The following is a 56,818-nucleotide window of genomic DNA, read 5'->3' as shown; positions in this document are numbered from 1 at the left end:
CGGCGGTATGGTTTCGATGTTCACCGGCGGGGCGCTTGGGCGGATGGGTATCTTTGCCCTCGGCATCATGCCTTACATCTCGGCCTCGATCATCATTCAGCTGCTGACCTCGATGGTTCCCGCGCTCGAACAGCTCAAGAAAGAGGGCGAGCAGGGTCGTAAGAAGATCAACCAATATACCCGTTTCGGCACCGTGGCGCTGGCCACCGTTCAGGCCTATGGCTTGGCCGTTTCGCTGGAGTCGGGCGATCTGGCGACTGATCCGGGCCTCTATTTCCGTCTGTCGACTATGATTACACTGGTTGGCGGCACCATGTTCCTGATGTGGCTGGGTGAGCAGATCACCGCGCGCGGCATCGGCAACGGTATCTCTCTGATTATTTTCGTTGGCATCATCGCCGAGGTTCCGGCAGCGTTGGCTCAGTTCTTCGCAAGTGGCCGCAGCGGCGCAATCAGCCCCGCAGTAATCATCGGGGTGATCGTCATGGTCATCGCCGTGATCACCTTTGTGGTGTTCATGGAGCGCGCTTTGCGCAAGATCCATATTCAATACCCGCGCCGTCAGGCCGGTATGAAGATCTATGAAGGCGGCTCGAGCCACTTGCCGGTCAAAGTGAACCCGGCTGGCGTTATCCCGGCGATCTTTGCCAGCTCTTTGCTGTTGCTGCCGGTGACGATCTCGACCTTCTCATCGGGTGCGACCAACGGGCCGATCATGTCCTGGCTGCTGGCCAACTTTGGTCCGGGTCAGCCGCTGTACCTGCTGTTCTTCGCGTCGATGATCGTGTTCTTTGCCTATTTCTACACGTTCAACGTCTCGTTCAAACCGGATGACGTGGCGGATAACCTGAAAAAGCAGAACGGTTTTGTGCCGGGTATCCGTCCGGGTAAGAAAACCGCCGAGTATCTGGAATACGTGGTCAACCGCGTTCTGGTTCTGGGTTCGGCTTATCTGGCGGCGGTTTGTCTGCTGCCTGAAATCCTGCGGGGCCAGTTTGCCATTCCGTTCTATTTCGGTGGTACTTCGGTTCTGATTATCGTCTCTGTGACCATGGATACGATCCAACAGGTACAGAGCCACCTGCTGGCGCATCAATACGAAGGGCTTATCGAAAAGTCCCAACTGCGCGGGAAGGGTAAGAAACGCGGCAGGAAGGGACCCGCTCGTCGATGAACATCATTCTTCTGGGCCCCCCGGGGGCGGGTAAAGGAACGCAAGCGCGTCATCTTGTTGAAACACGCGGCATGGTGCAGCTGAGCACCGGAGACATGCTGCGCGAAGCCAAAACCTCGGGCACCGAGATGGGCCTGAAGGTCGCAGCCATCATGGATGCCGGCAAGCTGGTCACCGATGAGATCGTGATCGGCCTGATCGAAGAGAAGCTGACCACCGAAACCGGTGCCGGTTTCATCTTTGACGGTTTTCCCCGCACATTGGCACAAGCCGACGCATTGGCGGCTTTGCTGACCAAGCTGGGCCAGTCACTGCACACTGTGATCGAGATGCGGGTGGATGACGATGCCCTGGTGGATCGGATCACCGCACGTTCGACCTGTTCGGGCTGTGGCGAAGTTTATAATGACAAGACCAAACCGATTCCGGCAGATGGTCGCTGCACCAACTGTGGTGAGCAAAAAGAGTTCACGCGTCGCGCCGACGACAACGAAGACAGCCTGCGCACGCGGTTGATGGAGTACTACAAAAAGACGTCGCCGCTGATTGGTTATTACTATGCCAAAGGCGATCTTCGCCCGGTCAATGGGTTGGCAGATATCAAGGAAGTGACTGCGTCGATCGAGGCCGTACTCGGCTAGCTCCAATATGGCCTTGACGCCAAGCGCAAAAGCCCATATCGACCCCCATCCCTAAAGGGAATCAAGTTCGCAGGCGGGATTCGTCCTAACTGCCCCGACCACCTCGAATAATACTGGGCCCTCTGGCGTCACTGCCACGGTCAAGTGTTGTGAAAAAAGGTTCCGGAGCTACGGAACCGCAACAAAAAGGAAAGTGACACGTGGCACGTATTGCCGGCGTAAACATCCCGACTGCAAAGCGGGTACCTATCGCCCTCACATATATCACCGGTATCGGCAACACCTCGGCGCAGGCCATCTGCGAAGCCGTAGGCATTGAAGCGCACCGTCGCGTCAATGAGCTGTCGGATTCCGAAGTTCTGGCCATCCGCGAACATATCGACGCTAACTTCACCGTCGAAGGTGACCTGCGTCGCGAAGTTCAGATGAACGTCAAGCGCCTGATGGATTTGGGCTGCTACCGCGGTCTGCGTCATCGTCGTAACCTGCCCGTTCGCGGTCAGCGTACCCATACCAACGCTCGTACCCGCAAAGGCCCCGCAAAGGCCATTGCTGGCAAGAAGAAATAAGGAGGGTCTGACCGATGGCACGCGAAAAGACTCGTACCAAGAAAAAAGAGCGCAAGAATATCGCATCGGGCGTCGCCCATGTGAATTCGACCTTCAACAACACCAAGATCCTGATCTCGGACGTGCAAGGCAACGCCATTGCATGGTCGTCGGCCGGGACCATGGGTTTCAAAGGGTCGCGTAAATCTACTCCGTATGCTGCTCAGATGGCTGCGGAAGACGCAGGCAAGAAAGCACAGGATCACGGCGTCAAGACGCTGGAGGTCGAAGTTCAGGGCCCCGGTTCGGGTCGTGAATCGGCTCTGCGTGCATTGGCTGCAGTGGGCTTCAACATCACGTCGATCCGTGACGTGACCCCGATCGCTCACAATGGTTGCCGTCCGCCGAAGCGCCGCCGCGTCTAAGCGAATTAGAATTGAGCTGGGGCCCGCATTTTCGCACGGCCCCAGCACGTCATTTTGAACCTCGGGCGTCTGCACCTTGTTGGTCATGGGGCGCGGACAGGAATGGAGGGATTACATGATCCACAAGAATTGGGCAGAATTGATCAAGCCAACCCAGCTGGAAAGCAAGCCGGGCAACGACCCTGCGCGCCAGGCAACGCTGGTTGCAGAACCGCTGGAGCGTGGCTTTGGTCTGACTCTGGGCAACGCCCTGCGCCGCGTTCTGATGAGCTCGCTGCAAGGTGCGGCCATCACCAGCGTTCAGATCGACAACGTCCTGCACGAATTCAGTTCGGTTGCAGGCGTGCGTGAAGACGTCACCGACATCATTTTGAACCTTAAGCAAGTCGCCCTGCGCATGGAGGTCGAAGGCCCCAAGCGTCTGTCGATCAATGCTAAAGGCCCGGCAATCGTCACCGCAGGCGACATCAGCGAAAGCGCTGGCATCGAGGTTCTGAACCGCGATCACGTCATCTGTCACCTGGATGATGGTGCCGACCTGTTCATGGAACTGACCGTCAACACCGGTAAGGGCTATGTCTCGGCTGAAAAGAACAAACCAGAAGACGCACCTATCGGCCTGATCCCGATCGACGCGATCTATTCGCCGGTTAAAAAGGTCGCCTATGATGTTCAGCCGACGCGTGAAGGTCAGGTTCTTGACTATGACAAGCTGACCCTGAAGATTGAGACTGACGGTTCGATCACCCCCGAGGACGCGTTGGCCTATGCCGCACGCATCCTGCAGGATCAGCTGTCGATCTTCGTCAACTTCGATGAGCCGGAATCGGCTGGTCGTCAGGACGAAGATGATGGTCTGGAGTTCAACCCGCTGCTGCTGAAGAAGGTAGATGAGTTGGAACTGTCTGTCCGTTCGGCAAACTGTCTGAAGAACGACAATATCGTCTACATTGGCGACCTGATCCAGAAGACCGAAGCCGAGATGCTGCGCACCCCGAACTTCGGCCGCAAGTCGCTGAACGAGATCAAAGAAGTGCTGTCCGGCATGGGTCTGCACCTTGGCATGGATGTCGAGGATTGGCCACCTGACAACATCGAAGATCTGGCGAAGAAATTCGAAGACGCGTTTTAAGCGCGTCTTCCCAATGCCCGCGCTTGCGGGGAATGCACGGGCAATCATGCCCCAAGGAGAGCCGGTGACACGCATCGCCGGCCAGACAAAGCAAAACGCTGAAGAAGGAACTAGAAAATGCGTCACGCACGTGGTTACCGCCGCCTGAACCGTACTCATGAGCACCGCAAGGCTCTGTTTGCGAACATGGCTGGCTCGCTCATCGAACATGAGCAGATCAAAACAACTCTGCCCAAGGCAAAAGAACTGCGCCCGATCGTTGAAAAACTGATCACTCTAGGCAAGCGTGGGGACCTGCACGCCCGTCGTCAGGCCGCATCGCAGCTGAAAGAAGACAAAGACGTCGCAAAGCTGTTCGAAATCCTGGGCCCCCGTTACGCCGAGCGTCAGGGCGGTTATGTCCGGATCCTGAAAGCAGGCTTCCGCTATGGCGACATGGCCCCGATGGCGATCATCGAATTCGTTGACCGCGATCTGGACGCCAAAGGCGCTGCAGACAAAGCGCGTACCGCCGCCGAAGAGGCCGCAGACGAAGAATAAGAAAGCCTGGCTTTCATGTGAAAACCCCCGTGTCTCGGACGCGGGGGTTTTTCTTTTTCACAACTCTATCTCTGGCCTAGTTGATCCAGCCGCGCTCTCGATAATATCGGGCCGCCCCTGGATGCAGTGGCGCTGGCAAGCCATCGCGGATCATATCAGCTGGTTGCAAACCTTTCAGCGCCGGGTGGCCGGCCGTCAGTTGCGGCAGGTTTTCAAAGGTGGATTTCACAAAGGCATAGACATCGTCATCGGGCACGTTGGCACTGCTTAGAAGAATGGCCTTATAGCCAAAAGTTTTGGTTGGTGACGTCACCCCTTTATACGTATTGGCAGGAATGGTCACTTCGCTGAGCGCGTCGGAGCCGGAAACCAGACGGTCGATATCGCGCCCGGAAAGTTCAACCAGTTGAATCGCACATGTCTGGGCTGTTTTTTGAATCAGACTTGACGGATAGCCGACGACACTGGCGACGGCGTCAATCTCGCCCTTACACAACGCCTTGCGCTGGTCGTCCATCTCTCCGAAACTGATTGTGCGAAATCCCGAGATATCCCAGCTTTCGGCATAGGGGAGCTTTCTGGCCAAGCGGGATGCCGACCCGCCCAAACGTACACGTTTGCCATTCAGGTCTTTGAGGGACGTAATCCCTGACCCCGTGCGCGCAATAACGGTCAAGGGTACGCTGTGAGTTGAGAAAAGCGAGCGTAAGGCAGCGTCCGGCTTCTTGTTCTCGAAAAAACCCGATCCATCCCGTGCATTTAGCGCCCAGTCAGACCGAACAACGACGATGTCATATTTACCGCGGCGCAGCTTTGCTAGGTTTTCCAGCGCGCCGTCCGTGGTTCGAGCTCTGCATTTATTACCGCTCATCGCTTTGACAAATGACTTGCACAGCAGATTGCCGACGCTGAAATAGTACCCAGTTTTCGCTCCGGTTCCCATGGCCAGTTTGGTATCCGCCTGTACCGCCGGGGCGACTATCCCAAGGGTTGTGATCAACGCGAGCGAGAAAAGCCGCCCGCGCGACAGGCATTTCAGAGTGAATGACCTCAAAACAATATTTCCTTCAAATGCACTTTCTGTTCGTCGGACATTCCCAGCCATTCCGCCCCAAGTCAACGCGCCCAGTGCCTTAAGATGCTTGCAATCCCTGCGCGGGCCTCGCATATCCGAAGGGCGCCCAATAGACGGATGGATCATGCGGAAAGTCTTGTGTTCACTCTTGCTGACTGTTGCTGCGGTTTCAGCCAAGGCCGAAACAAAAGTACCTCAAACGCAGGTCGAAATCAGCCTTGGATTTGCGCCCGTGGTGAAGCAAGCCGCGCCGGCTGTGGTGAATATCTACGCCAAGATCGTGCGCGAAGGGCGCTCGAATTCACTGTTCTCTGACCCGTTCTTTCAGGATTTCTTTGGCGGCGGCTTTGGCGAACCGCGACCGCGCGTTCAGAATTCGCTGGGGTCGGGTGTGATCCTGACGGATGACGGTTATGTGGTCTCAAACTACCATGTCGTGGGTTCGGCGACCGAAATACGGGTCGTCACGACGGACCGGCGCGAGTTTTCGGCTGAGGTGGTTCTGGGCGATCAGGAAAGCGACATCGCCATTCTACGTCTGAAAGATGCCGAGGCGTTGCCTTCGATCGACATGCGGGATTCCGATTTGGTTGAGGTGGGTGAACTGGCTCTGGCCATCGGCAACCCGTTCGGCGTCGGGCAGACGGTATCATCGGGCATTATCTCGGGGTTGGCGCGGACCGGTACGGCCACGGGCAATGCGCGGGGCTATTTCATTCAGACGGATGCGGCGATCAATCCCGGCAATTCGGGCGGGGCGCTGATCGATGTGAACGGTGATCTGATTGGCATCAACACCTCGATCCTGACACGTTCTGGCGGATCGAACGGGATCGGTTTTGCCATCCCTGCCAATCTGGTTGCCGAATTCCTGCGACAAGCGCAGGCCGGCAATGACAGTTTTGTCAGCCCCTGGGCCGGAATGGCCGGGCAGCACATGAGTGCGGATATCGCTGAGTCTCTGGGCTTGGTCATCCCGCAGGGTCTGGTGATTTCGGATCTCCATGCGCTCAGCCCGTTGGCCGAGGCAGGGTTGCAGGTTGGGGACGTCGTGACCCATGTCGACGGGGATGAGGTGAACTCGCCGGCAGAGATGAAATTCCGCATGTCAGTGGCCGGTGTGGGCGGCACGTCGGTGGTGACGCGACTGCGCGGCGAGGACCGAGCTGAACTTGAGGTCGCTTTGGTCAAAGCGCCCGAGGTTCCGGCAGCGGAAGTGACGACGCTGAACGATGAAACCGTGATGCCAGGCCTGACCGTGTCGCGGATCAACCCTGCTGTTATCGCGCGGCTGGGGCTTTTGCTGTCGCAGACGGGGGTGGTTGTGGTCGACGCGGGCCGCTATGGCGGTCGGTCCGGGCTGCGTCCGGGCGATGTGGTCGATGGGATAAACGGCGCGCGGGTCGAGCGACCTGCTGATGTCGTGAAGGCGCTGACCGATCCGGGGCGTCGGATCAATCTGGATATCCTCAGGGGCGGGCGGCCGGTTTCCCTGCGGTTCAGGCTGTGACCGGATGAGTGACCTTTTCGATACCGGGTCATCTGACCCTGCGCCGCCTGTACATCGCCCGCTGGCCGACAGATTGCGCCCGCAAACGCTGGCCGAGGTGATCGGGCAGGAACAGGTGTTGGGCCCGGATGCGCCTTTGGGCGTGATGCTGGCCTCGGGCAGTCTGTCGAGCCTGATATTCTGGGGGCCGCCCGGCGTCGGCAAGACCACGATCGCGCGGCTTCTAGCGCAAGAGACGGACCTGCATTTTGTGCAGATCAGTGCCATCTTTACTGGTGTTCCCGACCTGAAGAAAGTGTTCGAAGCTGCGAAGATCCGGCGTCAGAACGGGCAGGGGACGTTGCTGTTTGTTGACGAAATCCATCGCTTCAACAAGGCGCAGCAGGACGGGTTTCTGCCGCATATGGAGGATGGTACGATCCTCCTGGTCGGGGCGACCACGGAAAATCCATCGTTCGAGTTGAACGCCGCTGTGCTCAGTCGGGCACAAGTGCTGGTGCTGGAACGGCTCAGCCTGGCTGATCTTGAGCGTCTGACGCAGCGCGCTGAACAGGAATTGGACCGCGGGTTGCCGTTGGACCCTGCGGCCCGTGATGCGCTGCAGGAAATGGCCGATGGTGACGGGCGCGCGCTGTTGAACCTGATCGAGCAGGTTGCCGCGTGGAAAGTTGAGGGCCCGCTGGACCTTGAAGCCCTGTCGACCCGGCTCATGCGCCGTGCCGCGAAATACGACAAATCTGGAGATGAGCATTACAACCTGATCTCGGCCCTGCACAAATCGGTGCGAGGATCCGACCCCGATGCCGCCCTGTACTGGTTCGCGCGAATGCTGACAGGAGGCGAGGACCCAAGGTATTTGGCGCGCCGGATCACGCGAATGGCGGTCGAGGACATTGGTCTGGCTGATCCGCAGGCTCAGGCGATCTGTCTGCACTCCTGGGAAACCTATGAGCGGCTGGGCAGTCCCGAAGGCGAGTTGGCTTTGGCGCAGGCGCTGGTCTATCTGGCTCTGGCTCCGAAATCGAACGGGGCCTATGTGGGCTACAAGGCAGCGATGCGCCTGGCCAAGCAATCAGGAAGTGAGCCGCCGCCCAAACATATTCTGAATGCACCAACCTCTTTGATGAAAGATCAGGGTTATGGTGCGGGCTATGCTTATGATCACGATGCCGAGGATGGGTTTTCTGGGCAGAACTACTTTCCCGAGTCCATATCGCGCCCTGTTCTCTATCAACCTGTCGAGCGTGGGTTTGAACGTGAGCTGAAGAAACGGCTGGACTACTTTGCCAAGCTGCGTTCGCAACGGAAACCAGACTAGCACCGTCTTGACTCTTTGGCCGATGCGCGCGACAGACGCGCATGTTTTCTGGGACAATGTTTACAGCGTGGTCCGGGCGGGTCTGCCGCGCGGCGCAAGGGGCAATGGCATGAGTGGCGTGCAGATGATTACAGTTGCGGATGGGGATGGCGACCAGCGGGTGGACCGCTGGCTGCGGCGCCTGTTTCCGCATGTCAGCCAAGGGCGCATCGAAAAAATGTGCCGCAAGGGCGAACTGCGTGTGGATGGCGGACGGGCCAAGGCCTCGACCCGGCTTGAGGTCGGTCAGGTCGTGCGCGTGCCGCCCCTGCCCGATGCGGATCACAAGCCGGTCGAGGTCAAGCCGCGGATCACCGATGCGGATGTGAAGATGATGCAGTCTTGCGTGATCTATCGCGATGACCACGTGATCGCGCTGAACAAACCGCAAGGATTGCCGGTGCAAGGCGGCAGCGGCCAGACCCGGCATGTGGACGGGCTGTCCGAGGCGCTGCGCTTTGGATATGACGAAAACCCCCGATTGGTGCACCGACTGGACAAGGATACCTCGGGCGTGCTGTTGCTGGCCCGCACACGCGAGGCCGCCAAAGCACTGACCGCCGCTTTCCGTCACCGGGACACGCGCAAGATATATTGGGCTCTAGTCGCTGGGGTGCCGACCCCTTATCTGGGCGAGATCAAGACCGGTTTGGTCAAGGCCCCGGGCCATGGCAGCCAGGGCGAGGGCGAAAAGATGATCCCCGTTCATCTTAACGAAATCAACGATACGCCAGGCGCGAAGCGGGCCCATACACTTTACGCTACGCTATACCGCGTGGCCGGACGCGCCGCCTGGGTCGCGATGGAGCCGATCACCGGCCGCACTCATCAGTTGCGTGCGCATATGGCAGCGATTGGGCATCCAATCATCGGGGATGGAAAATACGGCGGTTCGGGTCAAGAGAACCTTGGCGATGGCTGGGGTGCGCAGTTGGGCGGTGTGATCAGCAAAAAGCTGCACCTGCATGCGCGGCAGGCTTCGTTTCAGCACCCGGTGACGCGTAAGAAGATCACGGTCACCGCACCCTTGCCCGATCATATGAAACACAGCTGGGACACATTCGGATGGGCCGAAGACCTGGCTGCGGATGATCCGTTCGAGTCTCTGCAATGAGCAGACCCTTGCGTCTGGTACTATTTGATGTGGACGGTACCCTGGTCGATAGCCAGGGCAGCATTATTGCGGCCATGACCGCCAGCTTTGATGCCTTGTCTCTTCCGGTACCGGATAGGGCGGGGATCTTGTCCATAGTCGGATTATCTCTACCACAAGCCATGGCACAGTTGGTGCCCGAGTGTTCTGCTGCGGATCAGGCACGGTTGGTAGAGGGCTATAAACAGGCCTATCACGCGCTTCGACTGGAACAGGGAATGGCCAGCTCGCCGCTTTATCCCGGCGCGCGCGAGGTCGTCGAGGCGCTACATGCGATCCCCGAGGTTCTGCTGGGCGTGGCGACAGGCAAATCGCAACGTGGTCTGGATGCTTTGATCGAAGGTCACGGTCTGCAAGGCTATTTCGTGACCCGGCAGGTCGCAGATCACCACCCGTCAAAACCGCATCCTTCGATGATCGACACGGCAAGGGCCGAAACCGGCGTCGATGCGGTTGATACGGTCATGATCGGGGATACCCGATTCGACATGGATATGGCCGCCGCCGCCGGTGTCACCGGAATTGGCGTAACCTGGGGGTATCACGAACAGCCTGCCTTGGCCGCTGCCTCTCGTATTATCGAAACGTTTGACCAGTTGCCGGGCGCACTGGACGATATCTGGACCTGAAGACATGAGTGACTGGAAACCGAAACGATTTTGGACTGCATGTCAGGTGGTAGAGGCCGATGGCGGATTTACGGTCGAATTGGACGGTCGTAGGGTCAAAACACCTGCGCGGGCCGGACTTATCCTGCCGACCTTGCCGATGGCTCAGGCCATTGCGGCCGAATGGGACGCGCAGGAAGAACAGGTTGACCCAGGGACGATGCCCTACACGCGTTCGGCCAATGCAGCCATCGACAAGGTGCAGATTCAGCACGCCGAAGTTGCAGACATGCTTGCCGATTATGGCGATTCGGATTTGCTGTGCTATCGCGCCGCCCACCCGCAAGAGTTGCAGCAGCGGCAAGCTGAACAGTGGGACCCGGTGTTGGACTGGGCCGCGGAAGCCATGTCGGTTCGCCTGCAGCCCGTCACAGGTATCCTGCATCAGCCGCAAGACGTGGCGGCGCTGGATCAGTTGCGCCGGCGAGTGCATGATTTCAACAACTTCCAACTGGCTGCCTTCCACGACCTGGTCAGCCTTTCGGGCTCGTTGATCCTTGGGTTTGCGGCCACTTCCGATTGGTGTGATGCGCAAGAGATCTGGCGGATTTCGCGGTTGGACGAGCTGTGGCAAATCGAACAATGGGGCCATGACGACGAGGCGCATGAAGCAGCCGAAGTCAAACGTTCTGCCTTTTTACACGCTAAACGCTTCTACGACGTCTCTGATTGATCTTAGATTTCTGAATTTTTACCGCTCTGATGGACATCTGTGAGTTGATCCATCGTTTTCCCTGATCCGACCCTTGACGTTTGTTTATGAATGCGACCAAACTCGTGCGCACTAAAGGGGAGACACCTTTGGGGAAACCTTTCTGGTACCTGAGGTGCCGGATAGAACCGTCCCTGAACGGGATGGACAATCAGGAAGAGGTAAAAATGAAAAAATCCGTAATCTTGGGCGCGGCCACAGTTGCCGGTCTGGCCGCAGGCGCAGCCATGGCGGGAACCGTGGACGACGTCAAGGCGCGCGGTAAGCTGAACTGCGGTGTGACCACCGGTCTGGTCGGCTTTGCCGCGCCCGACGCAAATGGTGAATGGCAGGGCTTTGACGTTTCGTTGTGCCGCGCCGTTGCCGCTGCGGTTCTGGGTGACGCAAGCGCCGTTGAATTCGTTCCGACCACAGGTAAGACACGCTTTACCGCGCTGGCTTCGGGCGAAATCGACATGCTGGCCCGGAACACCACCTGGACCTTCAGCCGCGACGTAGACCTGAAGTTCGAATTCGTCGGTGTAAACTATTACGACGGTCAGGGCTTTATGGTTCCCAAAGCGCTGGGCGTAAGCTCGGCCAAGGAACTGGACGGCGCGACTGTCTGCATCCAGACCGGCACCACCACCGAGCTGAACCTGGCGGATTTCTTCCGCTCGAACAACATCAGCTACGAGCCGGTTCCGATCGAAACCAACGCAGAAGCGCAGCAGCAGTATCTGGCTGGCGCATGTGACGTCTATACCACCGACGCATCGGGCCTGGCCGCAACGCGCGCCACGTTCGAAAACCCCGGTGATCACATCCTGCTGCCCGAAATCATCTCGAAAGAGCCGCTGGGCCCGCTGGTCCGTCATGGCGACCACGAGTGGGGCGACGTTGTTCGCTGGACACTGAACGCACTGGTTTCGGCTGAAGAGCTGGGTGTGACCTCGGCGAACATCGACGAGATGTCTGCTGGCACCGACAACCCCGAAGTGAACCGTCTGCTGGGCAGCGAAGGCACTCTGGGTGAGATGCTGGGTCTGGACGCACAGTGGGCAATGCGCGCTATCAAGGCGGGTGGTAACTATGGTGAGGTCTTTGCCAAGAACATCGGTGAAGAAACCCCAATCGGTCTGGCACGCGGCCTGAACGGTCAGTGGACCGATGGCGGCCTGCTGTACTCGCCGCCGTTCCGCTAATATCCATTGAAGAGGGCGCAGTTCATCCTGCGCCCTTTTTCAATCCATAAGAAACAGTCCCGGTTAGATTGAACAGAGATCAACTCTGTCTGCGAATAACGGGATGACACGGGGATATACATAGGTCATGTCGACTCTCACTGACCCGCCAAAGGAGCAGTTCCGGCTGTCCATGCTCCTTTACGATACGCGGTACCGATCTGCGACCATCCAGGTCATTGCAATGATCGGTTTCATGCTTTTGGCAGCCTGGATCATTTCCAACACCATTCAGAACCTCGAAGCACTTGGTAAACCCGTAGAATTCGGGTTCTTCGGCGAACCTGCAAGTTACGATATCAACCAACGCCTGCTGGAATACGATTCTCGAGACAGCCACTTGCGTGCTGGGTTTATCGGATTGCTTAACACACTTGTTGTTGCAGTTCTCGGCTGTATCACGGCGACAATTATCGGTGTTTTCGTTGGTGTATTACGACTTTCCAACAACTGGTTGATCGCGCGGATCATGACTGTTTATGTCGAGATGTTCCGTAACGTGCCTGTGCTGCTTTGGATCGTTCTGGCTATGGCCATTCTGATCGAAGGTTTACCGGCACCCAATGCATTCCGAGGCGAAACCCCGACGGCCACGATGGATTTTTTCAACTCTGTCGCCGTCACCAATCGCGGTGTCTATATCCCAGAGCTCCTGTTTTCACGCAGTCTTGGCGATATCCACTTGTTTGGTGCGTCCAGCTTACGCTTCGACATTTCATTGGATCTGGTCGCCTTTCTGGTCGTTTTGGCGGGCAGCATTTTTGTGATGCGCAAAGTATCCGCTAATGCCGCTGCAAAACAGGAAGCAACTGGTGATCGCCCAACCATCTGGCACATTCAGTTGGGTATACTGTTTGTGCCGATGTTGATCCTGCTGACTGCGTTGGGATTCCATTTGGGATACCCGGAACTGAAAGGGTTCAACTTCAAAGGCGGCACCCATTTGCGGAACTCGCTTATCGCATTGTGGTTGGCCCTGTCCCTTTACACTGCAGCTTTCATCGCTGAGATCGTGCGGGCCGGAATTCTCGCCATTTCCAAGGGGCAGACCGAGGCCGCCGCCGCGCTGGGTATACGCCCGAGCCGGATTATGCGTCTGGTGATCCTGCCGCAAGCGTTGCGCGTGATCATCCCGCCAATGATCTCGAACTACTTGAACCTGACCAAGAACTCGTCTCTGGCGATTGCGGTGGGGTATATGGATATCACAGGTACCCTGGGTGGCATCACCATGAACCAAACCGGCCGCGAGCTGGAATGCGTTCTACTGCTGATGCTGGTCTATCTGTGCATCTCGCTGAGCATCTCGGCAGTGATGAACTGGTACAACAATAGTGTCAAATTGGTGGAGCGGTAATATGAGTGATGTTTCATTTGTCCGCGCGGAAATGTTGCCGGAGAAAGCGCCACCAGCGTCCGAAGTGGGAATAGTAGGTTGGGTTAAGCACAATCTGTTTTCTGGTTGGTTCAATTCGATCCTGACTTTGGTTTCGCTCTATGCGATCTACTATGTGTTGTCGGGCGTTCTGCCATGGACGTTCCAATCCGTCTGGAATGCCAATTCACTGACTGAGTGCCGTGAGATCATGATGGCAACCTGGGGAGACACCCATGGTCATGCTTGCTGGGCTGTCATCAATGATCGCTGGCTGCAGCTGTTGTTCGGATTCTACCCGAGCCATCTGTACTGGCGGCCAATTCTGGCGCTTGTTCTGTTGCTGGTTGCGCTGGCACCAGTGCTGTATTCGGACCGTGTTCCGAGCAAGTTGCTGATCTTTAGCGCGATCTACCCCTTCCTGATGCCTTGGTTGATGTGGGGTGGTACCATCTGGGGGCCATTGTCGGCGGCACTTGGATTTGTTGCCGGCTGGGCCGTCTACACCGTCGTCAGCAAGCAACAAAGCGAATTGCTCGGGATGATCGGTGGTGCAGTGGCTGCATTGATCTGGTGGCTGTTTCTATCGAGCTACTTCGTTGGTGCCATGGATTCGATCCTGCCGATCGGTATCGAAGCCGTGCAAAGTCGTCAGTTCGGTGGTTTCATGCTGGCGATCCTGCTGGGTGTTGTGGCCATCGGTGTCTCGCTGCCGATTGGTATCGTGTTGGCGCTGGGCCGTCAGTCGGACCTTCTTATCGTCAAATACATGTGTGTGGGCTTTATCGAGTTCATTCGCGGCGTACCGCTGATCACGCTACTGTTCGTGGCCTCGCTGCTGTTGAACCTGTTCCTGCCACCAGGCACCAATTTTGACATCATCCTGCGGGTGATGATCATGATGACCCTGTTCTCAGCCGCCTATATGGCCGAAGTGATCCGGGGTGGCCTGGCTGCATTGCCACGAGGTCAGTACGAGGGCGCCGACAGTTTGGGCCTGAACTACTGGCAGGCACAGCGACTGATCATCATGCCGCAAGCCCTGAAAATCTCAATTCCGGGCATCGTGAGCACATTCATCGGGATCTTCAAGGATACGGTTCTGGTGTCGATCATCGGACTGTTCGACGTGCTTGGCCTTGCCAACGCGATCCGCGCTGATACCGCTTGGAACGGCATCTACTGGGAACTGTTTGCTTTTATCGGCGCGCTGTTCTTCGTCGTCTGCTTCTCCATGTCCCGTTATTCCATGTATCTGGAGCGCAAGCTTCAGACTGGCCATCGTTAAGGAGTTCAACACATGTCTGAACTTGCAATAGACCGCGAAATCGACCGATCCAAGATGCAGGTGAGCGACGAGGTCGCCATCGAAATCAACAACATGAACAAGTGGTATGGGTCTTTCCATGTGCTGCGCGACATCAATTTGACCGTCAATCAGGGCGAGAGGATTGTTATCGCGGGGCCGTCAGGGTCGGGTAAGTCCACCCTGATCCGCTGTCTGAACGCGCTGGAGGAACACCAGCAAGGCACGATCATGGTGGATGGGACGGAACTGTCGAATGACCTGAAAAACATCGACAAGATCCGGTCCGAGGTCGGGATGGTGTTCCAGCACTTCAACCTGTTCCCGCATCTGACCATTCTGGAAAACTGTACGCTGGCCCCGATCTGGGTGCGCAAGACGCCCAGGAAAGAGGCTGAAGAGCGTGCGATGCACTTCCTAGAGAAGGTGAAAATCCCAGAACAGGCCGACAAGTATCCTGGCCAGCTTTCGGGTGGTCAGCAGCAGCGTGTTGCGATTGCCCGTTCGCTCTGCATGATGCCGCGGATCATGTTGTTCGACGAACCTACATCGGCGCTGGACCCTGAGATGATCAAAGAGGTGCTCGACACTATGATCGAGCTGGCCGAAGAAGGCATGACCATGCTTTGTGTGACCCACGAGATGGGTTTTGCCCGTCAGGTCGCCAACCGCGTGATCTTTATGGATGCCGGTCAGATTGTGGAACAGAACGAACCAGAAGAGTTCTTCAACAATCCGCAAAGCGAGCGGACCAAGCTGTTCCTGAGCCAGATTTTGGGTCACTGATCCCGATCGGAAGAACCATGAAAGGCGGGGTTTTTGCCCCGCCTTTTTTACTCCGGCAACTCGCGTGGAATGACGAACCCCAAGACATCCCCACTGTGCCACCGAAGCGCGGCCCAGGAGTTGATCTCGAACTGTATGACTGTTGTTGCGCAGGTCGGGTAGTCATCGAAACGGCCGTGATCTGGCGCCTGCCGCACAAGCTGTCTGGCGAAGTCGGCGATCCCGGGGTTGTGGCCCAGCATCAGCACGGTTTGGCCAGAAGCCTGCGACAGGGCCCGCATCATGAGATCGGGACCGGCCAGATACAGCGAGCGTTCGAACTGGATCAGATCGGCCTGCAGCCCCATTCGATCCCACGTCTCGCGGGTTCTGAGGGCGGTAGAGCTGAGCACCTCATTCGGTAGCCAGCCATTCCTGAGTAGCCAGCCGGACACAGCAGGTGCCGAGCAGCGTCCACGTTTGTTCAGTGGCCGATCATGATCGCTGAGCGTCGGCTCATCCCAACTGGATTTGGCATGGCGGGTCAGGATCAGAGTGCGAGTCATGACGGGTGAAAAGACCTCATGTGGTGGGCGGACTGTTCTGGGTCCCGCCCGGCCCCGGGGCTGAGAGGGCAGGCCAGGCGCGCAAGGCAGCCACCGGTCATGCAGGTTTGGCCCTGCTCTGTGTTCAGATGCCCGTGGCAGGCCTCAACGTCATAGAAGCTGTGGGTGTTCAGGGCTCCGACTGGGCAGGTCTGAGCGCAAGGGGCATCGCATGTAACACAGGGCGATGAATTATGGGCACCGGGAATCTCGAATTCCTCATCAAAATGCAGCGCGCCGCGATACGAGATCATCATACCGACCGTGTCATGCACCAAGGCGCCAACCGGGCTGCTGAATGTACGCCCCGATTTCAGCGCCCAGTCGATAAACGGCACATAGGGTGGGCCACCGAATGGGAAATAGGCTTGACCCCCCAAATCCTGCGCCATCTGATTGACGACGCGGTACGACCAGCGGTCAACAGGGTCGGGACCTTGCCATTCAGGGGCTGATTTCAAAACAGGCCAGAACGTGGGCCCTGCACCTAGCAGGATCAGGGTGCCGCTGTCCAATTGCTTGGCATTAGCGCGCCCAGGATGTAACGCACCCATCACGATAAGCCCAACCTCAGCAGCCGCGCTGTCGACACGTTGATAAATGTTCGGGGAAGGTGCGGTTTGAACTGTCATGTCACCTCCGTCGCAGTCGATCAATCGGGTCGGATCAGCGACCCAGCTCCGTGTTCGGTGAACAGTTCCAGTAGCACCGCATTGGGCGCGCGCCCATCCAGAATGACTACGGCCCGCACCCCACTATGCAGTGCGTCCAGCGCCGTTTCGGTCTTGGGGATCATTCCGCCTGCGATGGTCCCGTCCAGGGTCATCTCGCGGATCTGACCGGCTTTTAGCTCGGTCACGACCTCTCCGGCAGCGTTCTTGACGCCTGATACGTCGGTCAGCAACAGAAGACGGTCTGCCTTCAAGGCCGAGGCGATGGCACCGGCGGCGGTGTCACCGTTGACGTTGAACGTCTCACCTTCGCGCCCGGCGCCCAGAGGCGCAATTACCGGGATCACGTCATGCGTAAACAGATCGTGCAGGATTTCGGGTTTCATCTCGGAAGGAGAGCCAACAAACCCCAGCGAGGCATCGGTTTGATCACAGATCATCAAGTTGGCGTCCTTGCCCGACAGGCCAACCGCAGTCCCTCCCTGTCCGTTGATGGCCTGAACAATGCGTTTGTTCACGAGGCCCGAGAGCACCATCTCGACCACTTCGACAGTCGCCTTGTCCGTCACACGCTTACCGTTCACGAAATCGGATTGGATATCGAGCTTGTCCAGCATCGCGTTGATCATGGGACCGCCGCCATGTACCACAACCGGGTTGATGCCCACCTGGCGCATCAGAACCACGTCACGGGCAAAGCTTTCCATCGCTTCATCGCTGCCCATGGCGTGTCCGCCCAGCTTGATGACGACAATGGCCCCGTCATAGCGCTGCAGATAGGGCAGTGCGCTGTTCAATGTGGCGGCGGTGGCGATCCAATCCCGGTTCATATCTCTTGTCTTCATGGCTAAGGTCCCTCTGGCCCACCGTGTTAGGGCCTTTGAAAGGTGCTGCCAAGGGCCAAGCTATTCCAGATGCGTGATGATCGAGCGCAACGTTGGGATACCATCCCCTTTTTCGGACGACGTCAGCACGATTTCGGGGAAAGCGGCAGGGTGTTTTGACAGGGCCGAGCGGACCTGGTTCAGAACCTTTTCGCGTTCATTGGCCTTGACCTTGTCTGCCTTGGTCAGCACGCATTGAAAGGTTACGGCACTGGTGTCCAGCAGCTTCATAATCTCGGCATCAACAGGCTTTACCCCATGGCGCGCGTCAACCAGGACAAAGGCCCGGCGCAGGGTCTGTCGGCCACTGAGATATTGTTTCAGCAACCGCTGCCACTTTTCCACTACCTTAACCGGCGCATTGGCATAGCCATAGCCGGGAAGGTCGACCAGATATAGCTCTGGGCCCTGAGTGAAAAAGTTGATTTCCTGCGTCCGACCCGGCGTGTTCGACGCGCGCGCCAGCCCCTTGGTGCCGGTCAGCGCGTTGATCAGGCTGGACTTGCCAACATTGGAGCGGCCCGCAAAGCAGACCTCAAGGCGGTCAGGGTCGGGCAGCCCACTCATGGCGACGACACCTTTGACAAACTCGGACGGGCCCGCAAACAGCTTGCGCCCGCGCTCCAACGAGAATTCATCGGGATCTTGGGCCAGAGGGAAGGGTAGGGTGCTCATAACGGTATCACCTTGTCACCGACCGAGATTAGCCCGCCGCGGACCACTTCGGTATAGATGCCGAAATCCTGATGGCCCCAGCTGTTCAGCGCGCCCAAAGTGTCGGCATCGCGGTCGCCGGTATCGGGGTTCGCAGTGGTCGCCAAACAGCGCACAATCCGCTCGCGGACGCGGAACACTGCCTCACCGATTTGCAACTCGCGGTCGAGCCAGTCGAATTCTTCCCACAGGGGCAGACCATCGAACCAGATGTTACCGCGCCAGCGTTTGATTGACAGGTCTTGCCCCAATTTTTGTTCAACCGCCCGGTGAGAGGCCATGTTGCACAGGCTGATTGACGGGAAATCGCTGTCTGTCATCCCACGCCCTGGTATCCGAACGATCCGGGCAGATGCCGCCCTGTCCGCGGGCATCAGCGGGCCCACCCAATCCAGAAACACGTCCTGTTCCCGATCTGGGTCAAAGGTTAGATCGGGGCGATTGGGATGGGTCAGGGTCAGCAGATCCGCGTTCAGCTTGGCGGAAATGGCCATCAGGTCTGGGGCTTTTGACCCACGGCTGAAATTGACGCAGGGTACCCATTTCGTGCCATCGGCCTTTGACGCTTCGTGCGCAACTGCCCAAACGCGATCCCCGGGCATTGTCTGCCCGGGGGTCACTGTCACGGTCTGCACGGCTTCGTGGCCGTGGCTTTTCATAGGATGCCGCCAAATATGGGTGACTTCAGCCGTCATTTGTCATCCGTCTTAGCGGCGCGCTTGAAACCGGATTTGATGTTGCCAAATACATCCGGTTTATAACCCTGGCTGCGCATGATCAGATACTGTTGGGTAAAGGTGATCGTGTTGTTCGCGATCCAGTACACCACAAGGCCGCTGGCAAACCCACCGAGCATGAACATGAAGACCCAGGGCATCCAGGCAAAGATCATTGCCTGTGTCGCGTCTGTTGGTGCCGGGTTCAGCTTTTGCTGCAGCCACATCGAAATCCCCAGCAACAGTGGCAGGATGCCGATGAAGATCAACGCCATAAGGGTGTCAGGTTGCGGCCCGGCCCAAGGCAGCCAGCCGAAGAAGTTCATGATTGACGTGGGATCCGGTGCGCTGAGGTCCTGAAACGGGCCAAACCACGGTGCTTGACGCAGTTCGATGGTGACAAAGATCACCTTATACAGCGAGAAGAAGATCGGGATCTGCATCAGGATCGGCAAACAGCCCGCGGCGGGGTTAACCTTTTCCTTCTTGTACAGTTCCATCATACCTTGCTGCATTTTCTGACGATCGTCACCAGCGGCCTCTTTCAGGGCCTCCATCTGCGGCTGCAGTTCCTTCATCTTCGCCATCGAGACATAGGACTTGAACGCCAGCGGGAACAAGATCGCCTTGATGATCAGGGTCAGGCCGATGATCGACCAGCCCATGTTGCCGATCTGGGCGTTAATGTTGTGCAGCAGCCAGAAGATCGGCTTGGTCAGGAAATAGAACCAGCCCCAGTCGATGCTGTCGATGAACTTTTGAACGCCTTCGGCCTGATATTCACGAATGGTTTCCCATTCCTTGGCACCGGCAAACAGCTGGGTTGTGACCTCTTCAGTAGCCCCAGGTGCGACAAGCAATGTCGGCAGTACAGTTTCCGTCTGATAGATCTTGCGACGGGCATCGTATTTGGCTGCTGCCTTGAAGGTCGTGCCCTCTGCCGGGATCAGGGTGGTCATCCAATAGTGATCAGTAAAGCCGACCCAGCCACCGTCTTTGACCTGAAAGACCTCGGCTTGCGCCCGTTCGTTCGGATCAATGTCAAAGTCGCGCACATCGCCGTAGTCGATTTCATCCAGAACACCGTCGGCCATGACCATCACGCCTTCATGCAGGATGAAGAAATTCTTCAGTCCGGGCAGGTCGCCATCTTCGCCGATACCATGGCGGGCGAGGATGCCATATGGCGCCATGCCGACCTCGGCTTGTGTGTTGTTCTCCACCGCTTGTGTGACTTCGAACATATAGTTCTCGTCCACCGAGATGGTACGGCGGAAGGTCAAGCCGTTGCCATTCTCCCACTTCAACGTAACTGGAGCGTTCACCCCAAGTGTTTCACCATTTTCGACGATCCAGATCGTGTTCGGCCCGGGTACGTCCGTGCCGGTGACACCAGCGCCAGGCGCCCATCCGTAGAGCGCATAATATGCAGACTCAGATCCAACCGGAGAGAACAGTTCGACAATCGGTGCGTCGTCCTGGATCGAGACTTTATAATCCTTCAGGTACAATTCATCGATGCGGCCACCGGACAACGACAGGCTGCCCTCAAGGCGGGGCGTGTCGATCTTGATCCGCGCGGCCTCGGACCCGGGCAGCGTTTCTTCTGCGCTCGCCGTGGCTTCGCCTACGGTGCCCGCACTGGAGGCGCTGGGGGTCTGAACCTCATCGCTTTCGATGGCGCTGATTTCAGCCTGATCAGTAATGGTGGTTTGCTCGGGCGGTGGAAACAGCACGAACCAAACCAGGATCACGACAAAGCTGAGCGCGGTTGCGAGGATGAGATTCTTGTTCTGATCGTCCATCTGGGACAGCCACCTTAAGCAGTGAAACACACCCGGTGGGTTCAACAGAGTGCAGCCCCAAAGGTCAAGCGGATTCGCCCGCCTTATGGTTCCAGATTGGGCTTTTGTGGTGAAAACCTGCGATCAGGAACCCGCTTGCCGTCCAATCTTGGGAATGCCTTTGACTTTGTTCTGGTGGGCCGAGATCCAATCCATGGTCTTTTCGAACGGCATGGGCTTGCCAATGCCAAAGCCTTGAACGTGGTCACAACCAAGCTGTGCCATCAACGCGTGCTCACCGGTGGTTTCAACACCCTCGGCGAGTGTTTCCACATTCAACCTTTCGGCCATAGTCAGAATTGCACTGACCAATTGTTGTTGCGATGCATCACTGTCCGCCTTGGCCACAAAAGTTCGGTCTATCTTGATCCGCGTCACATCAAACCGTTTGATCGAGGCGATCGAGGCATGTCCAGTGCCGAAATCATCCAGATCGATACAACAGCCAAGTGCTGCAAGGCTGGTCACGTTGCGGGTAATCACATCGTCCGGACGCCGCGAAAACACGGTTTCCAGAATTTCGACAGCCAGTCGGTCGGGCGTCAGGTCGTTTTGGTCCAGTTCCCATTTCAATCGGTCCAGCAGAGCGGGGTCTCGTAGCTCGTCCGAAGAAAAGTTGATTCCGATTCGTGGGACGTGAATCCCGTTCCGGTCCCAGTCGCACATCGCGGAGAATGCATGATGCCGCATCGTCTGGCCAAGCCTCTCCATCAGCTCGGCCTGTTCGACAAAAGGCAGAAATATCTGTGGGTTCAAGATACCTTTTTCCGGGTGCTCCCAGCGGGCCAGGGCTTCAAACCCCGTAACCCGCCCTGTATCTGTGGAAACCTGAGGCTGAAACCAGGGGCGGATTTGTCCGTTGTCCAGCGCAGCCTCGAACTCTTTGCGAAGGTTGGCCCTGATATTGGATCTACGGCGGGTTTCGTTTGAAAAGGCGCGGATCGTTGAGGGCCCATTACGCTGAGCTTCGCATAGCGCAGCAGATGCGGCATCAATCCAATTTTCAAACCCGGATCCGCGAATTGCGGATTGCAGGCAAAAACCGATTGAACACGAGACATAGGCAGTGGTGCCGTTTAGGGTGATCGGCTCTTCAACGGCGGATTGGATGCGGCCCGACATTTGAATACAGGCTTCGAGATCGAGATGCTGTGACGGGCGCAGGCCGATGGCTATTTTGCACTCGTCTAATCGTGTTGCAATATCGCCGGTTCGAATGACCGAGAAGATGCGGTCACAATATTGGCTGCACAGATGGGTCGCGGCCGCATTTCCGTGCAGGTCAACAAATTCAGTGAACCCGTCTAAGGCTATAATCATACAAGCCGATCCCATGTTATCGTGATCGGTACGGTCAAAGAAATATTCAAGTTCGGCGGCAAACTTATCCGTTGGCGTGAGTCTTCCGTGTTGGTGCAGTGGAGAGTTGCGTGCAGTTTGCGTGCGTCTGATTGAGGCGAAGGCGACGATCAGCAACGGTAGGCTCAGTGCCACAACGACAAGCGCACGTTCGCCACCGATCCAGAAAGCCGCAAGCGAAATGGCGGGAGCAAAGGCCAGCACCGGCGGGCCACTCAGATACGTGGTGAGAGTATCGAGAAATTGATCAACGGAAACAGATTTCCTCATCGGTTCGTCTTCGCCTTTACCCTGAGCATCTTGCGCTCAGGTCAAACCGTAGAAAATCAGTCTGAGTCACTCGTTAACGCAGCTGTGGAATATCATCCGTTTTTTCAGTTTTTTCGCTCGAATTGATGGAAAGATTAACAAAATCAAACAATTTCGGGTCCAAAAGGTGCGAAGGGCGCGCATTGGTTAAGGCGCGGAACATCACTTGCCGCCGTCCGGGGCTGTTTTTTTCCCACTGATCGAGAATCTGTTTGACCTGCTGGCGTTGTAACCCGTCCTGGCTGCCGCACAGGTCACAAGGAATGATCGGGTAGTTCATCGCATTGGCGAATTTCTCGCAATCCGCCTCGGCGACATGGGCAAGGGGGCGAAAGACGAACAGGTCGCCTTCTTCGTTCACCAGCTTTGGCGGCATCGTTGCTAGACGGCCGCCGTGGAACAGGTTCATGAAAAACGTCTCAAGGATGTCGTCACGGTGATGACCCAGCACCACGGCCGTGCAGCCCTCTTCCCGCGCGATGCGGTACAGGTTGCCACGGCGCAGGCGCGAACATAGCGCGCAAAAGGTGCGGCCTTGGGGAACCTTGTCCATGACGACCGAGTAAGTGTCCTGATATTCGATGCGGTGCGGTACACCCATGCGTTCCAGAAACTCGGGTAGGACGGTAGCAGGAAAACCCGGCTGGCCCTGATCCAGATTGCAAGCCAGCAGATCGACCGGTAGTAGGCCGCGCCATTTCAGCTCGTACAGAACCGCTAGCAAGGTATAGCTGTCCTTGCCGCCTGACAGGCAGACCAACCAACGGGGTGGCTTGCCGTCTTTCTCATGCGCGGACGGGTCCACCATGCCATAGTGTTCGATGGCTTCGCGGGTGTGGCGCACGATGCGTTTGCGCAGCTTCTTGAACTCGGTGGTCGAAGGCGCGCCGGCAAACAGCGGATGGATATCGTCAGCTTCATCAAACATGCGCTGCCCCTACAGCAGATGGCGTATCCGGGCAAGTGTGCGGGTCAGCCCAACCGCGCAAGCAGGGCACCAGTGTCCAGCCCGGACACCGAACCGGGGATGCGGCCATTGTTACCTGTCAGCCGAGACGCCACAAATCCATCAGCGACCGGCCCGGGCGCTTGGCGTATCAGTTGAGAGGCAGTCAGCAGCAAAGCAGTGCGCTCCGCAAACCAGCGCGCCTCGGCTTCGGGTGGGATATTGGTCCAGCGGGCGCGGTGGTCCCTCAGCGCCGCATCATAGTGGCGGTTCACTCCGGTTGCCGCCTCAAGCTCGGCCTGCAGGACCTGGGCGGCCAAGGGGTCGCGCGCCAGGGTGCGCAGGATATCCAGACAGATCACATTGCCCGAACCTTCCCAGATGCCGTTCAAAGGGGCTTCACGGTAGAGCAGGGGCAGGGGGGTGTCCTCGACATAGCCAATGCCGCCCAACACCTCCATGGCTTCGACCACGACGACTGGACAGCGTTTGTTGTTGAGGAACTTGGCGAGTGCAACAGCGATGCGGGCAAAGGCTTTATCCTCGGGTGTATGACCGTCATAAGCCTGCGCCACACGCATTCCCAGTGTCAGCGCCCCCTCCCAGTCCAGCACGAGATCGGCCAGAACGATGCGCATCAGGGGTTGGTCAATCAACCGGCGCTGAAAGGCGCTGCGATGGCTGACCCAATGATGCGCTTCGCTGAGGGCCGCCCGCATCAAACCTGCCGGGGCCATCGCAGTGTCGAGCCGTGTGTGATGCACCATCTCCAGGATTGTGCGCACACCCGCGCCCTCATCTCCAAGCTGATAGGCCAGCGCACCATGGTATTCAATCTCGGCCGAGGCGTTGGACCGATTGCCCAGCTTGTTCTTCAGCCGCATCAGGTGGATTGCATTGCGTTCGCCGTCCAGCCAGCGGGGCACAAGGAAACAGGTCAGACCGCCGGGGGTCTGGGCAAGTGTCAGGAAACCGTCGGACATCGGGGCCGAGCAGAACCATTTATGCCCACGCAGCCGCCAGTGATCTCCGTCGCGTGTGGCCGTCGTTGTAGTGGCGCGAATGTCCGAGCCGCCCTGTTTCTCAGTCATCGCCATGCCCAGCGTGGCGCTTTTTTTGGAGGCGATAGGAGCGATAGAGGAATCGTGGTTCCATTCCGTCAATCTGGGAACCCAGATCGAGGCAATCTCTTCATTCGCCGCAAGTGCTGGAACGGCTGCGTAAGTCATGGTCAGCGGGCAGCAATGTCCGGGTTCGACCTGACTGGCAAGGTAGACCATGGCGGCGTGGGTCGCGTGACCATTCGGTAGGTCAGACCAGGCAACGGTTGCGTATCCGGATGATTGGCTGAGTTGCATCAGGTGATGGTATGAATGAGTGAAACGCACTTCATCCAGGCGGCGTCCACCTTGGTCAAACAGAACAAGTTCTGGGGAGTGGAAATTGGCCTCGCGCGCCATGTCTCTGACTGCAGCACGCCCAAGGTCTGCACCATAGTTGCGAAGAATAGAGCTTCGCGCGCCTGCCACATTTTGCAGTACTGGGTCAGAGGCCCAAAGGTCTAAATCTCCGCGCACAGGCGGCTGGTTCAGAACGTCATGTGTGGGTAGGGAATGGCGCGCGTCAGATGTCATCTGGCCCTCGAATTGAACAGCACAACTGTTCAGCGAAGGTGCGCTCCGGTCAAGTCCGACGACGGGTCAGGAGGGATCTTCATGGTCCGGAACCGGATCATACCCGTCACCACCCAAAGGGTGGCAGCGCCCAATCCGTCGTGCGGCCAGCCATGTGCCATTGATGGCACCGTGTTTTTCCAGTGCCTCCAACGCATAGGCCGAGCATGTAGGCTGATAGCGGCAGTTGAACCCGACCCAAGGGCTGAACAGCAACCGGTACGCCCGAATGGGTAAGGCAAGGATATGCGAGAGCAATGTCATTTCCGCGCAGCATGGACTTTACGCAGAGCATAGCGCAAATCATCCAGCAGCGCTGCATAAGGGCGTCCGGCTGTGACATCGGCGCGACCGATTAGCACGTAATCCCAGCCGTCCTGCCCCTTCTCAGGCAGTACCGCGCGCGCAGCTTCGCGCAGGCGTCGCTTGGCCCGGTTGCGAGCCACGGCATTGCCGACCTTTTTGGAACAGGTGAAACCGACGCGAATCCCGTCCGCCTCGCCCTCGGCGCGTTTGCGCGCCTGCACCATCATTGATGATGTGCCCTGCCGACGCGCGCGCGCGGCGTTCAGGAAATCGGATCGTTTCCTGAGGATGATCAATGTTTTGGATGCGCAAACGGACGCCGCCGGGGGTGTATCCCCAGGTTGGTTCTTACCATCCTCAGGGGCCTCCGGCGGCGTCATGTTCATAACCTGATCGGTGAGCGGTTTATGCGCTCAGCGACTTGCGGCCACGTGCGCGGCGCGAGTTCAGGATCTTGCGGCCGGCCTTGGTGGCCATGCGCGCGCGGAAACCGTGGCGGCGTTTGCGAACCAGGTTCGAAGGCTGATAGGTGCGTTTCATCGCTCCGTCTCCAATCTATTCGGTCGGGTGCAGCGCGGATTCGCCTGCCCGTGGTGTTCGAAGCCCGTCCTCTACTGCCAAGCGGGGGGTAAGTCAAACCCCTTGGTGGGGGTTTTGCAGCCTTTTGCAACAATTCTATAATCCCGCGCGGTAAAAGATTTCAAAAATACGGATTTTAGGCACAAAACCCTCACATTCACTGTCGAAAAGATCAAGGCAGCGTGAGGCCCCTGTTGCCCGGGCGCGTGACGTCGCATGTTGAGGCCAGAATGAGACGCACAAAACCGGACACCATTATGAGCGATACAACTCAGGCCCCGCGCAGCGGGCTTGCGCGACATATTCCTTTGCTGGTGATTCTTGCCGTAGCCGCTGTGGGTTACTTTACACTGGGTGAATACCTGACTTTTGAAACCCTGCGCGACAACCGAGAGGCCCTTTTGGGTTGGCGTGATGCCAATTACTGGGCAATGGCAGGTGCGTTCATAGCGATTTACATTGCCATCGTTGCGTTCTCGCTGCCCGGCGCTGCGGTGGCATCGATGACCGGAGGGTTCCTGTTTGGCCTTTTCGCAGGCACGGTCTTCAACATTTTTGCAGCAACCATCGGCGCCTCGGTGATCTTTCTGGCGGCGCGCTGGGGGTTGGGGGCGTCCTTGACGGCGCGTCTTGAGGCCTCGGAAGGCACGATCAAAAAGCTGAAGGACGGCCTGCGCGAGAATGAGATCTCGGTCCTGTTCCTGCTGCGCCTTGTCCCGGTGGTTCCGTTCTTTGTGGCCAATCTGGTGCCGGCGCTGGTGGGGGTGAAGTTCCGCAACTTTCTGTTCACCACGGCGCTGGGCATCATTCCCGGTGGCATCGTTTATACTTGGATCGGCGTCGGGCTGGGCGGTGTATTCGACCGAGGTGAAACGCCGGATGTCTCACTGCTGTGGGAGCCTTTTGTCATCGGCCCCATCATCGGCTTGTGTGTGCTGGCGGCTCTGCCCATTCTGATCAAAACGCTGCGCGGCCAAAAGGACAGCTGATCATGCAAGAACTGAAATCCGATATCCTGGTGATCGGGGCCGGGTCAGGTGGGCTGTCGGTCGCCGCGGGGGCGAGCCAGATGGGTGCGGATGTGATCCTGCTGGAAGGTCACAAGATGGGCGGGGATTGTCTGAATTTCGGCTGCGTCCCGTCCAAGGCCCTGATTGCCAGCGGCAAGGCCGCCTATGGGCAGGCGCATGCCTCGGCGCTGGGTGTGGCGGATGTGGTGCCACAGGTGGATTACGCCGCCGCCAAAGATCACGTGCATGATGTGATTGCGCAGATCGAGCCGATGGACAGCCAAGAGCGGTTCGAAAGCTTTGGTGTCAAGGTGATCCGGGAATATGGCAGCTTTGTCTCTCCGACACAGGTTCAGGCGGGGGATCATCTGATCACCGCGAGGCGGGTTGTGATTGCAACAGGCTCTTCACCACTGATTCCGTCGATCCCCGGTTTGGACAAGGTGCCGTATTATACCAACGAGACTATCTTTGATCTGCGCGACAAGCCCGATCATCTGCTGATCATCGGCGGTGGCCCCATCGGGATGGAGATGGCGCAGGCGCATATTCGGCTCGGTTGCAAGGTCACAGTCATCGAAGGGCAAAATGCGCTGGGCAAGGATGACCCCGAGGCGGCAGAGGTCGTGCTGGACAGTTTGCGCGCCGAGGGCGTTGCGATCCATGAACAGGCGATGGTGGCACAGATTCGCGGCTCCGATGGCGCGGTTGAAGTGGTGACCGAGAACTGCGAGATCTTCTCGGGCACGCATCTGCTGCTCGCTGCGGGGCGAAAGGCCAATACCGACCGCCTCAACCTTGCCGCTGCCGGGATCGAGCCCATCCGAACCGGCATCAAGGTCGACGACACCCTGCGCACCACGAACCGCAGGGTCTATGCGATCGGAGATGTCGCAGGTGGGCTGCAATTCACTCATGTGGCGGGCTATCACGCGGGGATTATCATTCGTTCGGCGCTGTTTGGGCTGCCCTCCAAGGCGAAAACCGCACATATCCCCTGGGCGACCTACACCGACCCCGAGCTGGCGCAGGTTGGCCTGACCGAGGTGCAGGCGCGCGCCGAGCATGGCGATAAGATGGAAATTGCGCGGTTTGACTATCACCACAACGACCGCGCCATTTCCGAGCGTAAAACGAATGGTTTCATCAAGGTCATGGTCGTCAAAGGCCGACCTGTGGGTGCCACAATTGTTGGCCATCAGGCGGGTGAGCTGATCAGCTTGTGGTCGCTGGCGCTGGCCAATAATCTGAAGATGGGGCAGGTTGCCGCCATGGTTTCGCCCTATCCGACGATTGGAGAGCTTAACAAACGGGTGGCGGGCGCCTATTTCTCACCAAGGCTGTTTGAGAATCAAACGGTTAAACGTGTGGTCAGCTTCGTCCAGCGCTGGATGCCCTGACCTGGAAGGGAGAGCAATGTGAACTCGCTGTCAGGCCGATTTCTGATCCTGACGACGGTCTTCGTGATGTTGGCCGAGGTTCTGATTTTTGTCCCTTCGATTGCGCGATTCCGCGAAGATTTCCTGCTGAACCGGCTGGAGCGCGCTCAGATCGCCTCGCTCGCTTTGTTGGCCGATGATATGCTGGCCGAGGAACTTGAGGCTGAACTGCTGGCCAATGCGGGCGTCTATAACGTGGTTCTACGGCGAGACGAGATGCGCCAGTTGATGCTGTCCTCTCCTATTCCAGGGCAGATCAGCAAGACCTATGACCTGCGTGACGCGCGACCATGGGTTTTGATCCGGGATGCTGTCGTGCGGTTGTTCACGCCGGAAAATGAAGTCATCCGTGTAATTGGCGAGCCTGTGAAAGGCGCAGGTCTGCTGATTGAGGTGACGACTGACAGCATGCCTTTGCGTATGGCGATGACGGATTATGGGTTACGCATTCTGGGCCTGTCATTTGTGATTTCGATCATCACGGCTTTTTTCCTGTTTCTTGCGGTTCGGGTGGTTCTGGTAAAGCCCATCAAAAGCGTTGTCGGATATATGCAGCGCTATGCCAGCGCCCCCGAAGATGCCCGTGGAATCATCTCACCGGATTCCAAAGTGACCGAGCTGCGCGAGGCCGAAGAGGCGCTGAAACAGTTGCAAACCGAACTGACCCAGGCCCTGAAACAGCGCGAGCGTCTGGCGCAGCTGGGCGGGGCTGTGGCCAAGGTGAGCCACGATCTGCGCAACATCCTGACCTCGGCCCAGCTGTTTACCGACCGGATCGAATCCAGCGAAGACCCGTTGGTGCGTCGCATGGCCCCTAAGCTGGTGAACTCGATCACCCGAGCGGTAACCCTGTGCGAAAGCACATTGGCATTTGGCCGCGCTGAAGAACCTGCACCGTCGCTTACACTGGTTCCGCTCCGCACTGTGGCCGAGGATGTGGTTGCGAGCGAGAAACTTGCCGTTGCCGATGCCTGTGTCGAGATCATCAATGATGTGCCGGAAGAGTTGGTCGTAAGAGCTGATCCTGAACAGATTTTCCGTGTCATGATGAACCTCGTTCGAAATGCCCGTCAGGCGCTGGTTGCATCAGGAAAGCCCGGTCGGATCACCTTGTCCGGGCAAGAGCAGGACGCCAACTGGTGTATTCAGATCAGCGACACAGGGCCGGGCCTGCCGGCCAAAGCGCGTGAAAATCTGTTCACACCCTTTCAGGGTGGCGTCCGCAAAGGCGGGTCGGGTCTGGGCTTGGCGATCTCACAGGAACTGTTGCGGGGCCATGGGGGTGACCTTGTTCTGACCGAGACAGGGTCAACAGGTACCACCTTTGAAATTCGCCTCCCGCGGGGCGATGGGGCTTTTTGAATTATTTTTACAGAATCGACTTGCACGTCCCGAATGCCGGGTCTACATAGCGCCTCACCAACGCGGACCGATAGCTCAGCTGGATAGAGTACTTGACTACGAATCAAGGGGTCGGGGGTTCGAATCCTCCTCGGTCCGCCACTGGTTTCCTGTTGAACGTCACACGAACCTGACCCAACCGTCATAGTTGGATCAGAAAAGCAGTGAACGTTCGACATCAGAAGGCGCCCCCAACGTTGGACATCGGTTGAATTTGACCTTTGCGTCATCAAATAGCACGCCGCCCCCATTTCATACTCCCGCAGACAGTTTGGTTTGATCTGATCGCCCCTCTTGGAAAATCAGAGCTGATTTGTAGGTCTGACAGCGAAGCTGCCTGTTCCTGCTAATCTGCCACGTGGCGAACGCGGGAGGGTGCGAGGCAATGCTATTCGACGGAGGTGGCGCGGCCCGCAGGCACGGTCGAGGACACGGTTTTGTCTAATAGGGTTGCCCGAGCGGGAAGGCAGCGTCTTTCCCCTGATGGCCAGGGGCGTTTGGCTAGTCCAAATCCGGCTGGCCCCAAAACAAGTGCGACGGTGTGGGCTGCGCCGTAACTCTTTGCGCCAGAACACGTTGTTTTTCGAAAAAATGGGCGGAATGCGGAAGTTCGCCGCGTATTCGAATTTCAAAAACCACAACGGTCAAAGTGGCCACTCGCTTGTATCGTTTCTTTGGCAGCTGGGCATGTTCGAGAGACGACTGCTGCCAAGATCAGGTGCTTAGGATGTAGCAGTTTTTGCGATAACGAAGCGTTTTGCGTGTGGGCTTCGTTTTTTTTTCGGTCTGGCGAAGGGTGTGTAAGGGAAAATCAAGCCCTTCTGTTTAGGGGCGGCTTGCCATTTGGGATAGAGAGTGCAGCGGGAAAACTAGAAACTTAAAATGTCTTCAAGTTGTTTCCATATTTGCTCCGCATGATCTGGCTGCGCTTTTGCCAAGCGGACCATCCTGATTGCCAGAATTTGAGTGGGCAGCACATCTTCGATGCACATAAGCCTGCCGTCAGAAAGGTGGGTCGCGACCAGCGAGTGGGGCAGCCAGGCAATTCCGATTTCATTCAGGGCGTATTCTAGAATGGCCAATGTAAGCGCGGTTTCGGCCTTGGGTATTGCGGTTTTACCTTCAGGCAAACGCGGGGCGATCATCCGGGAATAGACCTGCCCGAGAAAAACCTCGGGCGGGTAGCTGATTGTTGGAATTGCGGCTTCCGTCACTTGCGGACGCACAGCAGGCGCGCAGACGGGAATTAACGTATCCATCCCCAGCGTTTTGGTTTCAAATACGTTGACGGGTTCTTGCATCTTGTCATCAGGCACCGCGTACATGATGGCAAAATCGACCTCCTTCGAAATCAGATGCAGTAGGCACTCGTCTTGATTTCCTGACCGCACGCGAACCGAGGTTTCGCCATCTTCAGTCAAAACACGCACAATTTCGGGGGAAACCGTCGTTGTGAGGGCGTGTTGGCAAACGAAAGACAGCGACTTGCCGGCCTGATCACTCGCGGTTTTTAGGCTGTGCCGAAGCCCATGCAGCCGGGTGCTGAGTTCACGTAATTCAAATTCCAGTTCCCGCACGCCTGGCATCAAAGAGACTGGCTTGCGGCGGCGATCAAACAGCGTTGCGCCGATGTTGTCTTCGATAAGCCGCACCCGCCGAGTAAACGCAGATTGCGTCAGCAATCGCTTTTCAGCGGCGCGGGCGAGAGAGCCGCTATCAAGCACGGCCAATATATCATCGATCCACTCAAGACGCATGGCGGATCGATAGTGCAGTTCGTGACAACATGCAATTCCTGCAATTTATGTACCGAAGTTCGAATTAGGAATGCGCCTCAGCGCGTAGTAAGTTGACAAAAGCAAATATTAGGAACCATGACATGCACCTTGCCCGTTTTCCCCGTCTGCATCTTGCCCATCTTCCAACACCGCTTGAACCCATGACGCGATTGTCAAAAGAGCTGGGGGTCGAAATATGGATCAAACGCGATGATTGCACCGGTATGTCGACCGGCGGCAACAAGACCCGCAAGCTTGAATTTCTAATGGCTGAGGCCGAGGCGCAGGGTGCCGACATGGTGATGACCCAAGGGGCCACGCAAACCAACCACGGTCGGCAGACGGCTGCATTTGCCGCCAAGCTGGGGCTTGCCTGTCACATCCTTTTGGAGGATCGCACCGGTTACCAAAATGGAAACTACAATACGAACGGTAACGTCCTTCTAGACCATTTGCATGGCGCAACTACCGAGAAGTTTCCTGGCGGCCACGACATGCCGGGTGAGATGGAAAAAGCAGCCGAAAAGAAGCGCGCGGAAGGGCACAATGTCTATGTCATTCCTGGCGGCGGATCGAACCCGACCGGCGCACTTGGCTATGTTAACGCGGCCTTCGAACTGTTGGCACAAGCAAATAACAGTGGTTTGCAAATTGACAGATTGGTGCATGCAACCGGTTCTTCAGGAACGCAGGCCGGATTGGTGACGGGCATGTGTGCCATGAATGCGCAGGTGCCCGTTCTGGGCATCGGCACAAGGGCGCCTCAGCCCAAGCAAGAACAGATGGTTTTTGACCTCGCCTGCAAAACCGCTGAAAAACTGGGCTGCGCAGGTATGGTCAAGCGCGAAGACGTGAAGGCCAATACTGACTATGTCGGCGAGGGTTATGGCCTGCCCACGAAAAGCGGCATAGAGGCGATCCAGATGTTTGCAGAGCTCGAAGGCATCCTCCTCGATCCGTGCTATTCTGCCAAGGGTGCGGCCGGTCTGATTGATCTTGCCCGCAAGGGTGAGTTCAATGGCGAACGGATTGTGTTCCTGCACACCGGGGGTGCCGCAGCCCTTGGGGGGTATGATTTTGCCTTTGATCATCAAAACCGCTGGGTGACTGTCTGAGCCATGACACTGCGCCCGGTTGGAATTCTTGGCGGTATGGGCCCCGAAGCGACGATCCTCCTCCAGCGCAAGCTGGTGGCGGCCGTACCCGCAACTGATGACCAGGATCACATACCTTTGTTGATCGACATGAACCCGCAGGTGCCGTCGCGGGTTAGTCATCTGCTCGAGGGCGTCGGCGAGGATCCGGGGCCGACGCTTGCCGCTATGGCGCGTCGGCTTGAAGATGCTGGAGCCTTGGCGCTGGCGATGCCGTGCAACACCGCCCATCACTATGCCAAGGCGATTACGGACTCCGTGGAAATACCCTTGCTGAGCGTGGTCGAACTGACGGCTGATCATGCGGCTGGGACGCTCGGATCAGGGGGATGTGTCGGGATGCTTGCCTCGCCCGCCGTACGACATACGCAGCTATTCGAGACAGCGTTGCACAGGCGCGGGCTGTCGGTGGTTTGGTCCGCATGTGATGAAAAGATGCTTGCAGCGATCCGGAAAATTAAGACGGACGGTCCGTGCAATGAAGGGCGCGAAACACTAAGAGTTGCCTCGAAAGAACTTGTTGCCGCAGGGGCCGACCTGCAGCTTGTGGCTTGCTCAGAATTCTCGCTCATCGCTGATAGTGTTGCGGCCGAGGTCAATGCCATTGATACGATTGACCTGCTTGTCCAGGCGATTGTCGAATTTTCCCACGCAGGGCAAGTTTAGGCGATTGAATTAAGTGCGCCACAGCGTTCGGAGGCAATCTGTAAGTCAACAGATACCTTTGTTCATAATTGGTCCCAAAGCTGTTGCGCTGTCTGATCAAAGGTCGCCGGATTGGCAAATGCGGAAATCGTCAAGGTGGCACACCACGCGTCATCGCCGATTGGCACCAGCAATCCCGCGTCCAGCTCTGGCGAAATCGCAGTTTCGGGCATCCAGGCAAAGCCGCTTCCGGTAATCAGGCGTCTCTTGATTGTCTCAACCAGACTATCAACATAAATCGTCTCGGCGTTCAGGGGTTTGCGGTCTATGGTATTTTCTACAACCATGCCTAAAAACGAAGAACGATCATATGCCAGATAGGGGATGGGTGGGCCATCCTGCTCTGCGAGACTCCAACCCATGGCACGCGCTGAATCAGCTGTAGCCACTGGTACCAGACGATCCTTTAACAGGTCTTTTCGCTCAAATGCGGTTTCATCAATCATCGGTGAAACCGAGTGGTGATTGTAACACAAGAGAATGTCCACTGCGCCCTCGACCAACAGGTCACAGCAGGTGCTTAGGGAATCGGACAGTACACGAGTGCGCAGATCGGGAATTTGCATCTGCAACTCTTCGATGCGACTTGCCAAAAAATTAACCGCGATCGTGTGGAGGACCGAAAACCGGATGAAACGGCTATCCCCACGATCGGCATCCCGCAGCGATTGACGGGATTCTGACAGTTGTGAGATCGCCGCTAAAGCGACCGGCAAGAATTGTTGACCTGCTTCTGTCAATTGAACAGGATAGGTGGCGCGATTGACCAGAGGCAGCCCGACCCAGCTCTCCAACGCTTTGATTCTACGACTGAATGCGGATTGTGTGATGTTGCGTTCATCGGAGGCTCGGGTGAAGTTCAGTGTCCGGGCGAGGCATTCAAAGTCGCGCAGCCAGTTCAAATCCAATGTGTGTACCTGCATTTCCAAGGAAGCATTGGTCGAGCATACTCAAAACTATGCATTGCGGGAATAGTTTGATGAAATGTTCGAATTGGCCCTCAGAAAACCTCATGCTCTAGACTTTAAGCTAGGGCCTGGCGGTTTGTCCCCCTTTTCCCCTTCCGTCCGAAGTCGCAGCCCGAGACGACTTTGTACGACACCGCCGAGCGATGGGAATGAGATTGACTAAAAAAACGACGCCAAAATACGGCGCAATTCAACAGAGGAGACTATCATGAGAAACAAGCTAAAGGCATTTGGTATGGCAGCGGCGGTAGGTATCTATGCGATGCCCGCATTCGCGGCGGAAGAGGTTAAAATCGGTGTGCCGTCTTGGACCGGGGCGCAGGCAATCGCTCATCTTCTGGGTGCCGTTGTTGAAACGCGCATCGGCGGGACGGTTGAATATGTGCCCGGTAACAATGCAACCATCTTTCAAGCCATGGATCAGGGCAAAGGTGACATCGACGTGCATCCAGATGTGTGGCTGCCCAATCAGGAGAGCTTTACCAAGAAGTATGTCGACGAGGCCGGTACGGTAACATTGTCCTCGAACCCCTACGAAGGCAATCAGGGTTTTTGCGTCAGCAAGGACTTTGGTGAGGCCAACAATATCACCGACATAGCTGATCTGGGCCGCCCTGATGTCGCCGCCCTGATGGACAGCGATGGCAACGGCAAGGGTGAGATGTGGATTGGCGCCCCCGGCTGGGCTTCGGCCAATGTGAACGAGGTGAAAACGCGCGACTACGGTCTGCTTGATTTCATCGAGCCCGTGCGTGCAGAAGAAAGCGTGAAGACCGCGCGTATCAAAGACAGCATCGCCAAAGGCGAGGGCTATGCCTTCTATTGCTACAAGCCACACGCGGTCTGGTACATGTTCGACGTTCAAATGCTGAGCGAGCCGACGTTCGACCCGGCAAAATACGTGATGGTGCAGCCATCGGACGATCCGGATTGGTATAGCAAATCCAGTGTTGCCACCAAAGACGCCCTGAAGAACGTCCAGATCGCATGGTCCAATACGTTGCCAGACCGCTCACCTGCGATTGCTGATTTCTTCGCGAATTTCGCATTGACTGCGGATGATGTCAGCGGTTTCGCCTTTGAGATCAGCGGCAAAGGTCGCGATCCGGCAGAGGTTGCCCGCGAATGGGTCGAAGCGAACCCGGATCGCGTCGACGCTTGGCTGGGCCTCTGATCCCACTTCCAGAAACAGGGTGGCGGCATCTGTTGGCGCCACCCAAAAGCAGATCTCTGGAGGACCTATGAGCGACGACACCGTTATCGAAATTTCGAATGTCTGGAAAATTTTCGGAGGCAGACCCGAGGTGGCGCTGCAGGCGATCCGCGACCGTGGGTTGGACAAGTCCCAAGTGCTGGCCGAATACAACTGTGTTGTCGGCGTCGCTGATGTCAGCCTGTCGGTAAACCGGGGTGAGATTTTTTGCATCATGGGTCTGTCAGGCAGCGGTAAATCCACCCTGGTTCGCCATTTCAACCGACTGCTGGAGCCGACAGCTGGTAAGATCGAAATCGAAGGCACTGATGTCATGGCCTTGGGGCCAAAAGAGCTTCAGCAGTTTCGCAACAACAAAATCGGTATGGTGTTTCAGAACTTTGCGCTGATGCCGCATCGGTCGGTGTTGGATAACGTGGCAATGCCACTGGAAATCCGACAGGTCAGCAAGAATGAACGCATGCGTCAGGCTGCTGCTATTCTCGATATTGTCGAACTGGGTGCCTGGGGGTCAAAGTTCGCACACGAGCTGTCCGGTGGCATGCAACAACGTGTGGGCCTGGCCCGCGCCTTGGCCGCCAACCCCGACGTGCTTTTGATGGATGAACCGTTTTCGGCCCTTGATCCGCTGATCCGGCGACAATTACAGGATGAATTCATCCGGCTGAGCAAGATTCTCAAGAAGACTACGATCTTCATTACCCATGACCTTGATGAAGCCGTCCGCATCGGCAATCGGATCGCCATCATGCGGGACGGCAAGGTGGTGCAGATCGGGACAGCCGAAGACATTGTCATGAACCCCGCTGATGACTATGTGGCTGATTTCGTTGCAGGTATTTCACGCCTCAAAGTGGTGCGCGCCCATGCGGTCATGCGGCCAATTCCAGAACATATTGCGGCCCATGGGCCGCTATCGGCGGATGCCCCGCGCGTGAATGAAGACGAAAATCTGAGCACGCTGATCAATCTGGCGATCGACAACAGTAGCGCAATCCTTGTGGAGGACGGCGGCGTGGATGTTGGCGTCATAACCCGTGCCGATCTGTTGCGCACCGTGATCGAAGGGACCGAAGTGTCATGAGCATTTCTGATGTGAACCCGCTGGAAGATACCGAAAGCGAAGCGGCCCTTGCCTATGCCGAAGAGCGGCGTGAAAGCATTCGCACATTTGTGCGCACCAGCCCTGACTACTACATCCGTAATTTCGACAAGATTGGTGCATCGTCCCGCTTTACACCAACTTTCAATCTGATGGCCGGATTGTTTGGTCCGGTCTGGTTCGGTGCGCGAGGTCTGTGGTCATGGGCGTTACCATTTCTGATCCTCGAAACTATAGCCTTTGTGCAGATTGCGCGAGGGTTGTTCGGCGATCTGGCAGCCGAGGCAATGGAGCGTATTGCATCGATTGAAGGGACGCTTGAACTGCGCCGTCAGCAATTGGCGGCGGCTATCGAAAACAATTCGGACAAGATCGATGTCTATCAGCGAACGGTGGACTCGCTTGAAGAAAACATAGGGGGTATCCGTGCCGAGGCCGAGGCGATGGCAGCTGAAGGTCCTTACATCATTCTAACCGGCCTGATCATACTGATCATCATCAAATTCATACAGTCGCAGGTGGCGAACTGGGCGCTTGAGGCGCGTTTCTCGGAGTGGCTATCGGATCGTTCGATCCGTTCGGCCATGCCGGTGTCGCAGATCGTGTTCAGCGCAATCTTCATGGCGTTAATCGTCGCCGCGGCAATGTTGCATTACAGCTTCCCAGGGCGCTTTTCACTGCTTAGCCATTTTCCGACAGACCCAAACATCCGCCTGACCAGTATCACTTGGGTAGAAGATTTCATCGCCTGGTGCGTACGCAACAGCGAGACCTTCTTTGATGGGCTGACATTCGGCATCCGCACTCTGTTGGATGCGCTAGAGGTCATACTGGTTCAGACGCCATGGATCGTGATTGCGAGCTTGATTATTCTGCTGACCTGGCTGACAGCGGGCATCAGCACGGCGATCTATTCGGGCGCATTTCTGGCCTATATGGGCCTGCTGGGTTTCTGGGAAGGTGCCATGACGACGCTGGCCTTGTTGGGGACAGCGGCGTGTCTGTCGATTGTTATAGGAATTCCGCTCGGCATGTTTGCTGCCCGTCGCCCACGGTTCTATGCGTTTATCCAGCCGATCATGGATTTCATGCAAACCATGCCAGCCTTCGTGTTCATGGTGCCTGTGATTGCGTTCTTCGGCGTTGGAAAGCCAGCGGCGGTTGTGGTCACGATGATTTTTGGCGGCACACCGGTGGTACGATTGACCGTTCTTGGTCTGCGTGGTGTACCAGAAAGCGTGCGCGAAGCAGCTATTAGTTTCGGTGCCAATAAGTGGTACTTGCTCACTAAGGTAGATCTTCCATTAGCAAGCCCATCGATCCGCGCGGGGATCAACCAGACGATTATGTTGTCGCTGGCGATGGTCGTCGTGGCCTCGCTGATTGGCGCCAAGGGGCTGGGTGAGGACGTGCTGGAAGCATTGCAATATGCCAATGTGGGCCAAGGCATCCTCGCCGGGTTTGCGATCCTTTTCTGCGCCATGATCCTTGATCGCATTGTACAGGGTGGGCGCAAATGACACCTGTCGTATTCGTCCATGGATTTTTGGGCGGCAGTCGACAATGGTTAGGGCAAGTCGAAGCCCTGGCCGGTTTCAACGTCGTAGCCTTGGACTTACCGGGATTTGGTGAGAATGCGCATCTCGAGGCCCCTACCAGTATTGCTGGATTTGCCGAGTGGGCGCTGTGCGAATTAACCGGGCGGGGAATTGAGCGATTTATCCTGATCGGCCATTCAATGGGCGGGATGATCGTCCAAGAAATGGTTACCCGCGCACCCGAACGTATCGACCGGTTGGTGCTTTACGGCACCGGAACGATTGGCATTTTACCCGGCCGGTTTGAGACGATCGACACTTCAAAGCGCCGGGCCAATACAGAAGGACCAAGAGCCACGGCCAGACGTATTGCGGCAACCTGGTTTCTTGATCGGGGAAAAGCTGCGGCCTATGAGGACTGTGCTATGATTGCAGAACAATGCAGCCTGCAAACCATGCTAATTGGGCTCGACGCAATGGAAAGTTGGAGCGGCGCCAAACATTTGGCGGATATCATGACCCGTACGTTGGTGATTTGGGGTGACCGGGATCGGACCTATCCATGGAGCCAAACCGAACAATTGTGGCAATCAATTCCCGACGCCAACCTCGCCGTGATACCTGGATGTGCTCACGCGACGCATTTAGAGAAGCCGGGGCTCTTTAATTCGATACTGCGAGATTTTTGTACCGCCTGACAGCTTGTCTGCAGCCAAAATGTTAGAACGACCGCTGTCGTGACCAATTCCGGTCTTTCCCGGATAGTGTAGATATTGCTGCGAATGGGTATGCACTGGCAGCAAACGCCGGTTTGCAACGCTGTTTTTCAGTAATCCGCTCGGTTGTAGAATGTCTCTTATGGGCCGTTCTGCCACGATGCTAGTTCTGCGAAACTGGCAGATGCCGCGCCGCATCTGAGGTCGGCTCTGAGCCCAAAGTCACGAATGCTGAGCTTTGCGCATCGGACAGCTCCCACGTCTACGCCCCCGGAACTCACCGCCTATATCGCAGCAGGCGGGCAGTTGAGCGGCATCTGCAGAAATATAGATGGCGACAGCGCACCAGTGACCGTTGATTGCGAAGCTTGCCGCATCAGCAACACGTCCGTTCTGCTTCAAGACAGTTGTCCACGCTTCGTACAGACCACAGCAACGCGAACTTTCGAATTTATCGCCAAACGCGTTGCCGAGCGCAATGATCTCGATCCCGCGCGTTTGACCCGCGCCCTGCCTCACGCCTGATTTCATTACCTTTTATTGAAATCAAAGATGCCCGTATCCCGCTGGATGCGGCGCGATTGTGCTTGGAGGCCGCTAAATGACTATTACCGATACACCTGCGCAGTCCGGGGGCGGCGCAAACAAACTCTACTTCGCGGCATGGCGCTGGCATTTTTACGCTGGTCTTTATGTCATTCCAATCTGAGCAAATTGATTGTGACACATCCTACTGCTTGAGAATCAGGGTCTGATGGTTCCTGACCAACCCGCAGCCTTCATTGCACTGATCAGCTCTTGAACTGGCTGTGGGTCTACAAACACTCGAGCCTTCAGTGCTTCGAGAGGGAAGCTTGGCCAAGTGTCCGAAAATACTTTTGCAAGCCGCTGTGCCTCTGCTTGTTCTCCGTTCCTCCAGTGGGCTGCCATAAGGTAAGCTGCGGAAATTGGTCCGAACGGCCCACCACGCGATATTGTTTCATCAAACGTCCTGATTGCGGCAGCATAGTCTCCCGTATGGAACTGAGCCGCACCCAATGCATTGTCAAATACAAGTCCCCCTCCTTGTGGGGCCAGGACTCTATATCGCGCTGATTGAGACAAAACTCGTTCAAAATCAGATGTATAAAGGGAAATCAAGGCATCGAATTCAGCAACATGTGAATCATCGGGTGCCAAACCTACGGCCCGTTGGGATAATCGAACTGCGCTATCGTAATTGCCCACCCCAAATTCAAACCAGGCTCGCGCTGAAAGCGGCCATGCTGCATCCGGAGCCAATTCCAAAGCATAAGCACTATTCTTGTCGGCCGCGTGCAAAAACTCATCAGAACCGAGATCGCCAGATTTCATGATGGCGAACATGGTTTCGACCTGAGCAGCGCCAGCATACCCCCCGTAATAAAACGGATCTCGTTCAATTGCTGTTTGGAATATCAACAACGCAGGTTGAAGGCGTGCCAAATCTGTAACCGGAAAAATCAGATCCCGGCCAGCGTTGCTTAGGTTCATTGCTTCGACGCGGGCTGGCGACACGTCGTAGATCGCAGTTTTGCCAGTTATTGGAGCAACAGATTTCGAACCGCGGCCGATCAGAACACCGACTAGAATACCGGCTACTAGAAGTGAAAGCGAGATAACGACTGCGTAAGTCCGTCGCCTTCCGCGTAATGGTTGTCTGCTTCGATTGGAGCCCGGCAAAAACTCGGGTGCGTAACTTCCGACAGGCAATGAGATTACCAATTCGTCAGCGATCCCATTACTTTCATAATAAGCTTGGAGTTTTCGCCGAACACGTCCCGCATCCACGCGTACGACGCCTTCGCGTTTCAATAGCTCATCCGCGTCGTATCCATAAACATCCATCGCAATGGTTTTGGCGCGTATCTCGTTGGAACGACCCTCGAGCGATTCCATCACAACATAAGACAGAAAAGACCGCATGCGGGCGGACCCTTTGAATTCATCTGACTTCTGAACCCTATCCAACGCATCGCGCACCTGCTCGGCCGAGAACTGTTGAGTGTCATTCTGTTCCTGATCGTCCATGCTGACGGTCAAAGAACTATCCTTTCGCAATAAGGGTTTGTCGCCATGGTGCTACGGTAGCATGCGGCTTTATACGTTCAATACATATTCTGTTGGATGCATGCTTGGCAAACGAATGCCTGAAGGGCGCTGCCAATGACGGATGATGAGTTCTTTGAATCCCAATTTCCCGAAGCGGGTCGCCTGCTGCAGGACCTGCGGGCAAAAGACCAAGAGTTTGATCGAATTTGCCGCGACTACAAAGTGGTCTTCGCCGAACTGGCGGTGCCGCCAAGGTCGCAGTCTGTTCTTCAGATGCGCTATCTCGCCGATCTGGCAGAAAGCCTTTCGGACCTGCGCAGCAGTATTGACGGACGGCTGCAGGCGCATGGCCTTGATTCGGAATCGGTACGGAACAGAGATTTGGAGGTTTGACATGAGACTTAGATACATTTTGCCTGCGTTGTTGATTGGTGCCGGCTCCGTGCTTGCTCAGGAAACCCCGATTGTTCATGACGGCGAGTTCGAATTCCTTCGCGCGCAGTTTGGTGAGGCATGGGATGCGCAAGACGTTGAAGTCGACGCCAAGCTGACCGAAATTCGTGCGGCCAATGGCGGCAAGCCTCCTAATTTCCTCTACATCTTGATCGATGATGTAAGCTTTGGTCAGATAGGTGACCGCAAGATGAATTACGTCATGGGGATCGAGACACCCAGCATCAATCAGTTGGCTACCGAAGGCATGTCGCTAATGCGCATGTATACCGAACCCTCTTGTACTCCCACACGTACCGCCATGCTGACAGGGCGCCACCCAATACGCGCCGGTGTCGAAGAGGTCAAAGTGGCTTTGGTTGGAGAAGGTCTTCCGACCAGCGAAGTGACACTGCCGGAGATACTGAAACAAGTCGGCTACAATACGGCGCATATCGGCAAATGGCACCAAGGTGACATTGAGCAATCGTACCCACACAATCAGGGATTCGACTGGGCCGCATTTCCACTACACCAGCAAGTGCAGCTGAGCCTCATGATCCCCGAGGCAATGAGGTCCAACGCCATGCTCGGCTACGTGCCCGAGGGGCAGAACAATCAGTTCCTGCTGGATGAGCGCTTCAAGCCATATGGTCTTGTCACCGGTGTCGAGGCCGAAGCCGGTGGGCCCGCCCTGGAAGTAGACATGTCAGCCGGTGAGGTTTGGACGCAGGCCAAATATGAAGAGATGAACGAACGATATCAACGGCAGGCGCTGGAGCAACTCGAACGTGTAGCCTCCGAGGATGCGCCATTCTTCTTGCAATACTGGCCGCTGTACCCGTTGAACTTCGTCTACCCGGATCAGGCAATTTCACGAAATGGCGGGTTTCATGCCGACAAGCTGCAACTGCTTGATGGATGGATTGGAGATCTCTTGGCCAAGCTTGAAGAAACCGGCACGGCAGACAACACAATTGTTGTTCTGATGGCAGATAATGGTCTGATGTATCACTATGAAGGCTCATCCGGCCTGAACCAACTAATCTATCGCGGAGGCAAAACTCAGCATCTTGAAGGCGGAGTAAGAACCGATGCGTTCATTCGCTGGCCCGGTGTGATCGAACCCAACACTGCAGCTGGCGACATCGTTCATGTTTCAGATATCTTCACCACAATGGCGCGAATTGCCGGAGCCACCGCCTTTATCCCAAGGGACCGTGTGATAGACGGCATTGACCAGACGGCGTTACTGTTGAACGGCGAGGGGAACGGTCGGCGCGACTATGTCTATGTCTACGAAGGCCCTGTCTTGCGCTCGGTCGTTAAACAAGAATTCAAGATGCACCTTCCTGCCCCTGGTCAACCCGGCGCGGCTGCTCCAACCTATAACATCTATCGGGACCCTCGTGAGGAACACCCGTTGGTTGGCTACTCGCTTTGGGCCGGTGCATCTTTTCAGGATATGATAAAGCGCCACCAGAAGATGATCGCCAAATATCCACATTCAGAGATCGGCAAAGGTACCCCCTATGAGGGCATCGAAAACCTGCGTCCGGAAACTGAACTGACCCGTGATGTATTCATGAGCTGGCAGTGACGTCGCAAATTTAAGTAAATATCTGAATATAACGATGTTACAATTGGTTAACGCATCAAAGATCAAACACCGAAGCTCGGCTTCAAACCTGGGGGAGACGGAATGAAACTACAATGGCTTCTGGTTTTTTGTGCAGGCGTTACGGCACCACCTTTGCAAGCGCAGGAAGACCCAATTCAACACGATGCCGAATTCTATATTCTGCAGGCACAACATGCAGAACAATGGGCACAGGATGATACCGCTGTTGATGATGCTCTGGCCGCTTTTCGAGATAGGAACAAGGGGCAACCCCCAAACATAGTCAGTGTCTTGATCGATGATCTTGGCTTCGGAGATATGGGAATACCCGAGTTGAATGCCGTCCGGGGCTATGAGACGCCCAACATCAATGATTTCTCTGATGAAGCGATGCGTATGGTTCGGATGTATACCGAACCGTCCTGCACCCCGACCCGCGTTGCCCAAATGACCGGGCGGCTACCCGTCCGTATGGGAATGGGCAACACACAGGTTGATATCGCCGGGGAAGGCCTTCCAGGGGAAGAGGTTACGCTGGCGGAAGTACTAAAACAGGCTGGATACTCTACCAGCCACGTTGGCAAATGGCACATGGGGGATATTTCAGAAAGCTGGGCGATGAATCAGGGGTTCGATTATGCCCAGCATGCAATCCACCAACAGGGGCAACTAACGATCTTCCATGATGACGCGATCAAGGAACAGGTTTCGGTGGCTATTCGGGACTACGATGATAAGTACACCATCGACCAGTGGTTTCGTCCTGATGCCTCGGCCATGATGACCGTTATTGAAGGCGAAGCTGGCGGCCCGATCCGCGAAATCCGAATGGAACCTGGCGAGCGCTGGAACGCCGCAAAGTATGACGAGATGAACCAAGCCTTCCAGGACAAGACCATGGACGAATTGGAGCGTTTGGCTGGCGGTGAAGAACCATTCTTCATGCAATACTGGCCCATGATCCCGCTGGACAACACACGAACCGGCAGAACGGGCCCCAAAAGCGCTAACGGCGGACTTTATGTCGACAAGATGCAGTTGCTGGATCAATGGCTTGGTGATCTCTTCACCAGAATTGACGAGCTCGGCTTGGCTGAGAATACAATCGTTATCGTAATGGGCGACAACGGCCATTTCACCAAATACTCACCGCAATCAGGGTTCACTCCGATGATCTTTCGTGGCGGTAAAGCCGACACCACCGAGGGCGGTGTGCGGGTTGATGCATTTATCCGGTGGCCCGGCATGATCACAGCAGATGGCCTTCTCAACAGCATCATCCACATCTCCGATCTCTATACAACAATGGCTCGCTTCGCCGGTGCCGATCAGTTTGTCCCACGCGATCGCTTAATTGACGGCGTGGATCAATCTGCTGCATTGCTTTTCGACGACGAAGCAAAATCGCGCCGCGACCACGTGATCATCTATTCAGACAAAAAACCCGAAGCCGTCGTCAAAGATCAACTCAAACTCATCTTGCCGCCACCTGGCAAAAACCCCATCGCCGCCGAATTCTTTGACCTATATCGCGACACTCGCGAAGAATTTTCAGTCTCAACCGAGGTTGGCGCCTGGGGTGGACAGGAGTTTGTGCGAATTCTGGGCCGACACATGGCCCGTAAAGAGAAATATCCAGATAGTCCGCCGGCCTATGGCGTGCCCTATGAAGGGATTGAAAACACGCGCCCAGAATCGCGACAAGCGGTTGAGGCGTTCCTGATCAAACGCCAAGCCCCGCAGCAATAACACCGATAACGGCAGCGACGCACCAAAGCCTTTAGGATCATCACATGATTGGACTACTTTTCTTTGCACTGGGTTTGATCACATCCCTTGGGATCGGCTTTGTCTATTTCAGAGACCTTGGCGACGTCTCTCAAATGCTGCTGAAGGTAAAGCGCGAGAATATGGTGCGCTTTATCCGCAATGAATATCGCCTGATCGGTATCGGACTTGGCGGATTTGCAGCGGCAACACTTGCGCATTTCCTTTTGGGCGCTGGCCCTTTCTGGCTTTGGCTCATAGCGGCTGTGCTTACTCTTCTTCTTTATGGGTTTCCCTACGTTTGGGTGCATTTGGGTCTAAGGAACCAGCTCAATGACGCCCAGTACTTTCCAATTGAAGAAGCCCGCAAATATGTCGGACCAACTGCGCCCGTCGTAGTCATCGAAAACAACGGCCAAGCCCGCGCGCACCCGGATGCGCAGATTATGCGCCCTCATCTGGCCGGGAATGTAGATGGCTTGGGTGGCGAAGACGTGGTCATGACCTATTGCGCTATGGCCAATCTGGGTCAGGGTTACATTCCGCGAATAGAAGGACGACGGTTGAATCTCGAGGTTTTGGCCCAGCATGGCAATAACCTAATCCTGCGCGATAACGACATGGGCGAGCCGATCCAGCACATCTATGGTTTCCGCGAGGCGGACCGCGACCCTAACTCCGACGGTCCTGCCTGCCCCCTTCGACCCGAAGCGCGAATGGAGCCCTGGCCAACCTTTCGAATGACGTTCCGCGGGTTTCAGAAGGCCTATCCTGACGGTGAGGTATTTCTGAACAAGCCATCCCCGAACCCATTTTTGCGCCTGCTGGATATGATGACCGAGATCACGTTTGGCTGGGGCATCGGACGCCAGCATCAGGAAGACGCGCCCGTGATGGACAACATGGATCGTTCGGACGATCGGTTACCAAATAAAACCTACGTTTGGGGAATTACGATCGGTAAGGATGCGGTTTGCTGGACTGATGATTTCATCGTCGAGAACGAGTGGATCGTGAATTCCAATGTCGGCGGACGAGATGTCGTGGTCAGCTTGGATCCAAAGTATGAAAGCCTAGGCGTTTGGTACAACGACTTTGGTCAACCTGTGAGCCATTGCGATTTTTGGGGCCATTCAGATCAGGGTCAGCTAAAACGTGTCGAAACCCTGCGCGCAGGCGCATTCTGGCATGTCTGGTCCGAGTTCTTCCCGAACACTGATATTAATCGTGTCGGCAGCGGTTCCATGGCAACCGAAGGAGCTGTAGAATGAGGCCCATGGCTAAACAACCACAAACCAAAGACCATTTATTCAAACTTGATTGTTTGACGGGAGGGACAGAATGACTTCGTCAATTTGGGTGAAAAGCTGCGCTTGCGGAGTAGCTTTTTTTGCATCTGTGGCCACAGTGGCTTCGGCTCAACAATCCGATTGGTCATATGAGGCCACAATCTACCTGTTCATGCCGGAAACAGAGACTACATTGGACACACCTTTGGGCACTCTGGACGGTACGCTCAGCTTTTCGGATGCGTTGGAAAACCTCGATTTTGCCTTTATGAGTGCGTTCTCGGCCACCAACGGACGTTGGCTGATACTTGCAGATTACAACTACACAGACTTATCTTTCAGTAACAGCGCTCCTGGACCTGCCGGCTCGGGTCTGGAGACATCATTTACCACACAATACCTAAGTGGCTATGTTGGCTACAGAGTGTATGAAGCGCCAACTATCACCGTTGACGTCGCCGGGGGTTTCCGGTGGTTCAGCACTGAAACGGAATTTACCCTTCTACCCGGCGCGGCACCGGGGCGCACAACAACGGCAGATGATAGCTGGATCGACCCTGTCATCGGCGCCAGAGCACGGGTACAGTTCTCGGATAAGTGGTCGGGCTCCGGTTTTGTCGACTACGGAGGCTTCCGCAGCGACAGTGAAACCTGGCAGATTCTGCTGACGGCAGATTACGCAATCAACGACAGGTGGCTGATCCGCGGTGGCTATCGCTATATCTCATTCGATCATGAAATCAACGGCAACGATTTTACATTTGATCAGTCGGGGCCTGTGCTAGGCGCGACTTATCGGTTCTAAAATTCTTTGTTGGCGAACCCGAGACAAGGTTGTGATGTTACGAACGTCGTTTGATTGGCGCGATTCAATTGTAAAAAGGTTTAGAGAATCAAATTCGCATGTGCCCTCAGATTTGTTTTCGTGCCTGGCCCCAGATCTTGACCCCCGGCATCGATAGCTGGCTGGAGTTTGTTGTAGCCATAGAAATCTAGCAATGAATGAGACAAGTCTGAGGTAGCGATTCCACTGTCGACCGCGGAGTGAGAATTCACCTAGACTAACTTTCGCAATCGCAGCGAATGTCTGAAATGCGGGCTGCTAACACAGTATTTCAAAGGGCTGATGGATGTCGGCTATGGGCCGTTCAAATTGATGGCGAGTGGTTCTTGAACCGAAATGCTGCACTGCACCCAAGGTCTTGAAAGAGCCCACACCTACCAATGCTGCGCGCGCCACAAATTGGGGGATAAGTTCACTAAGCTCCCATTGTCAATCAAACGAACAAACCTTGGTCGCTCTTCTCGACACAGCGATGTGGATCATTTCTGCAACTGCGTCAGCGTAGAGCCTGACGCATTCAATGGCGATTGAACCCCGAGCATCTGATCATCGAATGGTCCTAATCCATGGCCACTTCCAACGTTGGGCTTTGACCCGCCAGTTCCCGAACCAAGTCGCGCAAAACTGTTTCAAAGCGGCAAAGAGCTTCAGTTCTGTCCTGCGAGACGGGGTACAACAGCCCGAATGTCATCCATTTTTCGGGAACAACCGGCACCAGGATCAAGTTTTCGAGACCAATCTGAGCTGAGACCAATTCATCTGCGATAGTTATACCTGCCCCTTCTGCAACAAGTGAACACGCCAGTTGGGAAGACGCAACTTCGCAAGACTGGCCAGGAGAAACGCCAGCAGAATGAAAGATGTCATCCAGTTGATCTCGCAGTAGCAACCCCTGCATCAAACGGATGATAGGTTCATTCACAAGCTCAGTCGCTGAGAGTTCCTGTCGTTTGGCAAGTTTGTGATCTGCAGGCAGGATCGCCTGTGCCCGAACTCTCAATAACGGTTGTGTGCGAATTCCCGGATGTTCAACGGGCAATGCTCCAATACCGATGTCGTATTCGCGCCCTGCTAACCACTTTCCGGCTTCGCGCCGTGCCCGGACATCCAGGCTGATGTTGATGTCAGGATGTTCTTTGAAAAACCTTGCCACTGCGCGGGCCGATAGGGTTTGCGCAATTCTGGGCATAGTGACAATGCGCAGTGATTCCGTTCGCCCAGCACGAATTTCCGCCGCGATCCTGGGCACTTCATCCAGATTTTCCAGAATTCGACCTGCCTCGCGGTAGAATGCGAACCCTTCTGGAGTAGGTGTAAGGTTGCGGCCGCTTCGATCAAATAATGTAAGCCTTAGTTCTGCTTCCAATCCCGATATCAATCGGCTGACAGCGGGTTGGCTCAGGTGCAATATTTCCGAGGCGGCAATCAGAGAGCCTTCGGACAACGTGATACTGAATGCGCGCAAAGCTTTGATGTTCATTCACCCAGTCTTTCGTTTTTTGCAAGAGTAGATGTTATCTTTGCATTTTTATCAACACCCAAACTTAGATAGTTTAGGGTCGAGCTTATGGGAGGACCCGATGAAACGCAGAACACTACTTAACGCGGCCATTGCCGCCGTTGCCGTAGCGACAACAGCCACAGCCAGCTTTGCTGCCGACTGGCCCAAGCGCCCCATCAACCTCATCGTGCCGTACAAGGCCGGTGGTGGTACAGATGCTTATGCACGTGCCATCTCGGCGGCAGCCGAGGGCATATTGGACGTACCAGTTGTAGTCGTGAACAAGCCCGGTTCGGGCGGTCTGAACGGCGCCAACTCGGTCGTCGGTGCGCGTCCGGATGGATACACGATGATGATGACGTCGAGTGGGTCGTTCCTTTTGTCGACCATGACGCGGGACACCGACATTGACGCATTGGAAAGTTTCAATTTTGTCGCTCAGGTCGGTCAGTTGCAGACATCGCTGATGGTGCCAAAGGACAGCCCATTCCAAAGCGTGCAAGACGTGATCGACGCGGCAAAGGCTGATCCAGGATCGCTTCGTTGGGCGCATTCGGGACGCGGCGGGTTTCACCATGTTGGCGGCCTGGGCTTTCTGGCCAACAACGGCATTGAGGCACAGGATGTACCATTCAAAGGTGGTGGTCCGACCCGTGCAGCACTAATTGGCGAACAAGCTGATTTCGGTTTCCTTGGCGTGCAGCAATTGGCCGGTTTTGAGGATCAGCTGCGCGCGCTGGCGGTCAACAGTCAGGACCGCGACGGGATTATGTCGGATGTGCCATCATTTGGTGAACTAGGGATACCCTTCGCTGCCGTATCGTCCCCGGTGATTGTATTCGCACCAAAAGACACGCCGCCCGAGGTGGTTGCGGCCATGGAAGACGCACTGGAACAGATCGCAGCGAAACCTGAGTTTGCCGAACTTCTGGCCTCACGCGGAACCGGCCCGGTCTATCAAAACGGCGCAGATGCCAAGGCAACACTTTCGGCGATGAAAGAAGACGCCGCGCCTTTGGTGGATAGCCTGACGAACTGAGACTGACAGGATCAGGTGGCGATATCGCCAGCCGATCTCTCTCAACGACCAATGTGTGACGGAGGGAATTATGCGTGCTTATGCCGAAGGGCTTGTTCTGGCAGCCATTTCATGTGTTGCCATCTGGAGTGCCTGGCAAGTGCCAGCGGCCTCGCCCGGTGATACATGGGCTGGCATTGTGCCTTTTGCTGCAGCTGTTGCGCTGCTTGCTCTGTCCGGATTCCTGATCATCGGGGCCACACGTCAGAACGCAGGTGAAGCACAAGGCGAACCCGACAATGGGGCCACGCTTGAGATCATCGGCCTTTTCATCATTGCGCTGATCTATCAGCAATCTTTCCGATGGTTCGGATACCTTGTTCCGACTGCGATTGTTGCTCCGCTGGTTCTCTACATTTTTGACGTCCGTAGTCGGACCGGATTGGCGCTATCAGTCATTCTGTGCCCGCTGGTCTTTCACATCATTTTCTTTGTGCTGCTCGGCGTATTCCCACCCTATGGCGAGGTCTTTGATCTGCTGAACTGGATTCAGGGGTAACAAAATATGGAAATCTTTCCCGCTCTTCTTTCGGTGATTACAGATCCGATGCTGCTTTTCGCCATCGTATTGGCGGCGTTTGTTGGCATGATCGTGGGTGCGACCCCCGGACTGACCGCATCAGCCGCCATCGCAATGCTGTTGCCGATCACTTTCTATATGTCGCCCCTTTTCGCCTTGGCGTTTCTTTACGTGATTGGCAAATCCGGACGCTATGGTGGATCAATCGCGGCCATTCTGTTCAATACGCCGGGCACAGCTGCCAGTGCTGCCACCCAGATCGACGGCTATCCGCTGGCGCGCGCGGGAAAGGCAGGAAAGGCGATGAAGGTCGCCACCATCTCTTCAGTCATTGGCGATCTGATGGGGGATATCATGTTGGTCATCGGTGTAGGGTTCATCGCGTCCATCGCATTGAAACTGGGACCGCCGGAAACCTTTGCAATCTATTTTGCCGCTTTTGTTGTGATTGGATCGGTAATCGGCAAATCCGTAGTCAAAGGACTGGCGTCGGCCCTGATGGGAATTCTGGTCGCCATGGTTGGGCTTGATCCGATTTCGAGCGAGGAACGCTACACCTTTGGCTCCTTCGACTTGTCCAATGGCATTGGACTGGTTCCCCTGATGATCGGTGTCTTTGTTCTAGGCGAAGTATTTGCCCAATTGGAAGAACGTCGGAAAACCCATGGTGAGACTAAAGAGAACGACAGCACGCAAGACGGCAATGATCTGACCTGGGAGGAATACAAACCCTGCCTGCCGCACGCCTTGCGTGGTGGCTTTATCGGGGCAGGTATCGGCGTCCTGCCGGGGCTGGGCTCAGCGATTGCCGCTTTCATATCCTACGGTGAAGGGAAGCGCCGGGCGAAGAACCCCGAGCAATGGGGCAAGGGCGCATTGGAAGGTGTCGCAGCACCCGAAGCAGCAAACAATGCGGTTTCCGGCCCATCTATGGCTCCCCTGTTGACGTTGGGCATTCCGGGATCGACCATTGGCGCCATCCTTCTGGGTGTCTTCCTGATCCATGGCATTCAGGTTGGACCAACACTTTTCCTGACTGACAAGGAATTGGTCTATAAACTGTTCGCTTGCGGAATGCTGGGTATCATTGCGTATGGCGTGATCGGTTATTTTGGAGCCACGCAAGTGGCGCGCTTGATCCTGAAAATTCCGACTAATGTCCTCTATCCGATGATCTTCATGACCGCCTTTGTCGCCGCCTATTCTGCACGTGGGTCAATGTTCGATGTGACAGTGATGACCGTGGCAGGGTTTGTAGGTTGGCTGATGCGAAAGCACGACTTTAATATCGCCGCATTTGTCATCTCATTTGTGTTGGCAAAGGGCGCCGAAGAGACCTTTCGCCAATCGCTGCTGATGTCGGATGGGGGCGCTCTGATTTTTGTCGAACGCCCAATTGCGCTGGCTTTCATAATCATCGGTGCTGGCGCGATAGCGTTCCGTGTCCGGGGTGTCCTAAGAGACCGAAAGCTTGCGGCGGGAGGGCTGGGTGATGCTTGAGTTCGATCTTTATCGCGACTGTATCTCGACCCGCGACATGCGCGTCATTTGGTCAGAACACAGCACGATCTCAGCCTGGTTGAAGGTTGAGCAAACTCTGGCTCGATGTCAGGCCGAGGCAGGGCTTATTCCCAGCGATGCAGCCCGTGCGATTGAGGCTTTGTCGCCGCAGATGCTCGACAAGGACCAAATGCAGGCGGACATGTTGATTGTGGGTCGACCTATTGTTGGGCTTATTCAACAGATGCGTAAAGCGCTTGGCGATCATGCGAATTACTTTCACTTCCGTGCAACGACGCAAGACATCATGGACACGGCTCTTGCAATGCAAATGAAGATCGGACTCGCAGAGGTCGGTCTGGACTTGCAGCGGCTCCTTACATTGCTGGATCAGCAGATCGTTCATCATGGGGGCACGATGATGATGGGGCGCACCAACGGCCAGCACGCCGTTCCGATGTGCTTCGCCACCAAACTGCAGGTCTGGAAATCTGAGCTGGTGCGTCGACAGAACGCAATCGATGACGCTGCGTTGCGAGGGGTGAATGTTCAAATCGGAGGACCAGTAGGGGATCTGAGAGCCTATGACAATGATGATGGGTCACAGATCAAACGTGCTGTTGCACATGCGTTGGGACTGGGCGTCATCGACCCGCACTGGCAAAATGCGAGGGATGGAATAGCGGACATCGTGACAGCGCTTGGTGCACTGTGTGCAACCATTTGCAAAATCTCACATAACGTGAATTTGTTGTCCTCAACCGACATTGCCGAAATCGCGGAAACTCATGAAACAGGTCGGGGTGCCTCATCTGCAATGGCGCATAAGCAGAACCAACGGGCGTCAGAATTTGGCGAGGCTGTCGGAAGACTGGGACGTCAACGCGCCGAGCAGATTGGCGAATTGACTTTGCACCAGCATGAGCGTTCCGGCGGTGTGTGGATTGGTGAGTGGATTGTGGTGCCAGAGGTTTTTCTTTTGACATCCGGGGCCGTCCATTGGGCCGAAAAACTATTTGGCAAACTTGAAGTCGACACCGATTCAATGCGGCGAAAGCTACCGGAAGCGACAACAAACACTGAAACCTTAGTGCATTGAAGTAACCTCTCGGGGTTGTGGGCGCACCGGCTCTTGCAGAGATTTATTAATTGTCATTATTGACAATATACTTTGAATAGTTATTTGTCAGATGTGACAATAAACGAGAGAAGCGATGCCCCGTCCCAGTCTTAAAGACCAGCGATCAGAACAGATTCTTGATGCATATCTCACCTGTGTGTCCCGTTTCGGATTGGAGGGAGCTACCCAAGAGCGCGTCGCGACTGAGGCAGGTGTCAAACGACCCATCCTGCGTCATTATTTGGGCAACAAGGACGAGATGACCGGGGCCCTTATAAGCCATGTCGTAGACAGGTTTGCGCAGGCGACAACCGCCCTTCGGGACGCGTTGGAACCGACGGGCACAACAGCTGATCTGATCGATCTGCTGTTTGATAAATCTGTCCCTAATGATCCGCGCGTAATGCTGGCCTACCAGTCGCTTGTCACATCCGTCGCCAATCATCCGTCAATGCGACAACCCCTTGTCGACAGCTTGGAGCAGTTCTTTGAGGTGATTGAAGTCGTGTTGAAACGCGCCTTTCCGAACGCCCCTCCTGCCCAGATCCGTGCCGTTTCGCAGGGGATTTCCGCAACATATGTGAACCTGGATTCGCTGACCCCGCTAAATCCGCCCGAGGTCTGGCGCGAAGAGCTGAAACAGGCTGCAACGATCCTTGCCGCCAGTTTGGAGCCGAACGTATGAGCACCCGACGCCTTGTCAATCATATGGCATTACCAGTTCTTTTGGTTGCGGCTGTGCTGGGGCTCTACTGGGTTTGGGGCCTGCTGTTTCTGTGGTGGTTGGTGCCATCGATTATGACGGGTCAGACCGCACTTGTCTTTGATATCTCGCGCGAACACGATCCGATCCTTTTCTGGGCAGTTGCGATCCTTTGGGCTGTGTTCGGCCTGATGATGATCGCGGCCAGCCTATTTCCGACCTACGCCATCTGGCTTGTTTAAGAGGTTGCCATGACCCAAATGTACCACCGCCTTCCCGTTGACGCCTATACGTCGCAAGACTGGTTTGATCGCGAACAGCGGCTGATTTTCTCACGCACTTGGCGCTATGCAGGTTTGGCTGAGGATGTGCCAGAGCCCGGTCATTTTGTGTCGGTACAGGCGGGGCTGAATAACATCTTTATCGTGATGGGGCGTGATCACCGTCTGCGGGCGTTTCACAACATCTGCCGTCACCGTGGCACCCAGTTGATCCGGGCCGTCGGGAAAACGCAAAAGGCGCTGACGTGCCCCTACCATGACTGGACCTATGATCTCGAGGGCAACCTGATTTCTGTTCCGGATGAGGCAAAGGAATATCCCAATGGTGTCGACAAATCCTGCCTCAGCCTCAAACCCGCCAGTGTGGATATCTGGCGCGGCATGCTGTTTGTTCATCCCGATCCAAATCCACCAAGCCTTGCTGAGTGGTTCGGCGCTGTTGATCCGCTGTTGGGTCCACACAAACCGGAAGACCTGGTGGAATATCCCGATGCGCGGCAAAGCTATGAAATCAAGGCCAACTGGAAGATCGTGGTTGAAAACTATATCGACGTCTATCACCTGAGCCATCTTCATTCGAATACGCTGCACATGTATGATCATGCGCGGGCGGAATACGGCTGGAAAGGTCCGCACTATCACTTCTGGGAACCGCCAGCGCCTGATTATGCCAAGGATTTGGAGAAAAACCTGCCTACACCACGGGCAATACCAGAACCCCATATTGGGGCCTGGGTGCCAATGCTATTTCCCGGTATCGGGCTTGGCGCGGGCGAGGATAGCTGGAACATTTTCATTATCACGCCCTTGGGTCCTGATCTGACGCGCGTGGAAAACCGCACCAAACTGGCGAATGCCTCAGGGTGGGAATTTCAGAAACAGGAATGGAGCAGTTGGAGTTTCTGGAAGGATTTCGGCGGCCCAAAATATCCTGACAGCGACGCAATCGGCGAAGATGATCCTATGGCGTCAGGTGATTTCACAGCCGAAGATATTTACGCCTGTGAGCAACAGCAAAAGTCTTTGACCAGCCCGTTTTTTGAAGTCGGTCCTGCCGCCAACGGTGAAAGCCCGGTTGTCAGACACCAACAAGCAATCCTGGACTTCCTTGCGACACAAGAAGCCGAAACTTAGCCAGATGCCTTGGGTCAATATCGGATCACTCCTTCAATTGCCCGGTCGTACACTTCCATCCACTCCGCCAAATTTGGAAAGTAAATGAAACGCATTATTGCAACCTTGATCGGTACGATCCTGGCAACCGGACTGGTCTTGGCCAACCCGTCAGACGAACCCAAGGACCTGGCGGCGCGCTATCTCAATGCAACAGATGAGGCAGCGATCGCCGCAACGTGGAAAGACTGGCACCCGAAGGCAGTACATACTGTCACAATCAAATTCGGGCTTGGACAGCCAGATGAGACGTTTTCCTATCCGGTGGCCGATTGGGAAACACTTCCTGATTGGCATCAGGATACCACATTGGCCGACGCGATGCAGGGATACAGGGAAACAAGGCGCGGTGCGCCCACGTTTTCCTCGGAATCCACCGAGGGCGGCACGCGTGTCATCGCCAAGACCAGTATTGATTACATCTGGGACGACACAACTGGAACGATGAACCAGACGGATAGGTTTTTCATCGTCTCCCAAGCTGGTCGGCTGGCAATCCGAGCTCTCGACACCACGTTTGATTATCGTTGAGGAAACCATGAACCCAGATTTCTTTTCCCTGAAAATTTCTGAAATCCGGCCTGAGATCAACGGCAAAGCCACAAGCGTGACCTTTGATCTACCGACCAGTCTGGCAGAAACCTTTTGCTGGCAAGCCGGTCAGCATGTCACTCTTCGATTCCACCTCAACGAGAAAGAGCAACGCCGCAGCTACACCATTTCCAACCCGCCGGGTGCCCTTTTGCGCATCACGGTAAAACGGGTGGCCGGTGGGCTGGTGTCCAATCATATCAGAGACCATCTAAAGCCCGGCGATACGGTCGATGTCATGCCGCCATTCGGTCAATTTTCCCTGACGCCGGACCCGTTGAAGCGCCGCACCCACTATTTCTTTGGCGCAGGCAGTGGCATCACGCCGCTTTTTGCAATGATCAACTCTGTCCTCGAAAAAGAACCTCATTCAGTGGCTCATCTGATTTATGGCAACGCCGATGGCGAAAGCATCATCTTTGGCGAAGAATTAGACATATTGAAAACTGATCATGTCGTCCGGTTCACATTGCGCCATGTCCTGTCTGCACCCTCGCTGTGGAGTTGGTCCAGCTCGTGGCGAAAAGGTCGCGTGGATGCAGATGCCATAAAAGCCGCCGTGAAGGAAACCCCACCTGTGGCGCAAGATGTCCACTACTGGATTTGCGGACCCGGAGCTATGAATGCGGACGTGAGCAACGCGCTGATGGCACTGGACGTACCTGCGAGCCGAATTCATATGGAAAGCTTCGGCGGGGCTACAGTCACAGCCTCCAGTGTGACGGGTATCGCCGCCAATGCACAAGTTGAACTGGGCGGGGCGACACACGAGGTTCCTGTTGCCGTAGATCAAACGCTACTGAATGCAATATTGTCGGCGGGCTTAACACCACCTTTCAGTTGCCAGTCCGGAGTATGCGGCGCCTGCAAAGCGCGTCTAACAAAAGGTCAGGTCCATATGCATGCTCGAATGGCCCTTGAAGACAGCGATGTCACCCGAGGAGATATATTAACCTGCCAGAGTATCGCTACCTCAGATAAACTGAGCATTAGCTTCGACAATTAGAGGCGCGGTTCTAGGGTCAGGACTCATAGCCAATAGATGACGAGAGCTGCGATGGCGATTGCTGAGAGGAAGACCTTCGGGCACCTGT

55 protein-coding genes and 1 tRNA gene (1 of these 56 cut by a window edge) are annotated in these 56,818 nt (G+C 55.9%); 39 read left to right on the top strand and 17 right to left on the bottom strand.

Going from position 1 to position 56,818, the window contains the following annotated elements:
* The 6 genes from secY to rplQ all read left to right on the top strand — a co-directional run.
* Window positions 1-1,174: the 3' portion of a preprotein translocase subunit SecY gene (secY, locus tag AC2FHW_RS08970; RefSeq protein WP_271951986.1), read on the top strand. 191 nt of this gene lie to the left of the window's left edge; 1,174 of the gene's 1,365 nt are visible here — the last part of the coding sequence; its start codon lies off the left edge, out of view; it ends in the stop codon at window positions 1,172-1,174.
* Window positions 1,171-1,815, top strand: coding sequence for an adenylate kinase (locus tag AC2FHW_RS08965; RefSeq protein ID WP_142639768.1), 645 nt, complete (start codon window positions 1,171-1,173; stop codon window positions 1,813-1,815). The genes secY and AC2FHW_RS08965 overlap by 4 nt, the downstream gene beginning before the upstream one ends.
* 200 nt (window positions 1,816-2,015) lie before the next feature.
* Window positions 2,016-2,384 (top strand): 30S ribosomal protein S13, encoded by a 369-nt coding sequence (rpsM, locus tag AC2FHW_RS08960; protein WP_142639766.1) that lies wholly within the window; start codon window positions 2,016-2,018, stop codon window positions 2,382-2,384.
* Between the two features lie 14 nt (window positions 2,385-2,398).
* A complete protein-coding gene (rpsK, locus tag AC2FHW_RS08955; protein WP_037311698.1) occupies window positions 2,399-2,788 on the top strand; it encodes a 30S ribosomal protein S11 in 390 nt (129 codons plus the stop codon).
* A gap of 115 nt (window positions 2,789-2,903) precedes the next feature.
* The gene (locus tag AC2FHW_RS08950; RefSeq protein WP_142639763.1) at window positions 2,904-3,920 is read left to right on the top strand and encodes a DNA-directed RNA polymerase subunit alpha; all 1,017 of its coding nucleotides are present in this window, start codon (window positions 2,904-2,906) and stop codon (window positions 3,918-3,920) included.
* Window positions 3,921-4,037: 117 nt separating this feature from the next.
* A complete protein-coding gene (rplQ, locus tag AC2FHW_RS08945) occupies window positions 4,038-4,460 on the top strand; it encodes a 50S ribosomal protein L17 (RefSeq protein WP_142639761.1) in 423 nt (140 codons plus the stop codon).
* A 76-nt stretch (window positions 4,461-4,536) separates the two neighbouring features.
* Here rplQ and AC2FHW_RS08940 read toward each other — a convergent pair whose 3' ends face one another.
* Window positions 4,537-5,514 carry a TAXI family TRAP transporter solute-binding subunit gene (locus AC2FHW_RS08940; RefSeq protein WP_271951990.1) on the bottom strand — a complete coding sequence of 326 codons (978 nt, stop codon included), beginning with the start codon at window positions 5,512-5,514 and terminating at the stop codon, window positions 4,537-4,539.
* A 145-nt stretch (window positions 5,515-5,659) separates the two neighbouring features.
* On the opposite strand from AC2FHW_RS08940, the gene AC2FHW_RS08935 reads away from it, so the two are divergent.
* The 9 genes from AC2FHW_RS08935 (at window position 5,660) to AC2FHW_RS08895 (ending at window position 15,625) form a co-directional block, all read left to right on the top strand.
* Complete coding sequence (locus tag AC2FHW_RS08935) at window positions 5,660-7,045, top strand: trypsin-like peptidase domain-containing protein (protein WP_496708318.1); 1,386 nt, start codon at window positions 5,660-5,662, stop codon at window positions 7,043-7,045.
* A gap of 4 nt (window positions 7,046-7,049) precedes the next feature.
* On the top strand, window positions 7,050-8,363 hold the full coding sequence (locus tag AC2FHW_RS08930) for a replication-associated recombination protein A (protein ID WP_496729458.1): 1,314 nt from the start codon (window positions 7,050-7,052) through the stop codon (window positions 8,361-8,363).
* A gap of 109 nt (window positions 8,364-8,472) precedes the next feature.
* Window positions 8,473-9,516, top strand: coding sequence for an RluA family pseudouridine synthase (locus tag AC2FHW_RS08925; RefSeq protein WP_271952044.1), 1,044 nt, complete (start codon window positions 8,473-8,475; stop codon window positions 9,514-9,516).
* Window positions 9,513-10,184, top strand: coding sequence for an HAD-IA family hydrolase (locus AC2FHW_RS08920; protein WP_496821811.1), 672 nt, complete (start codon window positions 9,513-9,515; stop codon window positions 10,182-10,184). The genes AC2FHW_RS08925 and AC2FHW_RS08920 overlap by 4 nt, the downstream gene beginning before the upstream one ends.
* A gap of 4 nt (window positions 10,185-10,188) precedes the next feature.
* Entirely contained in the window at window positions 10,189-10,896 is a 708-nt protein-coding gene (locus AC2FHW_RS08915; protein WP_282022297.1) for an ATP12 family chaperone protein, read from the top strand.
* Between the two features lie 206 nt (window positions 10,897-11,102).
* The gene (locus AC2FHW_RS08910; RefSeq protein ID WP_142639749.1) at window positions 11,103-12,119 is read left to right on the top strand and encodes an amino acid ABC transporter substrate-binding protein; all 1,017 of its coding nucleotides are present in this window, start codon (window positions 11,103-11,105) and stop codon (window positions 12,117-12,119) included.
* A gap of 127 nt (window positions 12,120-12,246) precedes the next feature.
* On the top strand, window positions 12,247-13,515 hold the full coding sequence (locus AC2FHW_RS08905) for an amino acid ABC transporter permease (RefSeq protein WP_142639747.1): 1,269 nt from the start codon (window positions 12,247-12,249) through the stop codon (window positions 13,513-13,515).
* Window position 13,516: 1 nt separating this feature from the next.
* Window positions 13,517-14,821 (top strand): amino acid ABC transporter permease, encoded by a 1,305-nt coding sequence (locus AC2FHW_RS08900; protein ID WP_142639745.1) that lies wholly within the window; start codon window positions 13,517-13,519, stop codon window positions 14,819-14,821.
* 12 nt (window positions 14,822-14,833) lie between these two features.
* Entirely contained in the window at window positions 14,834-15,625 is a 792-nt protein-coding gene (locus AC2FHW_RS08895) for an amino acid ABC transporter ATP-binding protein (protein WP_142639743.1), read from the top strand.
* A gap of 47 nt (window positions 15,626-15,672) precedes the next feature.
* Here the strand turns inward: AC2FHW_RS08895 and AC2FHW_RS08890 are convergent, their stop codons facing one another.
* From AC2FHW_RS08890 to rpmH, 12 genes are all read right to left on the bottom strand, one after another.
* Window positions 15,673-16,170, bottom strand: a complete 498-nt coding sequence (locus AC2FHW_RS08890; protein WP_496821809.1) for a SixA phosphatase family protein — start codon at window positions 16,168-16,170, stop codon at window positions 15,673-15,675.
* A complete protein-coding gene (locus AC2FHW_RS08885; RefSeq protein ID WP_496821807.1) occupies window positions 16,167-16,841 on the bottom strand; it encodes a ferredoxin in 675 nt (224 codons plus the stop codon). Before AC2FHW_RS08885 ends, AC2FHW_RS08890 begins: the two co-directional genes overlap by 4 nt.
* Window positions 16,842-16,861: 20 nt before the next feature.
* Window positions 16,862-17,725 (bottom strand): acetylglutamate kinase, encoded by an 864-nt coding sequence (gene argB / locus AC2FHW_RS08880; protein WP_142639737.1) that lies wholly within the window; start codon window positions 17,723-17,725, stop codon window positions 16,862-16,864.
* Window positions 17,726-17,785: 60 nt separating this feature from the next.
* Entirely contained in the window at window positions 17,786-18,439 is a 654-nt protein-coding gene (yihA, locus tag AC2FHW_RS08875; protein ID WP_142639735.1) for a ribosome biogenesis GTP-binding protein YihA/YsxC, read from the bottom strand.
* On the bottom strand, window positions 18,436-19,173 hold the full coding sequence (locus tag AC2FHW_RS08870; protein WP_271952003.1) for an MOSC domain-containing protein: 738 nt from the start codon (window positions 19,171-19,173) through the stop codon (window positions 18,436-18,438). Before AC2FHW_RS08870 ends, yihA begins: the two co-directional genes overlap by 4 nt.
* Entirely contained in the window at window positions 19,170-20,999 is a 1,830-nt protein-coding gene (yidC, locus tag AC2FHW_RS08865) for a membrane protein insertase YidC (RefSeq protein ID WP_271952005.1), read from the bottom strand. The genes AC2FHW_RS08870 and yidC overlap by 4 nt, the downstream gene beginning before the upstream one ends.
* 123 nt (window positions 21,000-21,122) lie before the next feature.
* Window positions 21,123-22,667, bottom strand: a complete 1,545-nt coding sequence (locus tag AC2FHW_RS08860) for a putative bifunctional diguanylate cyclase/phosphodiesterase (RefSeq protein ID WP_496821805.1) — start codon at window positions 22,665-22,667, stop codon at window positions 21,123-21,125.
* Window positions 22,668-22,740: 73 nt separating this feature from the next.
* The gene (gene ttcA / locus AC2FHW_RS08855) at window positions 22,741-23,634 is read right to left on the bottom strand and encodes a tRNA 2-thiocytidine(32) synthetase TtcA (RefSeq protein WP_271952009.1); all 894 of its coding nucleotides are present in this window, start codon (window positions 23,632-23,634) and stop codon (window positions 22,741-22,743) included.
* A 44-nt stretch (window positions 23,635-23,678) separates the two neighbouring features.
* Window positions 23,679-25,286, bottom strand: coding sequence for an acyl-CoA dehydrogenase family protein (locus AC2FHW_RS08850; RefSeq protein WP_496821804.1), 1,608 nt, complete (start codon window positions 25,284-25,286; stop codon window positions 23,679-23,681).
* A gap of 66 nt (window positions 25,287-25,352) precedes the next feature.
* Entirely contained in the window at window positions 25,353-25,589 is a 237-nt protein-coding gene (yidD, locus tag AC2FHW_RS08845; RefSeq protein ID WP_271952014.1) for a membrane protein insertion efficiency factor YidD, read from the bottom strand.
* Window positions 25,586-26,011 (bottom strand): ribonuclease P protein component, encoded by a 426-nt coding sequence (gene rnpA / locus AC2FHW_RS08840; RefSeq protein ID WP_271952015.1) that lies wholly within the window; start codon window positions 26,009-26,011, stop codon window positions 25,586-25,588. Before rnpA ends, yidD begins: the two co-directional genes overlap by 4 nt.
* Before the next feature lie 25 nt (window positions 26,012-26,036).
* Window positions 26,037-26,171, bottom strand: coding sequence for a 50S ribosomal protein L34 (gene rpmH / locus AC2FHW_RS08835; protein ID WP_005632162.1), 135 nt, complete (start codon window positions 26,169-26,171; stop codon window positions 26,037-26,039).
* 296 nt (window positions 26,172-26,467) lie between these two features.
* On the opposite strand from rpmH, the gene AC2FHW_RS08830 reads away from it, so the two are divergent.
* The 4 genes from AC2FHW_RS08830 to AC2FHW_RS08815 all read left to right on the top strand — a co-directional run bounded on the left by AC2FHW_RS08830 (window position 26,468) and on the right by AC2FHW_RS08815 (window position 30,162).
* Window positions 26,468-27,199, top strand: coding sequence for a TVP38/TMEM64 family protein (locus AC2FHW_RS08830; RefSeq protein WP_271952047.1), 732 nt, complete (start codon window positions 26,468-26,470; stop codon window positions 27,197-27,199).
* Between the two features lie 2 nt (window positions 27,200-27,201).
* Window positions 27,202-28,620 carry a dihydrolipoyl dehydrogenase family protein gene (locus AC2FHW_RS08825; protein ID WP_496743459.1) on the top strand — a complete coding sequence of 473 codons (1,419 nt, stop codon included), beginning with the start codon at window positions 27,202-27,204 and terminating at the stop codon, window positions 28,618-28,620.
* An 18-nt stretch (window positions 28,621-28,638) separates the two neighbouring features.
* The gene (locus AC2FHW_RS08820) at window positions 28,639-30,021 is read left to right on the top strand and encodes a sensor histidine kinase (protein ID WP_271952018.1); all 1,383 of its coding nucleotides are present in this window, start codon (window positions 28,639-28,641) and stop codon (window positions 30,019-30,021) included.
* 64 nt (window positions 30,022-30,085) lie between these two features.
* A tRNA-Arg gene (locus tag AC2FHW_RS08815) sits at window positions 30,086-30,162 on the top strand.
* Between the two features lie 767 nt (window positions 30,163-30,929).
* On the opposite strand, the gene AC2FHW_RS08810 is transcribed toward AC2FHW_RS08815, so the two are convergent.
* Entirely contained in the window at window positions 30,930-31,817 is an 888-nt protein-coding gene (locus tag AC2FHW_RS08810) for a LysR family transcriptional regulator (RefSeq protein WP_142639713.1), read from the bottom strand.
* A gap of 122 nt (window positions 31,818-31,939) precedes the next feature.
* On the opposite strand from AC2FHW_RS08810, the gene cuyA reads away from it, so the two are divergent.
* Both cuyA and cuyB read left to right on the top strand, forming a co-directional pair.
* Window positions 31,940-32,953 (top strand): D-cysteate sulfo-lyase, encoded by a 1,014-nt coding sequence (gene cuyA, locus AC2FHW_RS08805; protein WP_271952020.1) that lies wholly within the window; start codon window positions 31,940-31,942, stop codon window positions 32,951-32,953.
* A gap of 3 nt (window positions 32,954-32,956) precedes the next feature.
* Window positions 32,957-33,658, top strand: a complete 702-nt coding sequence (gene cuyB, locus AC2FHW_RS08800; protein WP_271952022.1) for a cysteate racemase — start codon at window positions 32,957-32,959, stop codon at window positions 33,656-33,658.
* A gap of 62 nt (window positions 33,659-33,720) precedes the next feature.
* Here the strand turns inward: cuyB and AC2FHW_RS08795 are convergent, their stop codons facing one another.
* A complete protein-coding gene (locus AC2FHW_RS08795) occupies window positions 33,721-34,599 on the bottom strand; it encodes a LysR family transcriptional regulator (protein ID WP_246097333.1) in 879 nt (292 codons plus the stop codon).
* A 274-nt stretch (window positions 34,600-34,873) separates the two neighbouring features.
* Between AC2FHW_RS08795 and AC2FHW_RS08790 the strand changes: the two genes are divergently transcribed.
* From AC2FHW_RS08790 to AC2FHW_RS08775, 4 genes are all read left to right on the top strand, one after another.
* Window positions 34,874-35,839, top strand: a complete 966-nt coding sequence (locus AC2FHW_RS08790) for an ABC transporter substrate-binding protein (protein WP_271952024.1) — start codon at window positions 34,874-34,876, stop codon at window positions 35,837-35,839.
* A gap of 67 nt (window positions 35,840-35,906) precedes the next feature.
* Window positions 35,907-36,962, top strand: a complete 1,056-nt coding sequence (locus AC2FHW_RS08785; protein ID WP_271952026.1) for a quaternary amine ABC transporter ATP-binding protein — start codon at window positions 35,907-35,909, stop codon at window positions 36,960-36,962.
* A complete protein-coding gene (locus tag AC2FHW_RS08780) occupies window positions 36,959-38,500 on the top strand; it encodes an ABC transporter permease (RefSeq protein WP_271952028.1) in 1,542 nt (513 codons plus the stop codon). The genes AC2FHW_RS08785 and AC2FHW_RS08780 overlap by 4 nt, the downstream gene beginning before the upstream one ends.
* Window positions 38,497-39,216 carry an alpha/beta fold hydrolase gene (locus AC2FHW_RS08775; protein ID WP_271952030.1) on the top strand — a complete coding sequence of 240 codons (720 nt, stop codon included), beginning with the start codon at window positions 38,497-38,499 and terminating at the stop codon, window positions 39,214-39,216. Before AC2FHW_RS08780 ends, AC2FHW_RS08775 begins: the two co-directional genes overlap by 4 nt.
* A 762-nt stretch (window positions 39,217-39,978) precedes the next feature.
* Here AC2FHW_RS08775 and AC2FHW_RS08770 read toward each other — a convergent pair.
* Complete coding sequence (locus tag AC2FHW_RS08770) at window positions 39,979-41,283, bottom strand: tetratricopeptide repeat protein (protein ID WP_496821801.1); 1,305 nt, start codon at window positions 41,281-41,283, stop codon at window positions 39,979-39,981.
* Between the two features lie 135 nt (window positions 41,284-41,418).
* On the opposite strand from AC2FHW_RS08770, the gene AC2FHW_RS08765 reads away from it, so the two are divergent.
* From AC2FHW_RS08765 to AC2FHW_RS08745, 5 genes are all read left to right on the top strand, one after another.
* Complete coding sequence (locus AC2FHW_RS08765) at window positions 41,419-41,697, top strand: hypothetical protein (RefSeq protein WP_496821799.1); 279 nt, start codon at window positions 41,419-41,421, stop codon at window positions 41,695-41,697.
* Between the two features lies 1 nt (window position 41,698).
* The gene (locus tag AC2FHW_RS08760) at window positions 41,699-43,336 is read left to right on the top strand and encodes a sulfatase-like hydrolase/transferase (protein WP_496821797.1); all 1,638 of its coding nucleotides are present in this window, start codon (window positions 41,699-41,701) and stop codon (window positions 43,334-43,336) included.
* 102 nt (window positions 43,337-43,438) lie between these two features.
* The gene (locus AC2FHW_RS08755; RefSeq protein ID WP_496821796.1) at window positions 43,439-45,106 is read left to right on the top strand and encodes a sulfatase-like hydrolase/transferase; all 1,668 of its coding nucleotides are present in this window, start codon (window positions 43,439-43,441) and stop codon (window positions 45,104-45,106) included.
* 44 nt (window positions 45,107-45,150) lie between these two features.
* Entirely contained in the window at window positions 45,151-46,395 is a 1,245-nt protein-coding gene (locus AC2FHW_RS08750; protein WP_271952040.1) for a DUF3179 domain-containing (seleno)protein, read from the top strand.
* Between the two features lie 70 nt (window positions 46,396-46,465).
* On the top strand, window positions 46,466-47,218 hold the full coding sequence (locus tag AC2FHW_RS08745; protein WP_496821794.1) for an outer membrane protein: 753 nt from the start codon (window positions 46,466-46,468) through the stop codon (window positions 47,216-47,218).
* A 598-nt stretch (window positions 47,219-47,816) separates the two neighbouring features.
* Here the strand turns inward: AC2FHW_RS08745 and AC2FHW_RS08740 are convergent.
* Complete coding sequence (locus tag AC2FHW_RS08740; RefSeq protein WP_496679038.1) at window positions 47,817-48,737, bottom strand: LysR family transcriptional regulator; 921 nt, start codon at window positions 48,735-48,737, stop codon at window positions 47,817-47,819.
* A gap of 100 nt (window positions 48,738-48,837) precedes the next feature.
* Between AC2FHW_RS08740 and AC2FHW_RS08735 the strand changes: the two genes are divergently transcribed.
* From AC2FHW_RS08735 to AC2FHW_RS08695, 9 genes are all read left to right on the top strand, one after another.
* The gene (locus tag AC2FHW_RS08735; protein ID WP_496679041.1) at window positions 48,838-49,797 is read left to right on the top strand and encodes a tripartite tricarboxylate transporter substrate binding protein; all 960 of its coding nucleotides are present in this window, start codon (window positions 48,838-48,840) and stop codon (window positions 49,795-49,797) included.
* A gap of 70 nt (window positions 49,798-49,867) precedes the next feature.
* A complete protein-coding gene (locus AC2FHW_RS08730) occupies window positions 49,868-50,335 on the top strand; it encodes a tripartite tricarboxylate transporter TctB family protein (RefSeq protein ID WP_282022308.1) in 468 nt (155 codons plus the stop codon).
* 6 nt (window positions 50,336-50,341) lie between these two features.
* Complete coding sequence (locus AC2FHW_RS08725) at window positions 50,342-51,856, top strand: tripartite tricarboxylate transporter permease (protein ID WP_496814459.1); 1,515 nt, start codon at window positions 50,342-50,344, stop codon at window positions 51,854-51,856.
* Window positions 51,849-52,955, top strand: a complete 1,107-nt coding sequence (locus tag AC2FHW_RS08720) for a lyase family protein (RefSeq protein WP_496679046.1) — start codon at window positions 51,849-51,851, stop codon at window positions 52,953-52,955. Before AC2FHW_RS08725 ends, AC2FHW_RS08720 begins: the two co-directional genes overlap by 8 nt.
* 193 nt (window positions 52,956-53,148) lie before the next feature.
* Window positions 53,149-53,661 carry a TetR/AcrR family transcriptional regulator gene (locus AC2FHW_RS08715; RefSeq protein ID WP_496679048.1) on the top strand — a complete coding sequence of 171 codons (513 nt, stop codon included), beginning with the start codon at window positions 53,149-53,151 and terminating at the stop codon, window positions 53,659-53,661.
* Window positions 53,658-53,921 (top strand): hypothetical protein, encoded by a 264-nt coding sequence (locus AC2FHW_RS08710; protein WP_142639675.1) that lies wholly within the window; start codon window positions 53,658-53,660, stop codon window positions 53,919-53,921. Before AC2FHW_RS08715 ends, AC2FHW_RS08710 begins: the two co-directional genes overlap by 4 nt.
* 9 nt (window positions 53,922-53,930) lie before the next feature.
* Entirely contained in the window at window positions 53,931-55,094 is a 1,164-nt protein-coding gene (locus tag AC2FHW_RS08705; RefSeq protein ID WP_271952833.1) for an aromatic ring-hydroxylating oxygenase subunit alpha, read from the top strand.
* 84 nt (window positions 55,095-55,178) lie between these two features.
* Window positions 55,179-55,664 carry a hypothetical protein gene (locus tag AC2FHW_RS08700; RefSeq protein ID WP_271952831.1) on the top strand — a complete coding sequence of 162 codons (486 nt, stop codon included), beginning with the start codon at window positions 55,179-55,181 and terminating at the stop codon, window positions 55,662-55,664.
* Between the two features lie 7 nt (window positions 55,665-55,671).
* Window positions 55,672-56,730, top strand: a complete 1,059-nt coding sequence (locus tag AC2FHW_RS08695; protein ID WP_271952829.1) for a ferredoxin--NADP reductase — start codon at window positions 55,672-55,674, stop codon at window positions 56,728-56,730.
* Window positions 56,731-56,818 lie beyond the last annotated feature (88 nt).

The organism is Ruegeria sp. YTSA108 (genome assembly GCF_059610185.1).
The sequence above is the reverse complement of the archived record's forward strand: the minus strand, read 5'-3'. Positions and strand labels throughout refer to the sequence as shown.

What these genes read in the sequence shown, in the direction of transcription:
- AC2FHW_RS08965 (WP_142639768.1), top strand. Translation starts at nt 1,171, where the DNA reads ATGAACATCATTCTTCTGGGCCCCCCGGGGGCGGGTAAAGGAACGCAA.
- rpsK (WP_037311698.1), top strand. Translation starts at nt 2,399, where the DNA reads ATGGCACGCGAAAAGACTCGTACCAAGAAAAAAGAGCGCAAGAATATC.
- AC2FHW_RS08950 (WP_142639763.1), top strand. Translation starts at nt 2,904, where the DNA reads ATGATCCACAAGAATTGGGCAGAATTGATCAAGCCAACCCAGCTGGAA.
- rplQ (WP_142639761.1), top strand. Translation starts at nt 4,038, where the DNA reads ATGCGTCACGCACGTGGTTACCGCCGCCTGAACCGTACTCATGAGCAC.
- AC2FHW_RS08935 (WP_496708318.1), top strand. Translation starts at nt 5,660, where the DNA reads ATGCGGAAAGTCTTGTGTTCACTCTTGCTGACTGTTGCTGCGGTTTCA.
- AC2FHW_RS08930 (WP_496729458.1), top strand. Translation starts at nt 7,050, where the DNA reads ATGAGTGACCTTTTCGATACCGGGTCATCTGACCCTGCGCCGCCTGTA.
- AC2FHW_RS08925 (WP_271952044.1), top strand. Translation starts at nt 8,473, where the DNA reads ATGAGTGGCGTGCAGATGATTACAGTTGCGGATGGGGATGGCGACCAG.
- AC2FHW_RS08920 (WP_496821811.1), top strand. Translation starts at nt 9,513, where the DNA reads ATGAGCAGACCCTTGCGTCTGGTACTATTTGATGTGGACGGTACCCTG.
- AC2FHW_RS08915 (WP_282022297.1), top strand. Translation starts at nt 10,189, where the DNA reads ATGAGTGACTGGAAACCGAAACGATTTTGGACTGCATGTCAGGTGGTA.
- AC2FHW_RS08910 (WP_142639749.1), top strand. Translation starts at nt 11,103, where the DNA reads ATGAAAAAATCCGTAATCTTGGGCGCGGCCACAGTTGCCGGTCTGGCC.
- AC2FHW_RS08905 (WP_142639747.1), top strand. Translation starts at nt 12,247, where the DNA reads ATGTCGACTCTCACTGACCCGCCAAAGGAGCAGTTCCGGCTGTCCATG.
- AC2FHW_RS08900 (WP_142639745.1), top strand. Translation starts at nt 13,517, where the DNA reads ATGAGTGATGTTTCATTTGTCCGCGCGGAAATGTTGCCGGAGAAAGCG.
- AC2FHW_RS08895 (WP_142639743.1), top strand. Translation starts at nt 14,834, where the DNA reads ATGTCTGAACTTGCAATAGACCGCGAAATCGACCGATCCAAGATGCAG.
- AC2FHW_RS08890 (WP_496821809.1), bottom strand. Translation starts at nt 16,170, where the DNA reads ATGACTCGCACTCTGATCCTGACCCGCCATGCCAAATCCAGTTGGGAT.
- AC2FHW_RS08885 (WP_496821807.1), bottom strand. Translation starts at nt 16,841, where the DNA reads ATGACAGTTCAAACCGCACCTTCCCCGAACATTTATCAACGTGTCGAC.
- argB (WP_142639737.1), bottom strand. Translation starts at nt 17,725, where the DNA reads ATGAAGACAAGAGATATGAACCGGGATTGGATCGCCACCGCCGCCACA.
- yihA (WP_142639735.1), bottom strand. Translation starts at nt 18,439, where the DNA reads ATGAGCACCCTACCCTTCCCTCTGGCCCAAGATCCCGATGAATTCTCG.
- AC2FHW_RS08870 (WP_271952003.1), bottom strand. Translation starts at nt 19,173, where the DNA reads ATGACGGCTGAAGTCACCCATATTTGGCGGCATCCTATGAAAAGCCAC.
- yidC (WP_271952005.1), bottom strand. Translation starts at nt 20,999, where the DNA reads ATGGACGATCAGAACAAGAATCTCATCCTCGCAACCGCGCTCAGCTTT.
- AC2FHW_RS08860 (WP_496821805.1), bottom strand. Translation starts at nt 22,667, where the DNA reads ATGAGGAAATCTGTTTCCGTTGATCAATTTCTCGATACTCTCACCACG.
- ttcA (WP_271952009.1), bottom strand. Translation starts at nt 23,634, where the DNA reads ATGTTTGATGAAGCTGACGATATCCATCCGCTGTTTGCCGGCGCGCCT.
- AC2FHW_RS08850 (WP_496821804.1), bottom strand. Translation starts at nt 25,286, where the DNA reads ATGACATCTGACGCGCGCCATTCCCTACCCACACATGACGTTCTGAAC.
- yidD (WP_271952014.1), bottom strand. Translation starts at nt 25,589, where the DNA reads ATGACATTGCTCTCGCATATCCTTGCCTTACCCATTCGGGCGTACCGG.
- rnpA (WP_271952015.1), bottom strand. Translation starts at nt 26,011, where the DNA reads ATGACGCCGCCGGAGGCCCCTGAGGATGGTAAGAACCAACCTGGGGAT.
- rpmH (WP_005632162.1), bottom strand. Translation starts at nt 26,171, where the DNA reads ATGAAACGCACCTATCAGCCTTCGAACCTGGTTCGCAAACGCCGCCAC.
- AC2FHW_RS08830 (WP_271952047.1), top strand. Translation starts at nt 26,468, where the DNA reads ATGAGCGATACAACTCAGGCCCCGCGCAGCGGGCTTGCGCGACATATT.
- AC2FHW_RS08825 (WP_496743459.1), top strand. Translation starts at nt 27,202, where the DNA reads ATGCAAGAACTGAAATCCGATATCCTGGTGATCGGGGCCGGGTCAGGT.
- AC2FHW_RS08810 (WP_142639713.1), bottom strand. Translation starts at nt 31,817, where the DNA reads ATGCGTCTTGAGTGGATCGATGATATATTGGCCGTGCTTGATAGCGGC.
- cuyA (WP_271952020.1), top strand. Translation starts at nt 31,940, where the DNA reads ATGCACCTTGCCCGTTTTCCCCGTCTGCATCTTGCCCATCTTCCAACA.
- cuyB (WP_271952022.1), top strand. Translation starts at nt 32,957, where the DNA reads ATGACACTGCGCCCGGTTGGAATTCTTGGCGGTATGGGCCCCGAAGCG.
- AC2FHW_RS08790 (WP_271952024.1), top strand. Translation starts at nt 34,874, where the DNA reads ATGAGAAACAAGCTAAAGGCATTTGGTATGGCAGCGGCGGTAGGTATC.
- AC2FHW_RS08785 (WP_271952026.1), top strand. Translation starts at nt 35,907, where the DNA reads ATGAGCGACGACACCGTTATCGAAATTTCGAATGTCTGGAAAATTTTC.
- AC2FHW_RS08780 (WP_271952028.1), top strand. Translation starts at nt 36,959, where the DNA reads ATGAGCATTTCTGATGTGAACCCGCTGGAAGATACCGAAAGCGAAGCG.
- AC2FHW_RS08775 (WP_271952030.1), top strand. Translation starts at nt 38,497, where the DNA reads ATGACACCTGTCGTATTCGTCCATGGATTTTTGGGCGGCAGTCGACAA.
- AC2FHW_RS08770 (WP_496821801.1), bottom strand. Translation starts at nt 41,283, where the DNA reads ATGGACGATCAGGAACAGAATGACACTCAACAGTTCTCGGCCGAGCAG.
- AC2FHW_RS08765 (WP_496821799.1), top strand. Translation starts at nt 41,419, where the DNA reads ATGACGGATGATGAGTTCTTTGAATCCCAATTTCCCGAAGCGGGTCGC.
- AC2FHW_RS08760 (WP_496821797.1), top strand. Translation starts at nt 41,699, where the DNA reads ATGAGACTTAGATACATTTTGCCTGCGTTGTTGATTGGTGCCGGCTCC.
- AC2FHW_RS08755 (WP_496821796.1), top strand. Translation starts at nt 43,439, where the DNA reads ATGAAACTACAATGGCTTCTGGTTTTTTGTGCAGGCGTTACGGCACCA.
- AC2FHW_RS08750 (WP_271952040.1), top strand. Translation starts at nt 45,151, where the DNA reads ATGATTGGACTACTTTTCTTTGCACTGGGTTTGATCACATCCCTTGGG.
- AC2FHW_RS08745 (WP_496821794.1), top strand. Translation starts at nt 46,466, where the DNA reads ATGACTTCGTCAATTTGGGTGAAAAGCTGCGCTTGCGGAGTAGCTTTT.
- AC2FHW_RS08740 (WP_496679038.1), bottom strand. Translation starts at nt 48,737, where the DNA reads ATGAACATCAAAGCTTTGCGCGCATTCAGTATCACGTTGTCCGAAGGC.
- AC2FHW_RS08735 (WP_496679041.1), top strand. Translation starts at nt 48,838, where the DNA reads ATGAAACGCAGAACACTACTTAACGCGGCCATTGCCGCCGTTGCCGTA.
- AC2FHW_RS08730 (WP_282022308.1), top strand. Translation starts at nt 49,868, where the DNA reads ATGCGTGCTTATGCCGAAGGGCTTGTTCTGGCAGCCATTTCATGTGTT.
- AC2FHW_RS08725 (WP_496814459.1), top strand. Translation starts at nt 50,342, where the DNA reads ATGGAAATCTTTCCCGCTCTTCTTTCGGTGATTACAGATCCGATGCTG.
- AC2FHW_RS08720 (WP_496679046.1), top strand. Translation starts at nt 51,849, where the DNA reads ATGCTTGAGTTCGATCTTTATCGCGACTGTATCTCGACCCGCGACATG.
- AC2FHW_RS08710 (WP_142639675.1), top strand. Translation starts at nt 53,658, where the DNA reads ATGAGCACCCGACGCCTTGTCAATCATATGGCATTACCAGTTCTTTTG.
- AC2FHW_RS08705 (WP_271952833.1), top strand. Translation starts at nt 53,931, where the DNA reads ATGACCCAAATGTACCACCGCCTTCCCGTTGACGCCTATACGTCGCAA.
- AC2FHW_RS08700 (WP_271952831.1), top strand. Translation starts at nt 55,179, where the DNA reads ATGAAACGCATTATTGCAACCTTGATCGGTACGATCCTGGCAACCGGA.
- AC2FHW_RS08695 (WP_271952829.1), top strand. Translation starts at nt 55,672, where the DNA reads ATGAACCCAGATTTCTTTTCCCTGAAAATTTCTGAAATCCGGCCTGAG.